This is a genomic window from Streptomyces antarcticus, assembly GCF_026627255.1.
Taxonomy (GTDB): Bacteria; Actinomycetota; Actinomycetes; order Streptomycetales; family Streptomycetaceae; genus Streptomyces; species Streptomyces antarcticus.
Map to the genome: position 1 here is coordinate 86,518 of NZ_JAPNLM010000015.1, position 56,511 is coordinate 143,028.

The window sequence follows — 56,511 nt, forward strand, 5'->3', positions numbered from 1 at the left end:
GCGGGGATGAATCACCCCGCCCCGCCGACGTTCTCGTCACTTCGCCGCGGGCTTCTTCGCCGGTTTCGGCGCGGGCTTCTCCGCCGGGGCCGGCTTCGCCTCGGGCTCGGCCGGACGGGTCGCCTGGAGCTTGGCCACGCCGAACTTCAGCGAGGCCTCGTACGTGTTGTCCGGGTCCAGCCGGCGCAGCTCCTCCGCCAGCAGCTCGGCCGTTTCGCGGCGCTTGAGCGCCACCGCGCGGTCGGGCTGCCCCGGCATGGAGAGCGTGGCCAGGGCCCCGTCCGCCCGGTCAAGGACGATGTCGCCGCCCTTGGTCTCCAGGTGGACGGCCGTCAGACCCGGCCCGGACGACAGCGTGCGCTTGACGGGGACGCCCAGCCGGTCCGCCAGCCACATGGCCAGCAGCTCACAGCTCGGGTTGTCGCCCTCGCCCTCGACGACCGCGGTGTCGACCGACAGGCTCTGCTGGTCCAGCGCGGCCGCCAGCATGGAGCGCCACGGGGTGATCCGGGTCCAGGACAGGTCCGTGTCGCCGGGGGCGTACGCGGCGGCCCGGCCGGCCAGTGCGCCGATCGGGTTCTCGCACGAGTACGTGTCCGTGATGCGGCGCTGCCCCAGCGAACCCAGCGGGTCGTTCGCCAGGTCCGACGGAGCGCCCTCCGGCCACCAGACGACCACGGGGGCGTCCGGCAGCAGCAACGGGAGGACCACCGACTGGGCGTGGTCGACCAGTTCGCCGTGCAGGCGCAGCACCACCGTCTCGCCGGAACCGGCGTCCGCTCCGATGCGGACTTCCGCGTCGAGACGGGCGTCGCGCCGGCTGCGCGGCGAGCGGCTGACCCGCTTGATGACGACGATGATCCGCGAGGGGTGCTCGTGGGACGCGTCGTTCGCCGACTTGAGCGCGTCGTACGCGTTCTCCTCGTCGGTCACGATCACCAGCGTGAGGACCATGCCGATGGCCGGCGTGCCGATGTCCCGGCGTGCCTGCACCATCGCTGCGTTGATCTTGCTGGAGTTGGTCTCCGTGAGGTCGATCTTCATGGCCGGCGCCAGCTCCGTCCGTCTCGTGCGAGCATCTCGTCCGCCTCGACCGGTCCCCAGGTGCCCGCCGGGTACTGCGCGGGCTTGCCGTGCTTGTCCCAGTACTGCTCGATCGGGTCGAGGATGTTCCAGGAGAGCTCGACCTCCTGGTGGCGCGGGAAGAGGTTCGCGTCGCCGAGGAGCACGTCGAGGATGAGCCGCTCGTACGCCTCGGGGCTCGACTCCGTGAAGGACTCTCCGTAGGCGAAGTCCATCGTGACGTCCCGGACCTCCATGGAGGTGCCGGGGACCTTGGAGCCGAAGCGCACCGTCACGCCCTCGTCCGGCTGGACCCGGATGACCAGGGCGTTCTGCCCCAGCTCCTCGGTCGCGCCCGACTCGAACGGCAGGTACGGGGCCCGCTTGAAGACCACCGCGATCTCGGTCACCCGGCGGCCCAGGCGCTTGCCGGTCCGCAGGTAGAACGGGACGCCCGCCCAGCGGCGGTTGTTGATCTCCAGGCGGATGGCCGCGTAGGTGTCGGTCTTCGACTTGGGGTCGATGCCGTCCTCTTCGAGGTACCCGACGACCTTCTCGCCGCCCTGCCACGCCGCCGAGTACTGGCCGCGCACGGTGTGCTTGCCCAGGTCCTCGGGCAGCTCCACGGCGGTCAGCACCTTGAGCTTCTCCGCCACCAGCGCCTTGGGGTGGAAGGAGCCGGGCTCCTCCATCGCGGTCAGCGCGAGCAGCTGGAGCAGGTGGTTCTGGATGACGTCACGGGCGGCGCCGATGCCGTCGTAGTACCCGGCACGGCCGCCGATCCCGATGTCCTCCGCCATGGTGATCTGCACGTGGTCGACGTACGACCGGTTCCAGATCGGCTCGAACATGGTGTTGGCGAAGCGGAGCGCCAGGATGTTCTGGACGGTCTCCTTGCCGAGGTAGTGGTCGATCCGGAAGACCTCGTCACGGGGGAAGACCTCGTGGACGACCTTGTTCAGCTCTTCCGCGCTCTTCAGGTCGTGGCCGAAGGGCTTCTCGATGACGGCGCGCCGCCAGGAGCCCTCCTTCTGCGCCAGCCCGTGGTCCTTGAGCTGCTGGACCACCTTGGGGAAGAACTTCGGCGGGACCGACAGGTAGAAGGCGAAGTTGCCGCCCGTGCCCTGGGCCTTGTCGAGTTCCTCGATCGTGGCCTTCAGCGTCTCGAAGGCGGCGTCGTCGTCGAAGTCGCCCTGGACGAACCGGCAGCCCTGCACCAGCTGCTGCCAGACCTCCTCGCGGAAGGGCGTCCGGGAGTGCTCCTTGACGGCGTCGTGGACCTCCTGGGCGAAGTCTTCGTCCTGCCACTCGCGACGGGCGAACCCGATCAGCGAGAAGCCCGGCGGGAGCAGGCCGCGGTTGGCGAGGTCGTAGACGGCAGGCATCAGCTTCTTGCGCGACAGGTCACCCGTAACGCCGAAAATGACCAGGCCGGACGGCCCCGCGATGCGCGGGAGCCGCCGGTCCTGTGCGTCACGAAGCGGGTTCGCTCCGTTCACAGACAAAGTGTTCAGGCCTCCGTGGGGGCGAGGCGCTGCAGCTCCGCCTCGGTCGACTTCAGCAGGTCGTTCCAGGACACCGCGAACTTCTCGACGCCCTCGTCTTCCAGCAGCTGCACCACATCGTCGTACGAGATGCCCAGCTTCGCGACCGCGTCCAGCTCGGCGCGCGCCTGGTCGTAGGTGCCGCGCACGGTGTCGCCCGTGATCTGCCCGTGGTCGGCCGTGGCCTCCAGGGTGGCCTCCGGCATGGTGTTCACCGTGTTCGGGGCGACCAGGTCGTCCACGTACAGGGTGTCCTTGTAGGCCGGGTCCTTGACGCCGGTCGAGGCCCACAGCGGACGCTGCTTGTTGGCGCCGACGCGCTCCAGCGCGGCCCAGCGGTCCGAGGAGAAGACCTCCTCGTAGGCCTCGTAGGCCAGACGGGCGTTCGCGAGCGCCGCCTTGCCCTTGAGGGCCTTGGCCTCGTCGGTGCCGACGCCGTCCAGGCGCTTGTCGATCTCCGAGTCGACGCGCGACACGAAGAAGGAGGCGACGGAGTGGATCAGGGACAGGTCCAGGCCGGCGGCCTTGGCCTTCTCCAGACCCGCGAGGTACGCGTCCATGACCCCGCGGTAGCGCTCCAGCGAGAAGATCAGCGTGACGTTGACGCTGATGCCCTTGCCGATGACCTCGGTGATCGCCGGCAGGCCGGCCTTGGTCGCCGGGATCTTGATGAGCGTGTTCGGGCGGTCCACCAGCCAGGCCAGCTGCTTGGCCTCGGCGACGGTCGCCGGGGTGTTGTGGGCGAGACGGGGGTCGACCTCGATCGACACCCGGCCGTCCTGGCCGTCGGTGCGGTCGTAGACCGGGCGCAGGATGTCGGCGGCGTCGCGGACGTCCGCCGTGGTGATCATGCGCAGGGCTTCTTCCACGGTGACCTTGCGGGTCGCGAGGTCGGTGAGCTGCTGCTCGTACCCCTCGCCACCGCTGATCGCCTTCTGGAAGATCGCCGGGTTGGTGGTGACACCGACCACGTGCGACTGGTCGATGAGCTCGGCCAGGTTGCCGGACGTGATGCGCTTGCGGGACAGGTCGTCCAGCCAGATCGCCACGCCCTCGTCGGAGAGGCGCTTGAGTGCGTCTGTCATGGGAATTGCATCTCCTACTGGTCTTGTTACGGGCGTCAGCGCGCGGCGGCGGCGAGCGACTCGTGGGCGGCGGCGGTCACGGCCTCGGGGGTGAAGCCGAACTCGCGGAACAGCACCTTCGCGTCGGCCGAGGCACCGAAGTGCTCCAGCGACACGATCCGGCCGGCGTCGCCGACGTAGCGGTGCCAGGTCAGGCCGATGCCCGCCTCGACCGCGACGCGAGCCTTGACGGAGGGCGGCAGGACGCTGTCCTTGTACTCCTGCGTCTGCTCCTCGAACCACTCGACGGACGGCATCGAGACCACACGGGCCGGGACGCCCCCGGCCTGCAGCGCCTCGCGCGCCGCGACGGCGAGCTGCACCTCGGAGCCGGTGCCGATGAGGAGGACCTGGGGGGCGGTGGCCCCGCCCTGTGCGTCCGTCGCCTCGAAGAGCACGTACCCGCCCTTGGCGGCGTCCTCGTTGCGGTCGTACGTCGGCACGCCCTGGCGGGTCAGCGCCAGACCGTGCGGGGCGCCCTTGCCGTACACCTTGGTGTGGCGGCGCATGATCTCGCGCCAGGCGACGACGGTCTCGTTCGCGTCGGCCGGGCGGACGACGTTCAGGCCCGGGATGGCGCGCAGCGAGGCGAGGTGCTCGACCGGCTGGTGGGTGGGACCGTCCTCGCCGAGGCCGACGGAGTCGTGCGTCCACACGTAGGTGACCGGCACGTGCATCAGCGCGGAGAGGCGGACGGCGTTGCGCATGTAGTCGGAGAACACCAGGAAGGTGCCGCCGTAGATGCGGGTGTGGCCGTGCAGGGCGATGCCGTTCATGGACGCGGCCATGGCGTGCTCGCGGATGCCGAAGTGCACGGTGCGGCCGTACGGGTCGGCCTCCGGCAGCGGGTTGCCCACCGGCAGGAACGAGGAGTCCTTGTCGATGGTGGTGTTGTTCGAGCCGGCGAGGTCGGCCGAGCCGCCCCACAGCTCGGGGACGATCGCACCGAGCGCCTGGAGCACCTTGCCGGAGGCCGCGCGGGTGGCGACGCCCTTGCCGGTCTCGAAGACGGGGAGGGAGTCCTCCCAGCCCGCGGGCAGCTCGTTCGCGTTGATCCGGTCGAACTCGGCGGCGCGCTCCGGGTTGGCGGTGCGCCAGGCGCAGAACTCCTTCTCCCACGCGGCGCGGGCCTCGCGGCCGCGGTCGAGGGCCTGCCGGGTGTGCGCCAGGACCTCGTCGGCTACGTCGAAGGACTTCTCCGGGTCGAAGCCGAGGACGCGCTTGGTGGCCGCGACCTCGTCGTCGCCGAGCGCCGAGCCGTGCGCGGCCTCGGTGCCCTGGGCGTCCGGGGCGGGCCAGGCGATGATCGAGCGGGCGGCGATGAAGGACGGGCGGCCGGTCTCGGCCTTGGCTGCCTGGAGCGCGGCGAACAGTGCCTTCGGGTCGAGGTCGCCGTTCTCCTGCTGCTCGACGCGCTGCACGTGCCAGCCGTATGCCTCGTACCGCTTGAGGGTGTCCTCGGAGACGGCCGTCTCGGTGTCGCCCTCGATGGAGATGTGGTTGTCGTCCCACAGCAGCACCAGGTTGCCGAGCTTCTGGTGGCCGGCCAGCGCGGACGCCTCGTGGGAGAGGCCCTCCTGGAGGCAGCCGTCGCCCGCGACCGCGTAGATCATGTGGTCGAACGGGGAGGAGCCCTGCGGGGCTTGCGGGTCGAACAGGCCGCGCTCGTAGCGGGCGGCCATGGCCATGCCCACCGCGTTGGCGATGCCCTGGCCCAGCGGGCCGGTGGTGGTCTCGACGCCCTTGGTGTGCCCGTACTCCGGGTGGCCGGGGGTCTTGGAGCCCCAGGTGCGGAACGCCTCGAGGTCCTCCAGCTCCAGCCCGAACCCGCCGAGGTACAGCTGGGTGTACAGGGTGAGGGACGAGTGCCCCGCGGAGAGCACGAAGCGGTCGCGGCCGACCCACTCGGGGTCCGACGGGTCGTGCCGCATCACCTTCTGGAAGAGGGTGTACGCGGCGGGGGCCAGGCTCATCGCCGTACCGGGGTGTCCGTTCCCGACCTTCTGGACCGCGTCAGCGGCCAGGATCCGGGCGGTGTCGACGGCCCGCTGGTCCAGTTCGGTCCACTCGAGCTCTGTGGTGGTCGGCTTGGTGCTCACCGTTGTTCAGGGCTCCTCTCCACATGTCTGTTCCCGGTGACGAGGCGGTGCACCGGCGCGATTCCGAGCCTACCCCCGCCGCGGCGTGCAGCTATTCGAGTGCCGTAGGTCGGTCACGTCGTCGGCGTCCGCCGTTCACCTGAGCGCCGGGGGCGCCCTCTGAGCGCCGGGGGCGCGCGCGTGGTCGTACCGTCCCGTATGCCCGGTCCGATCGGCCCAACACGAACCGACCCCGGCGCGGGGCGACGTAAGCGCAACGTCTAGAGTGGCGTGGTACGCGCAAGCCTTTACCGGACCCTCATGTCTTCCCTGGTCCGCGCGGAGCTTGCTGGATTCTCTGTCAGGGGTGTGCGTGACGGCCGTCGAATCCCGTCCAGCGGGGGTGCTCGGGACGAGCCCCGGTCACCGGCCGCTCGGGGCCCGGGCCATGGCTTTCGTGGCACTGACGAAGCCGCGGATCATCGAGCTTCTGCTCATCACGACCGTGCCGGTGATGTTCCTCGCCGAGCAGGGCGTGCCGTCGCTGTGGCTGGTCCTCGCGACCTGCTTCGGCGGCTACTTGTCGGCCGGCGGTGCCAACGCGCTGAACATGTACATCGACCGCGACATCGACGCGCTGATGGACCGGACCTCGCAGCGCCCGCTGGTGACCGGCATGGTCAGCCCGCGCGAGTGCCTGGTCTTCGGCATCGCGCTCGGGGTGCTCTCCACCCTGTTCTTCGGTCTGCTCATCAACTGGCTGTCGGCCGCCCTCGCGCTCGGCGCGCTCCTCTTCTACGTCGTCGTCTACACGATGCTGCTGAAGCGGCGCACCTCCCAGAACATCGTCTGGGGCGGCATCGCGGGCTGCATGCCGGTGCTGATCGGCTGGTCCGCGGTCAAGAACGAGGTCTCCTGGGCCGCGGTGATCCTCTTCCTCGTCATCTTCTTCTGGACGCCGCCGCACTACTGGCCGCTGTCCATGAAGGTGAAGGACGACTACGCGCGGGTCGGCGTCCCGATGCTCCCGGTCGTGGCCGGGAACAGGGTCGTGGCCCGCCAGATCGTCCTCTACAGCTGGGTGATGGTGGCGGTCTCGCTGCTGCTGACGCCGCTGGGCTACACCGGCTGGTTCTACACCACGGTCGCGCTGGTCGCCGGCGGCTGGTGGCTGTGGGAGGCGCACGCGCTGCACGCGCGGGCCAAGTCGGGCATGAAGGGCGCGAAGCTCAAGGAGATGCGCCTGTTCCACTGGTCGATCACCTACGTGTCGCTGCTCTTCGTGGCGGTCGCCGTGGATCCCTTCCTCCACTGATTACTCACCGGTAGCATGCCGTCCATGGCAGACACCGAGCAGACCGCAGACAAGAAGCTGGACCGTACGGCGGCGAAGCTGGCCAGGCAGATCGCCGCGTTCGGCAAGCAGCACGGCGGCGCCGAGGGCCACCTCGCCCACCTCGGCCAGGCCGGCACCCGGATCGTGCTCGTCGGCACGGACGGCGGCTGGGGCGACCTGGTGGCCCCCACCCACGCCGTGGCCGAGCTGGCCGCCGAGAAGGCCGCGCTGACGCTCCACGAGGAGTTCGACGGGGAGTTCGCCGCCCGGGTGCGGACCGGACCGTACGAGTGGACGCGGATGGCCGGCATCCAGATCGGCGGACCGGCGAACCCGGCGCTCTGACCTCCCCGGCGCCGTCCGGGGCCCGCGGGCGGCGCCTCGGTCAACAGCGCGAGCAACACCTCACACCCCGCTCATCCGTTAGGACGTGTGGAAGCGCCTTCCCCACGTCCGCAACGGGATGCCCGGATGATCGAAACGCCGCTCCTGGTCGACCAGCACTGCCACGGAGTGATCCGTACGGAGCTGGGCCTGGGCACCTTCGAGGCCGAGCTGATCCGCTCGGCCGGCCCGCCCGCCGCGGGCACCACCTTCTTCGACACGCAGACCGGCTTCGCCGTGCGCCGCTGGTGCCCGCCGCTGCTCGGGCTGGAGCCGCACTGCGCGCCCGCCCGCTACCTGGCCCGCCGGCGCGAGCTGGGCCCGGCCGAGTCGGCGCGGCGGCTGCTGCGGGGTTCGGGGGTCGCCGCCTACCTGGTCGACACCGGGGCGCCCGGGGACCTCACGGGGGCCAAGGAGCTGGCGTCGGCCGCGGACGCGGAGGCCTTCGAGTCGGTCCGGCTGGAGTTGCTGGCCGAGCAGATCGCCGACACCTCCGGCACCGTGGCCGCCTTCCTGGCCAACCTCGCCGAGGCCGTCCACCACTGCGCCGCCGGGGCGGCCGCCTTCACGTGCGGCGCCGCTCCCGGGAGCACGGCCCCCTCCCTCGGCGCCTTCCTCGCCTTCGCGCCCGGGCCGCCGGGGGCGGGCGAGGTCCGCGGGGCGGCGGGCCGCTGGCTGGCCCGGCGGACCCGGGGCGAAGCCGTACGGGACCCCGTACTCCTGCGGCACCTGCTGTGGAGCGCGGTCGAGTCCGGGCTGCCGCTCCAGCTGCACACCGGGGCGGACGCGGGGGAGCCGGGGCAGCGGCCGGACCGGGGGGACCCCGGGCTCCTCGCCGATTTCGTACGGGCCACCGCCGGCCTGGGTGCGCGGCTGGTGCTGCTCGGCGGGTATCCGTACCACCGGCACGCGGCGCAGCTGGCGGCGGCCTTCCCGCACGTGTACGCCGACGCCGGCGCGGCCCTGGCGCGGACCGGGACCCGGGCCGACGCCGTGCTGGCCGAGCTGCTGGAAGTCGCGCCGTTCGGCAAGCTGCTGTTCTCCAGCGGCGGGCGACGGCTGCCGGAACTGCACGCGGTGGGCGCCCTGGTGTTCCGGGAGGCGCTGGACCGGGTGCTCGGCGGGTGGGCCGCCGACGGCGCCTGGTCCCGGCGGGACGCGGAGCGGGTGGCCGCCATGATCGCGGCGGGCAACGCCCGCCGCGTCTACCGGCTGGACGGACCGGGGTGAGCGCGGCGGGCCCGTCCCGCACGGTGTGGCGTCAGGCGGCGGAGAGCTGCGGCGCGCCCTGGGCCGGGATCTCCGGCTGGTCCGACGGCCGCTCGCGCAGGCTGAGCGCGACGCGCAGGACCGCGATCCACACCAGGCAGGAGCCCAGCATGTGGGCGGCGACGAGCACCTCGGGCAGCTGGGTGAGGAACTGCACGTAGCCGATGGCGCCCTGCGCGAGCAGCACGACCAGCAGGTCGCGGGCGCGGGCCCGGGTGTCGGACGGGGCGTCGACCACGCGCAGCACCAGCCACATCGCGACGGCGAGCGCGCACACCACCCAGGCGGCGACGGCGTGCACGTGCGCGATGGACGCCCAGTCGAACGGCATGCGCTTGATGTCGCTGCTGTCGCCCGCGTGCGGTCCGGAACCGGTGACGAGGGTGCCCGCGGCGATCAGCACGAAGGTGGTCGCGATCAGCGCCCACGACAGCTTGCGCACCGGCCCGGGGACGCGCGGCCGGGGGGCCGTGTCGCCCTCGCCGGCGCGCTGCCGGCTGATGGTGGTCACCGCGATCAGCGCGGTGGCGAGCAGGAAGTGCCCGGCGACGCTGTACGGGTTGAGTCCGGTCTTCACGGTGATCCCGCCGAGGACCGCGTTGGACATCACGATCGCGAACTGGGTCCAGCCGAGCCGCGTCAGCGAGTGCCGCCACGGCTTGGCCGAGCGCGCGGCGAGGATGTACCAGCCGACGGCCGCGGAGAGCACGTACGTCAGCATCCGGTTGCCGAACTCGATGGCGCCGTGGAAGCCCTGTTCCCGCGTCGCGATCAGGCTGTCGTTGGTGCACTTGGGCCAGGTGTCGCAGCCGAGGCCCGACCCGGTCAGCCGCACGGCGCCGCCGGTGACGACGATGGCCACGCTCATGACGAGCGCCGCGAGCGCGGCCCGCCGGACGATCCGGGGTGACGGAGTCCAGCGGCCGGCGAGGTAGGTGAATGGGTTCAACACGGCGCCCATCGTATGCGGAGCCTTGTGCAAAATTTCACGAGGGGGTACCCGGCGCCGCGTCCGGGCCGACGACGAGGCGGAACCTCGCACCGGCCGGATCGCCCTCCTCGTGCCACCACAGCCGCAGCCGCCAGGGGACGCCGTCACCCGGGTAGTCGGCCGAGCCGGCGAACCCCCGCACCACATCGGACGCTACGTCCTCAGCTGTCCTGTTCCGCACTTCTGTGGTGCTGTGCCATGGATGTCCCTGTACGTTCCACTGTCCGTCGGGCCCGCGCACCTCGACGCGCCACACCGCGAGCCAGGGGGTGACCTCCAGCATCGTGTGCACCTGCTCGGCGCCGAGGTGGAGCCGGGCCGCGATCTCCGACTCGGCCACGCCCTGTATCCGGGCGGCCACCACGGCCTGGGGCAGCAGCCGTTCGGGCAGCAGCCGCCGCGCGCGCAGGCTGACCAGGGAGTCGAAGGCCAGGTAGCGCAACCGCAGTTCCAGCTGGCGGCCGATGTGGTCGAGGGCCTCCTCGGCGTCCTCGGATTCCGCCGCGCCCGGGTCCGCGAGGAGCAGCTGCCGGAAGTCCGCCTCCGCGTCCACCGCCCAGGCGACCGCGTCCTCGGCGGACCCCAGCTCCGCGAGCCGGTCCCCGAGGAAGACCTTGGCCTGGGCCAGGCCGCTCCGGTTGACCGGGTCCCGCTGGTCCAGGCCCGCCCACACCCCCACCGCGGTCCGGGTCAGGTCGCGGGCGCGCTCGCCCGCCGCCCGCTCCACCGCGCTGGGCCCCCCGGTGGCGGTCCGGCCCAGCGGATGGCGCGGCAGCCGGGCCCCGTCGCTCAGCGGCCAGGCCAGCCACACGCCGTGGTTGATCAGTCCCCGGGCGTACCAGCGGGCGAAGTCGGGGGAGTAGGCGGCCGCGCGCTCGGAGCTGCGCAGCGCCTCCTCGATCGTGGCGAGGGCGCCCGCGCGGTCCCCGTCGGCGAAGCGCAGCGCCGCCCGGTCCGCGAGGCGCAGCCCCAGCAGGGCCGTGCACTCGGGGTCCTCCGGGTGGGTCCGCAGGGCGCCGATCAGCTCGTCGAGCAGCCGCTCGCGCTCCGCCGGCTCCGCGTGCGCGGCCCCCGCCCGCACCCGCGCCCACTGCCCGTCCAGCCGAAGAACGGCCTCTCGCTCCGCCATGCCCGCCCCCGGCGTCGTGGTCCGCGCACCTCATGGGTCGGGATCCATAGTCGCGGGAAGGCGGACCGCAGCGGAAGGGATTCACTCCCAGCGGAACAGCCGTGCCGCGGCTCCCAGGCCGAGTACGGCCCAGCCCGCCAGTACGGCCGCCTCGCCCCACGGCAGCGCGGCCCCGTCCTGGAGCACCGCGCGCAGCCCGTCGGACAGGGCAGAGATGGGGAGCAGTTCCAGTACGGAGCGGACCGCGTCCGGGAACTTCTCCAGCGGCACGATCACCCCGCCGCCGACCAGCAGCAGCAGGAAGACGAGGTTGGCGGCGGCCAGGGTCATCTCGGCCTTGAGGGTGCCGGCCATCAGCAGCCCGAGCCCGGAGAACGCCGCGGTGCCCAGCAGGACCAGCGCGAGGACCGACAGCGGGTTCCCGTGCGGGGACCAGCCGAGCGCGAGGGCGATCACCGTCAGCAGCGCGATCTGGAGCACCTCGGTGACCAGCACCGAGAGGGTCTTGGCGGCCATCAGGGCCCAGCGCGGCAGCGGGGAGGCCCCGAGGCGCTTGAGGACCCCGTAGCGGCGGTCGAACCCGGTGGCGATGGCCTGGCCGGTGAAGGCGGTGGACATCACGGCGAGCGCCAGGATGCCGGGGGCCAGGAAGTCCACGGACGTCCCCGTCCCGTCCTCGCCGGCCGGCACGGTGATGATGTCGACGGCGGAGAACAGCACCAGCAGCAGCGCCGGGATGATCACGGTGAGCAGCAGCTGTTCCCCGTTGCGCAGCAGCATCCGCGTCTCCAGCGCCGTCTGCGCGAGGATCATGCGGGATACGGGCGCGGCCCCCGGGCCGGGGGTGAACGTACCGGCGCTCATGCGCGCAGCTCCTTGCCGGTCAGTTCCAGGAAGACGTCTTCGAGGGTGTGCCGCTCCACCGAGAGGCTGTCCGGCATCACGCCGTGCTGGGCGCACCAGGAGGCGACGGTGGCCAGCAGCTGCGGGTGGACGTCGCCGGTGACGCGGTAGACGCCCGCGGTGAGCTCGGCGGCCTCGGTGCCGTCGGGCAGCGCCTTCAGGAGCGAGCCGAGGTCCAGGGCGGGGCGGCCGGTGAAGCGCAGGGTGTTCTCGGCGCCGCCGCGGCAGAGCTGCTCGGGGCTGCCGTGGGCGATGACCCGGCCCGCGTCCACGATGGCGACCTCGTCGGCGAGCTGCTCCGCCTCGTCCATGTGGTGGGTGGTGAGGACGACGGTGACCCCGTCGGCACGCAGTTCCCGTACGAGGTCCCAGGTCGCGCGGCGGGCCTGCGGGTCGAGTCCGGCGGTGGGCTCGTCCAGGAAGACCAGCTCGGGACGGCCGACCACGGCCATGGCGAGGGCCAGGCGCTGCTGCTGGCCACCGGAGAGCCGGCGGTAGGGCGTACGGCCGCAGCCGCCGAGCCCGAGGCGTTCCACCAGGGGGTCGACGTCGAGCGGGTGGGCGTACAGCTTGGCCATGTGGCGCAGCATCTCGACGGCGCGGGCCCCGGAGTAGACACCGCCGGACTGGAGCATCACGCCGATCCGCGGGCGCAGCCGCTCGGCCTGGGCCACCGGGTCGAGGCCGAGGACGCGGACGGTGCCGGCGTCGGGGCGGCGGTAGCCCTCGCAGGTCTCCACCGTGGTCGTCTTGCCCGCGCCGTTGGGGCCGAGGACCGCGGTGACGGAAGCCCTCCGGACGGTGAGGTCCAGGCCGTCCACCGCGTTCCTGGGGCCGTACCGCTTCACCAGTCCGCGGATCTCCACGGCGGGGTCGTTGCTCATGGGGGGTGAGTCTACGGAGCCTCGGCAGGGGTCCTTGGTCCCGGGGTCGAAGGGTCACGTGCCCGCTCATTCATGACCTTTTCGTGCGGTCCGGCGGCGTCTTCGTGGCCGTCGGATTCGAACACTGCGTCGCGAACACGGCTCTTTTCAGCCTCGCGATCCTGGATGGCCCAGTCGGTTTCAGTGATCTTTTCCGGAACCTGATGTTTCCCGTGCCGGGGAACGTCGTAGGCGGAGGTCTGCTGGTGGGAGCCGTGTACTGGTTCACGGGAGGGTCTCGCCGAGAGTGCGGAACGTATCGCTCCGAATAGGCTTTGATAACGCTGCGTCGACAAATTAGGTAACCCTTAGTGATGGAGGCCACCAGGTGCGACCTCGGTCACCGCTTGTCGCGCGGCCATTAATTACGCAACAATAGCGTTGTGAAATACGGCGAACGGCAGATCGAGACCCCCCAGGGGGAGCTCGCGACCGGGGAGCGGTCAACCCGCGACCGGGTCGCGCGGTCCATCCTGGACCACGGTCCGTCCACCGTCGCCGACCTCGCCAAGCGCCTCGGCCTCACCCAGGCCGCCGTGCGCCGCCACCTCGACACGCTCGTCGCCGACGACGTGGTCGCACCTCGTGAGCAGCGCGTGTACGGCACGCGCGCCCGGGGCCGGCCCGCCAAGGCCTTCGCGCTGACCGACTGCGGCCGCGACGCCTTCGACCAGTCCTACGACGCGCTCGCCGCGGACGCCCTGCGCTGGATCGCGCAGTCCGTCGGCGGCGGGGAGCAGGGGGAGGCGGCGGTCGCCGCCTTCGCCCGGTCGCGGATGGAGACGCAGGCGCGGGTCTACCGGGATGCCGTGGAAGCGGCCGCCCCGGAAGGCCGCACGGAGGCCCTGGCCAAGGCGTTGACCGTGGACGGGTACGCTGCTACGGCGAAGAGCGCTCCCGGTCCGCACAGCGGTGAACAGCTGTGCCAGCACCACTGCCCGGTCGCCCATGTGGCCGAGCAGTTCCCGCAGCTCTGCGAGGCGGAGACCGAGGTCTTCTCCCGTCTGCTCGGGACACATGTGCAGCGCCTCGCCACGATCGCCCACGGCGACGGAGTGTGCACAACGTTCATTCCGCGCAGCGCGAGCGCGACACAGACCGACACATCAGCATCTGCACGCACGGCCGGGAGGAACCCCGCATGACCACGGAGACTGCTCACCCTGAGCTCGATGGCCTCGGCACCTACGAATACGGCTGGGCGGACTCCGACACGGCCGGAGCCACGGCCAAGCGGGGTCTGTCCGAGGAGGTCGTCCGCGACATCTCGGCGAAGAAGTCCGAGCCGGAGTGGATGCTGAAGCTCCGCCTCAAGGGCCTCAAGCTGTTCGGCAAGAAGCCCATGCCCAACTGGGGTTCCGACCTCTCCGGCATCGACTTCGACAACATCAAGTACTTCGTGCGCTCCACCGAGAAGCAGGCCGCTTCGTGGGAGGACCTGCCGGAGGACATCAAGAACACGTACGACCGGCTCGGCATCCCCGAGGCGGAGAAGCAGCGCCTGGTCGCCGGCGTCGCGGCCCAGTACGAGTCCGAGGTCGTCTACCACCAGATCCGCGAGGACCTGGAGGAGCAGGGCGTTATCTTCCTCGACACGGACACCGCGCTCAAGACACACCCGGAGCTCTTCCAGGAGTACTTCGGGACGGTCATCCCGGTCGGCGACAACAAGTTCGCCTCGCTGAACACCGCCGTGTGGTCGGGCGGCTCGTTCATCTACGTGCCCAAGGGCGTCAAGGTCGACATCCCGCTCCAGGCCTACTTCCGCATCAACACGGAGAACATGGGCCAGTTCGAGCGGACGCTGATCATCGTCGACGAGGACGCCTACGTCCACTACGTCGAGGGCTGCACCGCCCCGATCTACTCCTCGGACTCGCTGCACAGCGCCGTGGTGGAGATCATCGTGAAGAAGGGCGGCCGCTGCCGCTACACGACCATCCAGAACTGGTCGAACAACGTCTACAACCTGGTCACCAAGCGTGCCGTGGCGTACGAGGGCGCGACCATGGAGTGGGTCGACGGCAACATCGGTTCCAAGGTCACCATGAAGTACCCGGCCGTCTACCTGATGGGCGAGCACGCCAAGGGCGAGACCCTCTCCATCGCCTTCGCGGGCGAGGGCCAGCACCAGGACGCCGGCTCCAAGATGGTCCACATGGCGCCGAACACCTCCTCGAACATCGTCTCCAAGTCGGTGGCCCGTGGCGGCGGCCGCACCTCGTACCGCGGCCTGGTCGAGATCGCCGAGGGCGCCCACGGCTCGAAGTCCAACGTGCTGTGCGACGCGCTCCTGGTCGACACGATCTCCCGCTCGGACACGTACCCCTACGTGGACGTCCGCGAGGACGACGTGTCCATGGGACACGAGGCGACCGTCTCCAAGGTCTCCGACGACCAGCTCTTCTACCTGATGAGCCGCGGACTGACCGAGTTCGAGGCCATGGCGATGATCGTGCGCGGCTTCGTCGAGCCGATCGCCCGCGAGCTCCCCATGGAGTACGCGCTGGAGCTCAACCGGCTGATCGAGCTGCAGATGGAGGGCTCGGTCGGCTAGTCCCCGACCGCCCCGCACATCCGCGGCGGATTCATCGACGTAGGCACGCTTTACAAGAGAGTGAGCAAGACGACAGCCATGGCTGAGGCTCAGAACATTCCGGCGGGTTCCACCACTGCCGGCGCGATCGCGGTGGCCGCCGAGTCCACCGTCGCCACCCGGATGAGCGCGCCCCCGTCCTTCGACGTGGCCGACTTCCCGGTTCCGAACGGCCGCGAGGAGGAGTGGCGGTTCACCCCGCTCGCCCGCCTCAGGGGCCTGCACGACGGCACCGCGGTCGCCAACGGCACCATGAAGGCCCAGATCGACGCGCCCGACGTCGTGACGGTCGAGTCGGTGGAGCGCGGCGACGCGCGCATCGGCAAGGCCGGCACGCCGGTGGACCGGATCGCCGCCCAGGCGTTCTCGTCCTTCACCAAGGCCACGGTCGTCACCGTGCCCAAGGAGGCCGTCCTGACCGAGCCGGTGCGCGTCGCGCTGCACGGTGAGGGCGGCACGACCTTCGGCCACACGGTCTTCGACGTCCAGGCGTTCGCCGAGGCCGTCGTCGTCATCGACCACACCGGTGACGGCGTGCGCGCCGCCAACGTCGACTTCCTCGTCGGCGACGGCGCCAAGCTCACCGTCGTGTCCGTGCAGGACTGGGACGACACCGCCGTCCACGTGTCCCAGCACAACGTGCTGATCGGCCGTGACGCGACCTTCAAGTCGATCATCGTCACCTTCGGCGGCGACCTGGTACGGCTGCACCCGCGCGTGACCTACGCCGGCCCCGGCGGCGAGGCCGAGCTCTTCGGCCTGTACTTCACGGACGCCGGCCAGCACCAGGAGCACCGCCTCCTGGTCGACCACAGTGCCCCGCACTGCAAGTCGAACGTGGTCTACAAGGGCGCGCTCCAGGGCCAGGACGCCCACGCGGTCTGGATCGGTGACGTGCTCATCGAGAAGACCGCCGAGGGCACCGACACCTACGAGATGAACCGCAACCTCGTCCTCACGGACGGCGCGCGGGTCGACTCGGTGCCGAACCTGGAGATCGAGACCGGCGAGATCGTCGGCGCCGGCCACGCCTCCGCGACCGGCCGCTTCGACGACGAGCAGCTCTTCTACCTCCAGTCCCGCGGCATCCCGGCCGACGAGGCCCGCCGTCTGGTCGTGCGCGGCTTCTTCGCCGAGCTCGTCCAGCAGATCGGTGTCGACGACATCGAGGAGCGCCTGCTCTCCAAGATCGAGACCGAGCTCCAGGGTTCCGTCTGATGAATTACGTCAAGGCCTGTGCGCTGAGCGAGCTGGAAGCGGACACCCCCAAGCGGGTCGAGCTGGACGGCACGCCGGTGTCCATCGTCTCCACCGAGGGGGAGGTGTTCGCGATCAACGACATCTGCTCGCACGCGAACGTGTCCCTCTCGGAGGGCGAGGTCGAGGACTGCATGATCGAGTGCTGGCTGCACGGGTCGTCCTTCGACCTGCGCACCGGAAAGCCGTCCGGCCTGCCCGCGACGCGCCCCGTACCCGTATACCCCGTAAAGATCGAAGGGGACGACGTGCTCGTCTCCCTCACCCAGGAGTCCTGAGGTATCCATGGCAACGCTTGAAATCCACGACCTGCACGTCACCGTCGAGACCGGCGACTCGGCGACGGGTGCCCGCGAGATCCTCAAGGGCGTCGACCTCACCGTCAAGCAGGGTGAGACGCACGCCATCATGGGTCCGAACGGCTCCGGCAAGTCCACCCTGGCCTACTCGCTGGCCGGTCACCCGAAGTACACCATCACCGGTGGCACCGTGACCCTCGACGGCGAAGACGTCCTGGAGATGTCCGTCGACGAGCGCGCCCGCGCCGGCCTGTTCCTCGCCATGCAGTACCCGGTCGAGGTCCCTGGCGTCTCGGTCTCCAACTTCCTGCGCACCTCGGCCACCGCGATCCGCGGCGAGGCGCCGAAGCTGCGTACCTGGGTGAAGGAGGTCAAGGCCGCCATGGAGCAGCTCTCCATGGACACCTCCTTCGCCGAGCGCAACGTCAACGAGGGCTTCTCCGGCGGTGAGAAGAAGCGCCACGAGATCCTCCAGCTGGAGCTCCTCAAGCCGAAGATCGCGATCCTCGACGAGACCGACTCCGGCCTGGACGTCGACGCCCTGCGCGTCGTCTCCGAGGGCGTCAACCGGGTCCGCGAGGGTGGCGAGGTCGGCACGCTGCTGATCACCCACTACACGCGCATCCTGCGCTACATCAAGCCCGACTTCGTTCACGTGTTCGCGAACGGCCGCATCGCCGAGTCCGGTGGCGCCGAGCTCGCCGACCAGCTGGAGGCCGAGGGCTACGACAAGTACGTGAAGGGTGGCGCGACCGCGTGACACAGCTGCCTGGCCTCCTCGACACCGAGGCGATCCGCAAGGACTTCCCCCTGCTGGATCGTGTGGTCCACGACGGGAAGAAGATCGTTTACCTGGACAACGCTGCGACCTCGCAGAAGCCGCGCCAGGTGCTCGACGCGCTGAACGAGTACTACGAGCAGCACAACGCCAACGTCCACCGCGGCGTGCACGTGCTCGCCGAGGAGGCCACGGCGCTGTACGAGGGCGCTCGCGACAAGGTCGCCGCCTTCATCAACGCTCCGAGCCGCAACGAGGTGATCTTCACCAAGAACGCCTCGGAGTCGCTCAACCTGGTCGCGAACATGCTCGGCTGGGCGGACGAGCCCTACCGGGTCGACCGCGAGACCGAGATCGCCATCACGGAGATGGAGCACCACTCCAACATCGTCCCGTGGCAGCTGCTCGCGCAGCGCACCGGAGCGAAGCTGAAGTGGTTCGGCCTCACCGACGACGGCCGGCTCGACCTGTCCAACATCGAAGAGGTCATCACGGAGAAGACGAAGATCGTCTCCTTCACGCTGGTCTCCAACATCATGGGCACGGTCAACCCGGTCGAGGCGATCGTCCGGCGCGCCCAGGACGTCGGCGCGCTGGTGCTGATCGACGCCTCCCAGGCCGCTCCGCACATGCCGCTGGACGTGCAGGCGCTCGGCGCCGACTTCGTGGCCTTCACCGGCCACAAGATGTGCGGCCCGACCGGCATCGGCGTCCTCTGGGGCCGCCAGGAGCTGCTCGAGGACCTGCCGCCGTTCCTCGGCGGCGGCGAGATGATCGAGACCGTGTCGATGCACGCCTCGACGTACGCCCCGGCGCCCCACAAGTTCGAGGCGGGCACGCCCCCGATCGCCCAGGCCGTCGGCCTCGGCGCGGCCGTGGACTACCTGACCGCGATCGGCATGGACAAGATCGCCGCGCACGAGCACGCGATCACCGAGTACGCGGTCAGGCGCCTCCTGGAGGTGCCCGACCTGCGGATCATCGGCCCCGCCACGGCCGAGGACCGCGGCGCCGCGATCTCCTTCACGCTCGGTGACATCCACCCGCACGACGTCGGCCAGGTTCTGGACGAGCAGGGCATCGCGGTCCGCGTGGGACACCACTGCGCGCGCCCGGTCTGCCTGCGGTACGGAATTCCTGCGACGACGCGGGCGTCTTTCTACCTGTACTCCTCTCCGGCCGAGGTCGACGCGCTGATCGACGGCCTGGAGCACGTACGTAACTTCTTCGGATGACGAAGGACACGACGAAGGTGTTGGGGCCGCAGTGAAGATGGATTCGATGTACCAGGAACTGATCCTGGACCACTACAAGCACCCGCACGGGCGTGGCCTGCGCGAGGGCGACGCCGAGGTGCACCACGTCAACCCCACCTGCGGTGACGAGATCACACTGCGCGTGAAGTACGACGGGGAGACGCTGACCGACGTCTCGTACGAGGGTCAGGGCTGCTCCATCAGCCAGGCCAGCGCGTCCGTACTGAACGAGCTGCTCGTCGGCAAGGAGCTGGCCGAGGCGCGGAAGATCCAGGAAGTGTTCCTGGAGCTGATGCAGTCCAAGGGCAAGCTGGAGCCGACCGAGGAGATGGAGGAGGTGCTGGAGGACGCGGTCGCGTTCGCCGGCGTCTCCAAGTATCCGGCGCGTGTGAAATGTGCTCTGCTGAGCTGGATGGCGTGGAAGGACGCGACCGCCCAGGCACTGGGCGGCGCGGAGAGGGAGACGGTATGACCGACAACGCGACGCCCGAGGCGTCGATCAAGCCGGCCACCGAGGAGGAGGTCCGCGAGGCCCTCTACGACGTGGTCGACCCCGAGCTGGGCATCGACGTCGTCAACCTGGGCCTGATCTACGGGATCCACGTCGACGACGCGAACATCGCCACCCTCGACATGACGCTGACGTCGGCGGCCTGCCCGCTGACGGACGTCATCGAGGACCAGGCGAAGTCGGCGACGGACGGCATCGTCAACGAACTGCGCATCAACTGGGTCTGGATGCCCCCGTGGGGCCCGGACAAGATCACGGACGACGGTCGTGAGCAGCTTCGCGCGCTCGGCTTCAACGTCTGATCGACGCCCGCGTGTGAGGGCCCCCGGCACGGTCGTGCCGGGGGCCCTCCCTGTTCTCCGGGCGGACGGGTGGTGGGCACCGGGAGTTGGCCGCGGTGGCCGAATCTTCTCGACGGCCGTCACGACGTGGCGCAGCACTGGAGAGGACCCCCTGTGACCGTTCGCCTTTCACCGGCCCGCCGCCGTCTGGGCGCCGCGGGAGCCGCGGGAGCCGCGGCCCTGCTCGTCGCGGGGCTGGGCGCCCCCGCGCACGCCGCCGGGTACGCCGACCCGACGATCTCGCTGTCCGCCACGCACCTCAGCGGCGCGGTGGGCGCGTACGGCGACCCGTCCGTGACGGTGGACGTCGAGCAGGCCGGGATGCCGGCCGGCCTCCTGCGGCTGCGGGTGGTGTCGTCCAGCGACCCCTCGGTGGCGGGCGTGGGCGACGTGCGGCAGGAGCGGACCCGGACGGGCGACCGGACCCTGACCGTGCGGGCCCGCGCGCAGGGGTACACCGACCTGGTCCTGGAGGTGACCGGGCGCGGCGGGAAGACCGCGACCGCGACCCTGTCCTACGCCGCCTCGGCGCGGGTCGCCGGAGCGCCGGCCACGCGGTACCTCACCGGGTCCTCGGACGCCTCCGCCGCGGTCGACGCGGGCGGCGGGCACGTGCTGGTGGCCGACGACGAGTCCAACGTGCTGCGGCTCTACGACCGCTCCCGCTCGGGCGCGCCGGTGAAGACCTGGGACCTCGGCCCCGCCCTGGGCTGGAAGAAGGAGGCCGACATCGAGGCCGCCGCCCGGGTGGGCGACACCGTCTACTGGACCGGCTCGCTGGGCAACAACAAGGACGGCAAGTACAAGGCGGAGCGGAACACCGTCTTCACCACGAGGATCACCGGCTCGGGCGCCGCCACGGAGGTCACCTTCGGCAGCGCCTACAAGGGCCTGCGCGAGGACCTGGTCGCCTGGGACGCGGCGCACGGCGACCGCTACGGCTTCGCGGCCGGGACGGCGAACGGCCAGGTGCCGAAGCGGATCGACGGCTTCAACGTGGAGGGGCTGGAGTTCGCACCGGGCTCCACGACCACGGCCTACCTGGGCTTCCGGGCCCCGCTGGCCCCGGCGGTGCCGGGGGGCAGGGCGCTGGTCGTGCCGGTCACCAACATCGACCGGGTCCTGGCGGACGGCGCCAAGGCGGTCTTCGGCGAGCCGATCGAGATGGACCTCGGCGGCCTGGCCGTCCGGGACCTCCGAAAGAACGCGGCCGGCCAGTACCTGATCCTCGCCGGCTCCTTCGCCGCCGACGACAACTCCGACCCGTACGCGCTCTACCAGTGGGACGGCGTCCCCGGCCACGCCCCGAGGAAGCGGGCGGACCTGCCGACCACCGACCCCGGCGGCTGGGAGGCCGTGGTCAGCGTGCCCGACCTGCGCGTGCGCGGCGCCCGCGTCCAGCTGATCACCGACAGCGGCGCCGCCGACCTGTACGGGGACGGCACGGAGGCCAAGGACCTCGACCACCCGGAGTGGAAGAAGGCGCGGGCGGCCTGGTTCACCCTGGGGTGATCCGTGTGTGTACGGGCGTACGCAACGTTGTGTACGCTCGTACACATGCCGTACCTACTGCTCGCCGCGGCCATCGCCGCCGAGGTCGCCGGAACCACCGCCATGAAGTACAGCGACGGGTTCACGAAGCTGTGGCCGTCGCTGGGCACGCTGCTGGGGTGCGCCATCGCCTTCACCCTGCTCGCGCAGACGCTGAAGACGATGTCGGTCGGCACGGCGTACGCGATCTGGGCGGGCGTGGGCACGGCCGCCATCGCCGCCATCGGCATGGTGTTCATGGGGGAGGCGGCCGGCGCCGCGAAGATCTGCGGCATCGCGCTGGTGATCGGCGGGGTGGTCCTGCTGAACGTCGGCGGGGCGGCGCACTGATGGCCCCGGGCGTCCGCCGGTACGACCCCGACCGGCGGCAGCGGATCGTCGACGCGGCCATCCGGGTGGTCGGGGCCCAGGGCATCGCGGGGCTGAGCCACCGCAGCGCGGCCGCGGAGGCCGACGTACCGCTCGGGTCGACCACATACCACTTCAAGACCCTGGACGACCTGCTGGTCGCGGCGCTGCGCCAGGCCAACGAGGGCTTCGCGCGGGCCGTGGCGGACTCCGGGGCCCTGGCCGACCCGGACACGGACCTCGCGGCGGCGCTGGCGCGGCTGCTGGGCGAGTTCCTGACGGCCGACCGGGGCCGGGCGGAGCTGGAGTACGAGCTGTACCTGGAAGCCCTGCGGCGCCCCGCGCTGCGGCCGGTGGCGGCGCAGTGGTGCGAGGCGGTGGCGCGGGCGCTGGAGGCGCGGACGGATCCGGTGACGGCGCGGGCCCTGGTGGCGGTGGTCGACGGCATCGGGCTGCAGGTGCTGCTGACGGACGCGGAGTACGACGAGCCGTACGCGCGCGAGGTCCTGGGGCGGGTGCTGGGCCGGAGCTGAGGCCGGCGGGGCGGGAGGGTCGGCCGCGCCGGGCCGGTGTCCGTCGTCGCGCGGTCGTCCGTGCGTGTCCGTGTCCGCGGCCGCGCGGTCGTCCGTGTGTGTGGTCGCGCGGTGGTCCGTGTCCGTGGTCGCGGTCGTTCGTGTGCGTGTTCCGTGCACGTTCTGGACGGGGGACACGGACCGGCACATGAGACCGGTTCGCGACCGCGGGCCGTCGCCGGTTAGGTTTCGGGCATGACTGCTACGCGTACCACCGGCGCCGTCGCCGCCGGACTTGCCACCATCACCGCCGACGGCACCGTCCTCGACACCTGGTTCCCCGCCCCCCGGCTGGTCGCCGAGCCCGGCCCGGCCGGCACCGAGCGCCTCACCGCCGAACAGGCCGTGGAGCTGCTCGGCGCCACCGCGCCGAAGGCGATCCGCTCGGACGCGGTCCGCGGCGTCGAGGTCGTAGCCGTCCGCACCGTCATCAGCTCCCTCGAGGACAAGCCGCTGGACGCGCACGACGCGTACCTGCGCCTGCACCTGCTCAGCCACCGCCTGGTCAAGCCGCACGGGCAGAACCTCGACGGCGTCTTCGGCCTGCTCACCAACGTCGCCTGGACCTCGCTCGGCCCGGTCGCGGTCGACCAGGTCGAGACCGTCCGCCTCAACGCGCGCGCCGAAGGCCTGCACCTCCAGGTCACCTCGATCGACAAGTTCCCGCGGATGACGGATTACGTCGCCCCCAAGGGCGTGCGCATCGCCGACGCGGACCGTGTCCGCCTCGGCGCGTACCTCGCCGAGGGCACCACCGTGATGCACGAGGGCTTCGTCAACTTCAACGCCGGGACCCTGGGCACCTCCATGGTCGAGGGCCGCATCTCCGCCGGCGTCGTCGTCGGCGACGGCTCCGACATCGGCGGCGGCGCGTCCACCATGGGCACCCTGTCGGGCGGCGGCAAGCAGATCATCTCGATCGGCGAGCGCACCCTGATCGGCGCCGAGGCGGGCGTGGGCATCGCGCTGGGCGACGAGTGCGTCGTCGAAGCCGGCCTCTACGTGACCTCGGGCACCCGCGTCACCCTTCCGGACGGCCAGATCGTCAAGGCCCTGGAGCTCTCGGGCGCCAGCAACATCCTCTTCCGCCGCAACTCGGTGACCGGCGCGGTCGAGGCCCGCCCGTACAAGGCGGCCTGGGGCGGCCTGAACGAGGTCCTGCACAGCCACAACTGATGCCCCACCGCCGGTGCCGCGGCTGACCCGCTGCCGGCGGCCGGTGCCGGTCGTCACTGAGCGCCCTCCCGCAGTCCGGGAGGGCGCTCAGCGGCGTTTCGGGCCTGGGCGGAGCCCGGGACGGCCTGGCGGTCTAGCGCAGGGGGATCGTGCGGATCAGGCCCGCGAAGGCCTGCTGCTCCGCCTCCGTCAGCTCCACCGACTCCATCGGGTGCGCGGCGCGGGTGCGCTGTACCGGGATGGCCGACAGGCCGTCGAAGGCGCCGGGCTCCGGGTGGTGGAAGCGGCTGTCCCACAGCATGTGACCGAGGCCGACGACCCAGACGAAAGCGGCCACGAACAGGACGGCGAGGCCGATTTCCTGGGCGAGGGAGATGGAGGGGAACACGCGGTCCTCCAGGGAGAGCGGGCGGTACAAGGCGGTACAAGACCGGGCGTGCGGATACTCAACACCACAACCGGTCCATTCGGTAGGGATGTGTCGAACGTCACGCCAGGGCCGAAAGTCCCCAACTCGCCCGTGAAGGGCACGAAGGAGACGAACGCCCGGCGGACGTGAAGGGGCGTCCGTGTCGAAGCAGTGGGCCCGGCCGCGGGGGTACCCCCGCGGTAGCGGCCGGGGAGTCGGCCGGGCCCTCTGCGGTCCGGGGGCTACGGGCGGAAGCGCAGCACCTGCGGGTCGTGGTCGCTGTTCTGGGCCGAGAACTCCGCGTTGATGTGCACGCTGTCGTACGTGAAGTTCTTGATCGCCGGGCTGGTCAGGATCTGGTCCAGCACCTGCGCGTTGCCCTGGTACACGTACGAGTACCGCTCGGCCTTCGGCAGCGACTTGATGGCCGGGTAGAGGGCCCCGCCGTCCGCCAGCGCGTTCGTCGTCGCCGAGAACTCGAAGTCGTTGATGTCACCGAGGACCAGGACGTTCGCGTTCTTCTCCGCCGCGAGGATCTCCTTCACGAAGCCGTTCACGGACTGCGCCTGGAGCAGCCGCTTGGCCTCCGAGGAGCGCACCGGCGGCTGGTGGTGCGAGGTCAGGCCCTCGTCGCCGCCCTTGGAGCCGAAGTGGTTGGCGATCACGAAGACCGTCTTGCCGCGGAAGGTGAACTCGCCGGCCAGCGGCTTGCGGCTGTCCGTCCACGCCGGGTTCGCGGGGTCGATGCGGCCGGGGGAGTGGGTCAGGGCAGCCTTGCCCTTCTCCTTGACCACGCCGGTCGCCGTCACCGCGTCGCCCGGGGCGCGCTCGGTGAAGGAGACCCGCGCCGGGTTGTAGAGGAACACCTGGCGGATGTTGCCGCCGGGCTCGCCGCCGTCCTTCTTGTCCTGCGGGTTGACGGTCCGCCACTGGTAGGCCGGGCCGCCCGCCGCCGTGATGGCCGCGGTGAACTTCGCGAGCGTCTGCTCGGCCGAGACCGTGCCGTCGTTCTTGGCGCCGTTGTCGTCCTGGATCTCCTCCAGGGCGAGGATGTCGGGGGAGGCCAGGTTCTCCACGACCGCCTTGCCGAGCGCGTCGAACTTCTCCTGCGGGTCGCTCGGGTCGAGGTTCTCGACGTTGTACGTCGCCACCGCGAGCTCGTTCGAGGCCTGCGCCTTGGTCTTCTCGGGGGCGAGGGTGCCCGCCTTGACCGTGCCGAGCGTGCGGGCCACCAGGGTGTAGCCGCCGAACTGGTTGAAGTCCAGCGGGCCTTCGGTGGTGCCGGTCAGGCGGTCGCCGACGTTGGCCACCGGGAAGGGCTGCTGCGCGAGGGGCGCGAGCTGCTGGATCTGGAGGCGGCCGGTGTTCTGGGACTCGTACGAGCCGTAGACCGTCCCGCCGCGCTTGGCGGCGTTCTCCCAGCCCTTCACCGTGACCCACAGCTCCGCGTACGGGTCGGTGGCGCCGACGACGCGCGAGGTGCCGATGCGGACGTTCATCCCCTCGAGGGACTCGTAGTGGTCCAGCGCGTAGCGGGAGGGCTCCAGGGTCAGGCCGTTGATGCTGCCGCCGGCGGCCGGGTCGCCGGCCGGGGCGTACTCGGCGGGCACGGTGTACTCGGTGATCGCGGTGGCCGCGGGCAGGGCGTTGCCCGAGGAGACCACGGTGACGACGGGCTTGGAGATCTGGGTCACGGACTGGTTCCCGGAGTTGACGCCGCCGGGGACGTACTCGCCGACCGTGCCGGAGACCTTGACCGCGTCACCCGCGGCGACGGTCGGGACCGAGCCGGTGAAGACGAACACGCCTTCGCTCGTCGCGTCGTTGTCGTCGGCGTCCGGGGCCTGGATCCAGAAGCCGCGCGAGCCGTACGTGCGCACGCCCGTCACGATGCCCTCGACGTCCGCGACCTGCTGACCGTTGAGCGGGGATATCCGGGTGGTGCCCTGGATGTCGTGGACGCGTATCGGATCGGCGGCGGCGCCGCCTTCGGCCGCGTCGGCGGAGCCCACGAGCAGGCCGGTGGCCAGGGCGGTGGCGACGAGGGCCGCGACGGCGGCGGAACGGGGATGCGAGGAGCGCATGGTCAGGGACTCCGGTGTGGGATGAGGGAAACGGAGAAGTGCGGCGTGAAGACGTCCGGGGAGTTTGCGGCTCCCGATATATCTACGCGCGTCAATTTCCTGTGTGGCGCGCAAAGTTGTCAAGGGGTCCAGGGAATACGACAGCTGACTGTGTGATGAACCAAAGGCGCCGACCCGCCGGACGCGCCCGAAATGCGTCTACGCTGGGACGCCGTACGGGGACCGCGTCCGCCCCGGAGGGGCCCGGACGGCCCGCCCGGCCGGGCCGCACCGCCGTACCCGTCCGCCCCGGCCGATCGTCACGGCCCGCCCCACCGCGTCCGCGAGGAGAACCACCCCATGTCCGCAGAGCCGCACCCCACTCTGCCGCCGGTCCGGCTGCACTCCGACGCGGAACTGGCCGGGGCCGCCCTGGCCGCCCCGCTGTTCGCGCGCGCCGTACGGCTGGCCCGCTGGGCCGGGCCCGCCACCCGCGTCGATGTCGGCGGTGAACTCGTCGCCGAGCAGCTGCCGGAGGCCGCCGCGGTCCTCGGGCTCGACGCCGGCGACGCGGACTCCGCCATGTACGCGAGCCAGGCCTGGCGGGTGGCCGTGGACACCGGCCTGGTCGACGTGACCGAGCCGGAGGACGACGGCACGGAGGCCCCCGGTACGGGCGCGGACACACCGGGTACGGGCGCGGACACACCGGGTACGGGCGCGGACGCCGCCGACGTAGGCGCGGAGGCCGCCGGGGTCGGCGCGGGCACCCCCGATGTCGAAGCGGGCACCCCCGGGACCGGCGCGGACGTCCTCCGGGCGAACCACGGAACCGCCGCGCCCGGCGAGGACCTCGCGCTCGTGACGGGCGGCGCGCCCGGCGACGTACTCGACTTGTGGCTGGCGGCCCTGGACACGGTCCTCGCCGACGCGGCGGTGCCCGACCTGGACGACCTCGTCGACGCGCTGGACGCGGGCGGCGGTGTCGACTTCGACCGGCTGGACTGGAACCCGAGCCGCGAGGCGGACTTCCTCGACGGCGTCCTCGCCAACCTCTACCTGCTCACCGTCGCCGAGGGCGGGGCCGCGGACGAACCGGTTCCGCTGCCCGTGCTCGCCGCGTCCATGGTGGTGCCCGACGACATGGGCGAGCCCACCGACGCCGTACTGGAGCAGGTCTCCGACGCGATGATGCGCCTCGACGACCAGTTCCGGCAGCTGGAGCCCATCGGGCTGGTCGAGTTCCGGCCCGTCGACGAAGCGCTGATGGCGGAGACGGACGACGCGGACATCGCGGCCGGGCACCCCGGCGGCGGTGTCGACGGCGGTGACGACGCCGAGGACGTGTCCCGTTACGGCATGGTCCGCCTGACGCCGCTGGGCCTCTACGGCGTCCGCGCCCGGATGCTGGAGGCGGGGGTCGACGCCCCGGCCATCGGCGACCTGGCCGGCAAGGGTGCGGACGCGCTGCTCGACGCGGTCTGCGTCTACCCCGAGGGCGCCGCCCAGGCGGAGCTGGAACAGTGGCTGAGCGGCCGCGAACTGCCCGCCGCCGCCGCCGAGCTGCTCGCCGCGGCCCGCGGCGTGGACGAGGCGGCCCCGCTGCGTCGGCTGCGCTGCCAGCAGGCCCTCGCACCGGCCGGGCCGGAGGCCGAGGTGGCGGTCCGCGCGGTGCTGGACGACCCGGAGCTCGGTGGGCTCGCCCGGGTCTGGCTGGCCGAGCGCGGGGCGGCCGACGTACCAGCGCCGGACGCGTCCCTGGTGTTCTGGCTGACGGTCGACACGATCGCGGCGCAGCTCGCCGCGGACGGCGAGACGGGGGAACTGCCGCTCCTGATGGAGACCCTGACCGCCCATCACGCGGGCTTCTTCGAGAAGGCCTGGCGGGTGGAACACCCGGCCACCGTCTACGTGCTGGAGGCGATGGGCCGGCTGCACCCGGACAAGAAGGCGGCGAAGGAGGCCCGGAAGGCCGCGTTCAAGGCCCGCTCCCGGCAGGCCTGAGCCGGGGCCCGCCCGGGCACGGGGACGCGGGACGCGCCCGGCGGGCCCTGAGTCACGCCGGGGCGGTGGGCCGGGAGGCGGTCCGGGGCCGGAGGCGGTCAGGGCGCGGGCAGACCGGTGGTCCGGCCTCCCGCGGCGACCGGTGGTCCGGCCTCCCGCGGCGACCGGTGGTCCGGCCTCCCGGGGCGGGGGCGGTTCCGCCCGGACGGTGGGCCGTCCGGGCCGTCCGGGCCGTCCGGGCCGTCCGGCGGGCGGCGACAACGCGCCGTTCCTGGGCCGGAGTCCGCCATTGCGGCCCCGGGCAAGGGGCCGGTTCGTCTTTCTGGGTAGTTCAGCCGCCGTTCACGTGCGGGCGGGAGCGTGTGCGCCGACGACCGTACGACAGGCGCACCACCTCCCCACCCTGGAGCCCCGATGCCGCTCACCCGCAGAGACTTCACCGCCCGCACCGTGATCGCCGGAGCGGGCGTCGCGCTCACCGGGACGGTCGGCGCCCTGGCCACCGCGCCGGGGGCCCTCGCCGCCGAAGACGGCACGCTCCGCGACGCGCACGGAAAGCCCTGCGAGCCCGGCTACGGACCGCTCGTCCCCGACCCGGCCGGACTGCTCGCCCTCCCCGCCGGATTCCGGTACCGGGTGATCACGCACAGCGGGGTGACCAGGCTGGAGACCGGCGAGACCACCCCGTCCAACCACGACGGCACGGCAGCCTTCGCGGGCCACCGCGGGGTCACCCTCCTCGTCAACAACCACGAGCTCAAGGGCAGGCGCGAGACCTGGCCGCGCCCGGTCCCGCACACCGAGGGCCTCGTCTACGACCCGGCCGCGGCCGGCGGCTGCACGGTCGTCGAGGTCCGGCGCGGCGGCGAGGTCGCCGAATGGGTGGGCATCGCCGGTACGTCGACCAACTGCGCGGGCGGTGCCACCCCGTGGGACACCTGGCTCACCTGCGAGGAGAACTCCGACCTCGCCGGCAAGAACGGCATGACCAAGGACCACGGCTACGTCTTCGAGGTCGACCCGCACGACCGGCACGCCAACCGCGACCCGCGGCCCGTCAAGGCCTTCGGGCGCTACGACCACGAGGCCGTGGTCATCGACCCGCGCCAGGGCCACGCCTACCTGACGGAAGACGCCTCCGGCCCCAACGGGCTGCTCTACCGCTGGACCCCGCCCCGCGGCTTCCGCCACGGGCGCGGCAGGCTCCGTACGCTCGCCGACGACGCGGGTGCGCTCCAGGCCGCCAAGTGCATCGACCGTACGGGCCGGTTCGTCGACGACCTGTCGCGCGCGACGCGGATCGGAACCGTCTACGGGGTCGACTGGGTGGACGTGCCGGACCGGGACGCGCGGACGGTGCCGGTGCGCGGGCAGTTCGCAGACGGCGTCGTGACGCGCGGCCGCAAGCTGGAGGGCATGTGGTGGGCCGACGGCGGAGCGTACTTCGTCTCGTCCTACGCGCGCGCGGAGAGCCCGGGCGCCGCGCACGACGGCCAGGTGTGGTTCTACGACCCGAAGCGGCGCACGGTCCGGCTGACCGTCCTGATCGGGGTGAACGCCGACCCGTCGGCGGACGGCGGCTACGACGGCCCCGACAACATCACCGTGTCGCCGTACGGCGGACTGGTCATCGCGGAGGACGGATCGGGACTGCAGCACCTCTTCGGCGCGACCGGGGACGGCCGCACGTATCCGCTGGCGCGCAACGAGCTGAACATCGGATCGGCGCAGGAGCCGGAATACTCGGAGTTCACGGGGGTCTGCTTCTCACCGGACGGGCGCACGCTGTACGCCAACATCCAGGACCCGGGGATCATGCTGGCCGTCACCGGTCCGTGGCGGCGCGGGCGCTGAGCGCCGCCGCACGACGGGATCCGCGGCCCCGGGACGCCGTGCCGGAGGAGGCGCCTCTGAGGGCCGGGGGGCCGCCGCTTCGGACGGCCCGCCGGCTCACTGGGTTGCGGAGACCTCCGCGCGGGAGGCGACGGCCCACTCGGCGAGGAGGAACTCATACGCCTCCGAGGGCCACTCGCCGCCCACACCGGTGTCGACGAGGTGCCGGATCGCCTCGTTCGCCTCGGAGGCGGACGGGCGGGCCGGACCCGTGGGTGTGGGTGACTCGTGCATGAGTCCAAGGCTACGGGCGGGCACTGACAGCCACCTCCGGATTACGCGTGGCTTCCATCACCCGCGACGGTCCCCGGCGCCACCACGTGCCCGCCCACCTGCTCAGAGTGCCTGCGCGGCGGGCTTGACCATGCCGCGCACTGTGCGCGACTTCACAAACTCGCCGATCGCCGTCATCTCCCACTCGCCGGTGAACTGCTTGATGAGCTTGGCCATCATCACGCCGGTCTGCGGCTCGGCGCCGGTGAGGTCGAAGCGGACCAGCTCCTCGCCGCTCGCCGCGTCGATCAAACGGCAGTAGGCCTTGGCCACTTCGCTGAACTTCTGGCCCGAGAAGGAGTTGACGGTGAAGACCAGGCCGGTGGCGTCGGCGGGCAGCCGGCCGAGGTCCACGACGATCACCTCGTCGTCGCCCGCGCCCTCTCCGGTGAGGTTGTCGCCGGAGTGCTTGACGGCGCCGCCGAGGATCGACAGCTTGCCGAAGTAGCAGCTGTCGATGTGGTTGCGCTGCGGGCCGTACGCGATGACGGAGGCGTCGAGGTCGATGTCCTTGCCGCGGAACGCCGGCTCCCAGCCCAGGCCCATCTTGACCTGGGAGAGGAGCGGGCGGCCGCCCTTGACCAGGGAGACGGTCTGGTTCTTCTGGAGGGTGACCCGGCCCTTGTCGAGGTTGATCTTCCCGGCGCCCGGCGCGGCGGCGGGGGCCGGGGGCGCGGCCGCGGGGACCGGCGCGGCCGGGGCGGGCGTCGTCGCACCGCCGAGCCAGGGGGAGACGGGGTGGACGGGCGGGGCGGGCTGCGCCGGCGGTGCGGGCGGGGCGACCGGGGCGGCGGCCGCCGCGGGGGCCGGCTCCTCCTCGACGGAGACCCCGAAGTCCGTGGCGATGCCGGCGAGGCCGTTCGCGTACCCCTGGCCGACCGCGCGGACCTTCCACACGCCGCCGCGCTGGTAGACCTCGACGACGACGAGCGCGGTCTCGGTGCCCAGCTGCGGCGGGGTGAAGGTGGCGATCACCGTGCCGCCGTCCGCGTCGCGCACGGTGGCGGTGGGCTCGATGCCCTGGAAGGACTGCCCCGCGGCGTCGGGGCTGGCCGTGACCACGATGCGCTCGATGCCCGGCGGTACCGAGGCGGTGTCCACGGTGATCGAGTCCGGCGCCGACCCGCCGCCGGACCGGTAGGCGACACCGGGCCCGGAGGGCTGGTTGAAGAAGATGAAGTCGGCGTCGGAGCGCACCTTGCCGTCCGCCGTGAGGAGCAGGGCCGATACGTCGAGCCGTACCGGCGCCGCCACGTCGACCGTCACGCGGACGGCATTGAGCGGCAGGTTGGATCCAGGGGTCATAGCGGTCATGCCGGGAGAACGACCGGAGGTGCTTTGCCGTTCCCTTACCCTCGCGAGAGATTTCAGTGGCGGTTGCGCGGGTGGCTCTTCGCCGTGCGCTCGTTGCCGAACTTGTACGAGCCCGTCCAGCGGGCCATCACGAGCTGCGGGTCCCCGGACGCCACCTCGGCGAGGAACGCGGCGGCCCGGTTCCCGCGCAGGGTGGCCGCGGCGCGGCCCTGGTGGGTGATGGCGACGCAGTGCTCGCCCCGTTGTTCGTACGTGAAACTGTGCGGTTTCGGCATGGGCCGCAGCCTGCCCGGCCGGGGGCGGGGCGGCAACGGCTTTTGCGGGCGGCGGGCGGCGGGCGGCGGGCGGCGGGCGGGCGGTGGCGGTGGCGGGGGCGGGCCGCCGGGTCGTGGGCCGCCGGGTCGTGGACGGCGGCCCGGGCCGGCCGCGCCGCCCGCCGCCCGCGTCGGACGCTCCCGCCCGCTCGTCAGCCGCCCGTGACCCGGCGCGGCAGGCCCAGCGGGTTGGCCTCGCGCAGCTCCGCCGGAAGGAGGGCCTCGGGCACCGACTGGTACGCCACCGGGCGCAGCCACCGCTCGATCGCGGTCCCGCCGACCGAGGTGGAGTGCGAGGTGGCCGCCGGGTACGGGCCGCCGTGGTGCTGGGCCGGAGCCACCGCGACCCCGGTCGGCCAGCCGTTGACCACGATCCGGCCCGCCAGCCCGGTGACCTGGGCGATCAGTCCGGCGGCCGGCCCCGGAGCCCCCTCGGTCTCGGCCGACGAGAGCTGGAGGGTGGCGCTCAGGTTCCCGGGGAGGCGCCCGAGCACGGCGGCGGCCTCGGCCTGGGAGGCGTACCGGGCGACCACGGTCACCGGGCCGAAGCACTCCTCCAGCAGGACCTCGTACGCACCGTCCCCGGCGAGGCCGTCCCCGGCGAGGCGGCCGGCGGACACGGTCAGGTAGCCCGCTCCGACGGTGTGCTCGCCGCCGGAGCCCGGGGTGACCGGCGCCGTGACGCCGGGCAGCGCGGCCCGCTCCCGTACGCCGGTGACGAAGTTCTCGCGCATCCGGTGGTCCAGCAGCACCCCCGGTTCGGTCTCGCCGAGCGCCTTGGTGAGCGCGTCGGCGAGGCGGTCGCCGTCCGCGCCCTCGGGGACGAGCACCAGGCCGGGCTTCACGCAGAACTGGCCGACCCCGAGGGTGACCGCGCCCGCGAGCCCGGCGCCGATCTCCTCGGCGCGCTCGGCGGCCGCGGCCGGGGTGACCACGACCGGGTTGAGGGAGCCGAGCTCGCCGTGGAAGGGGATGGGCACGGGCCGCGCGGCGGCCGCGTCGAACAGGGCCCGCCCGCCGCGGAGGGAACCGGTGAACCCGGCGGCGGCCACCAGCGGGTGCCGGATCAGCTCCAGACCGGCGTCGAACCCGTGGAGCACCGACACGACGTCGGCGGGCAGCCCGGCGGAGACGGCCGCTCGGCGCAGCAGCGAGGCGCACAGCTCGGAGGTGGCCGGGTGGTCCGGGTGGACCTTGACCACCACGGGGCAGCCCGCGGCCAGCGCGCTCGCGGTGTCCCCGCCGGGGACGGAGAAGGCGAGCGGGAAGTTGGAGGCGGCGTAGACCGCGACGACGCCCAGCGGGACCTTGTAGCGGCGCAGTTCGGGGCGCGGTGGGCTGAGGGAGGGGTCGGCGCGGTCGATGCGGACGTCGAGGTAGGCCCCCTCGTCGACGGCGTCGGCGAAGGCGCGCAGCTGGCCGGTGGTGCGGGCGAGTTCGCCGGTGAGCCGGCCCGGACCGAGCGCGGTCTCGGCGTCGGCGGCCTCGATGACGTGGGCGGCGGCCTCGTCGAGCAGTCCGGCGGCGGCGCGCAGGAAGGCGGCGCGGGCGCCGGCGTCGGCGAGCGCGCCGCGGCAGGCGTGGGCCGCGCGCACGGCCTCGTCCACCTCGCGGGGTGTGGCCTCCACCGCAACCTGCTCGCGCTGCTTCCCGGTGCGGGGGTCCACACTCCAGACTGGTGTCGTTGTCATGGCCCACTGCCTCCTGGAACGTTCAGTATTCTGAACGCCGTTCCGGTGGATGAATGATCACATCTGCTCTGGACTCTATTTCCGCGTCCTCCGTGTGACAAGGGGCGCCCAGAGGGGAAGCAGGCGTATGACGACGACCGAGTCGGGGAGCGCGGTACAGGCGGTACAGGCGGCACCGGTCAAATCGGCGGTGCGGACGGTCCTGTTGCTGGAGCACTTCGCGGCGCGGCCCGGGCTGCACAGCCTGGCCGACATCCAGAACGACCTCTCCCTGCCCAAGTCCAGCCTGTACATGCTGCTGCGCACGCTCGTGAACCTGGGGTGGGTGGAGACCGACGCCACGGGCACCCGGTACGGCATCGGCGTACGGGCCCTGCTCGTCGGCAGCTCCTACATCGACGGCGACGAGGTGGTGGCGGCGGCCCGGCCCACCCTGGACCGGCTCTCCGACGACACGACGGAGACCATCCACCTGGCCCGGATGGACGGCACGAGCGTGGTGTACCTGGCCACCCGGCAGTCCCAGCACTACCTGAGGCCCTTCACGCGGGTCGGGCGGCGGCTGCCCGTGCACTCGACCGCGCTGGGCAAGGCGCTGCTGGCCACGCATACGGACGAAGAGGTGCGGCGGTTGCTGCCGCGGCGGCTGGAGGCGGTCACCGAGCACACCATCACCGACCGGGAGCAGCTGGTGGAGGAGCTGGCGCTGGTCAGGGAGCAGGGGTACGCGGTGGACCGGGAGGAGAACACGCTCGGACTGCGCTGCTTCGGCGTGGCCGTGCCGTACCGGACGCCGGCCCGGGACGCGGTGAGCTGCTCGGTGCCGGTGGCCCGGCTGACGCCGGGGCACGAGCAGGTCATCAAGGGGGCACTGTTCGAGGCACGGGACCGGCTGTCGGTGGTGACGCGGCGGATGTGAGGCGCGGGCGGGCGGCGGGGGTGGTGGGGCGCCGGCGGGGCGACGGATGTGAGGCGCCGGCGGGGGCAGCTCGGTGAGGGGCTGTGGGGGGTGGCGGAGCCCGTGGTTCCTCCCCCGCGCGGGGGAGGCGGTTCCCCTTCACGGGGGAGGTGGCGGGGCGGTGCGCGCGGGACCGTTGGGTCATGACCACACGAACCGTTCACCCGTCGTACGCACCGCGGCCGCAGGCCCCCCGACCGGGGGCGGGGCGGCGGACCCTGCGGGCGGTGGCCGTGGCCGCCACCCTTCCGTACCTGACGCTCAAGGCCGCCTGGCTGGCCGGGAGCCGGACGGGGATACCGGACGGCAGCGTGCTGGCCGAGCCCGGGACGTTCCTCGTCCTGGCTAACTCCGTCACGCTGCTCATGGACGCCTGCGTGATCGTGCTCGTGCTGCTCCTCACCCAGCCCTGGGGCATGCGGGTGCCGTCCTGGCTGCTCACCGTCCCGGCGTTCGTGGCCTCCGGACTGCTGACTCCGATCCTCCTCGGGTTCCCGGGCCAACTGCTCATACGGGCGATCGGGTTCGGGGCGGATCCGTCCGGAAGCGCGCAGCGCGAGCCCTTCCTGGACCCCTGGGTCTTCAACGTCGTCTACGGGGGGTTCATCGTCCAGGGGCTCGCCCTGGCGGGGCTGTTCGTGCCGTACGCCCGGGAGCGCTGGGGCTGGGGCCGGAGCCGGATCGCCGACCGGCCGGCTGGTGGCGCGGAGCGGGAGACTGCGTTCACGCGGCCCGCGGAGTCCGTGCGGGCGACGGCGTCCACGCGGGTGGTGGCGACGGCCGCGGCGCTGGGGAGCGCGGGCGTGGCCGCGGCGTACTTCTTCTGGGCCTTCGGGGGTACGGCCGGGATGGGCGCGGAGCGGGCGGCGTCGTGGTCCGCCGAGGCGGGCGTGGTCTCCGCGGCCCACGCGGTGTGCGCACTGGCCGCCGGTACAGGGGCGCTGCTGCTGGCCTCGGACCGGGGGCGCCGGGCCTGGTGGCCGGCGGCCCTCGCGTGGATCGGCTCGGGGGCCGCGCTCGGCTGGGGCCTGTGGCCGCTGATCGCCTCGTTGGGCCCGCAGTTGGACGGGGGCGAAGCCCCTTCCGGCGCCTCGCAGTTGATCTACGCTGGCCAGATGGCCACTGGAGCGCTCGCCGCCGTCGTCCTCACCCGGTTCCTGACCCGCCGCATCGAGGGGTGATGCGCGGGTACGGCCCGGGGCGGCTGTTCGGGCCGCGGGCCCGGCTGCGCTGGGTCCATCTGATCCTCGGCGGGGCCCTGCTGATGCCGTACTTCCTCCTCGCCCAGGTCGGGGTCGGCATGGCGGCGGGCGGGGTCAACGCGCTCTCCTCCCTGCCGCTGATCCTCGCCTCCTACGCGGTGGCCCTGCCGCTGGTCGCGGTCACCGGGGTGTTCGGGCTGGTGCGGCCGATGTCCGTGGCCGCGGTACGGGCCATGTGCGCGGTGCCGGGGGAGCGGCTGGCCGAGGGCCCGGCCCGGTCCTGGGCCGCCCGGGGGCGGGCTTCCGCCTGGTGGACCCTGCACCTGGGGGTCGGCGCGGTGCTCAGCGGGATGACCCTCGCGGTGCCGCCCATGGCGGTGACGCTGATCGCGCTGCCGTTCGTGAGCGGGCTGCGGGGCATCCCGCGGGAACTGGGCTGGGGCGGTGTGGCGGCCGAGCCGTACGTGACGCCCCTGATCGGGGTGGCCCTGCTGGCCGCGCTCGCGCTGTGCGTCGCGGGGGCCGGGGCGCTGCTGGCCCGGGCGGCGCCCGTACTGCTCGGCCCGACGGCCGCCGACCGGCTGGCCGAGGCCGAGGAGCGGGCCGCCGACCTCGCCGTGCGCAACCGGCTGGCCCGGGAGCTGCACGACTCGGTGGGGCACGCGCTGAGCGCCGTCACCCTCCAGGCGGTCGCCGCCCGGCGGGTGCTCGGCACCGACCCGGGGTTCGTACGGGAGGCGCTCGCCGCGATCGAGGACACGACGCGGCGCACGGTGGGGGAGCTGGACGCCGTACTGGGCCTGCTGCGGGACGGCGACCCGGCCCGGGCGGACGCCGCGCCCGCGCCGACCCTCGCCGCCGACCTCGACGGGCTGCTGGCCCGCACCCGCGCCGCCGGTACCCCCGTCACCGTCCACCAGGACCCCGGGCCGGCGGGGGACTGGTCCGGGCTCCCGGCGATTGCCTCCCGCGAGGCGTACCGGATCGTCCAAGAGGGCCTCAGCAACGCCCTGCGGCACGGTTCGGGCCCCGTGGACCTGAGGGTCCGCCTCCGGCGCGGCGGACCCTCCGGCCCTCGCGTTCACCCCGACCTGGAGATCACCATGACCAATCCGCCCACCGCGCCCGACGGCCGGGAGCCTGGCCGGGAGCCGCGTACGACCGGGGGACGCGGGCTGCGCGGCGCCGCCGAACGGGCCGCGCTGCTCGGCGGCAGCGTCGAGGCCGGCCCGCACCAGGGCGGCTGGCGGCTGCGGGCCGTCCTCCCGCTCGCCGGAACCGGCCGATGACCCCCACCCGCCCGGGCACGCCCCCGGACGGCGCCGCCCCCGGCGCCCCCGAGGACGCCGGGAGGCCCTGGGCTCCCGCCGGGCGCGGGACGCTGCGCATCGTGATCTGCGACGACGAGCGCATGGTCCGCACCGCGCTGCGGGTCATCCTCGAGGCCGAACCCGACCTGGTGGTCGTCGGCGAGGCGGCCACCGGGCCCGAAGCCGTCTCCCTGGTCCGCTCCCTGGCCCCCGACGTGGTGCTGATGGACGTCCGGATGCCCGAGATCGACGGCATCCGGGCCACCGAGCAGATCCTCGCCACCATGCCCGAGCCGCCCCGCGTGGTGGTCGTCACCACCTTCGAGAACGACGCCTACGTCCACGACGCGCTGCGCGCGGGCGCCGCCGGGTTCCTCCTGAAGCGGGCGGACCCCGACGAGCTGATCGGCGCGGTCCGGCTCGTCGCCCGCGGTGACTCGCTGCTCTTCCCGGCCGCCGTCCGCTCCCTCGCCGCCGCCGCCGCCCGTACGGCCGGCGCCCCGCGCGCGGCCGCCGCGCGGTGGGTGGCCCGGCTGACCGACCGGGAGGCGGACGTACTGCGCCTGATGGCCACCGGCCTGTCCAACCAGGAGATGAGCGAGCGCCTCGGCGTCGGCCCGCAGACGGTGAAGACCCACGTCGCGGCGGTCCTCGCCAAGACCGGCTCCCGCGACCGGACCCAGGCGGTGATCGCCGCCTACGAGGGCGGCTTCATGAGGAAAGACTGAGAACTCCACCACAATCGGGGCAGAGCGGAACGTCCGGGACGGTCGGGGCGTCCTTCCTGGGGATGAACAAGACGATCAGGCGTGCGTCGGTCTTCTGTCTGCTTCTGGTGCTGGCCCTGCTGGTCCGTGTCACCTGGGTGCAGGCATACCAAGGCCAGGCCCTCGCAGACGACAAGAACAACCGCCGGAACCTCATCGGGCAGTACGAGAACCCGCTGGGCAACATCATCGTGGGCGGGGAGGCGGTCACGGGCTCGACGAAGACGGGCGGCAAGGACTTCGGGTACAAACGCACGTACACCGACGGTCCGCTCTACGCACCCGTCACCGGATACAGCTCCCAGGCCTTCGGGACGAGCATGCTGGAGGGCGTCTACAAGAACGTCCTCAACGGCTCCGACAGCCGGCTGAAGACGATGATGGACATGCTGACCAACAAGCGGGCCGCCCCGGGCGACGTGCTGACGACCATCGACAAGGACGTCCAGAAGGCGGGCTTCGACGCCCTCCAGGGCAAGCAGGGCGCCGCCGTGGCCATCGACCCCGCGACGGGGCAGATCCTCGGCATCGTCAACAACCCCTCCTTCGACCCGGGCCGGATCGCCGGCGCGAACGACAAGGAGGCCTGGACGGAACTCTCCGCCGACCAGGGCAAGGCGCTGGAGAACGTGGCCCTGCGCAAGCCGCAGGCGCCCGGCTCCACCTTCAAGCTGGTCACCCTCGCGGCGGCGATCGAGAACGGCCTGGTCACCGACATCGACACGCCGACCGGCATCAAGGCCCCGTACACAATCCCCGGCACTCGCACCGATCTGCCCAGCGAGGCCCCCGCGGAGATGTGCAACAACGTCTCGGCACGCGTCGCCCTGCGGCTGTCCTGCAACAACGTCTTCGCCGAGCTGGCGCACAGGCTCGGCCAGGACAAGATGCGCGCCATGGCCGAGAAGTTCGGTTTCAACACGCAGATCGACACCCCGGTCCGCACCAACCCGCCGAGCTCGTACCCCTCGGCGAAGATGTCCGTCGACCAGGTCGCGCAGACGGGTATCGGCCAATTCGACGTCCAGGCCACCCCGCTCCAGATGGCCATGGTCACGGCCGCCGTCAAGAACGGCGGCAAGCTCGTCGCGCCGCACATGGTCTCCCAGGTCACCGATGCCAACGGCAACGTCCTGGAGAGCTTCAAGGACCCGAAGTCCGAGCAGGTCATGAAGGGCAAGACCGCCTCCATGCTGCGGGAGGCCATGAAGACGGTGGTCAGCGAGGGCGGCGGCAAGCCCGCCCAGGTGAGCGGCGCCGAGGTGGGCGGCAAGACGGGTACCGCCCAGCGCGGCGTCAACAACAGCCTCTCGCCGCTGGCCTGGTTCACCTCCTACGGCAAGCTGAACGGCAAGCAGATCGCCGTCGCGGTCGTGATCGAGAACTCGGACACCGACCGCTCCGAGATCGGCGGCGGCAAGCTCGCCGCCCCCATCGCGCAGAAGATGATGCAGGCGTGGCTGAAGAAGTAGCCGGGCGGACCACACGGACCACGACGACGCAGGCGTGGCCGAAGACGTAGCCACGCGGACCGCACGGCCGGCGCGCCGGGAACCTTCGCGGTTCCCGGCGCGTCACTCATTCCATGATCAGGACCGCGCGCCCCGCCGACCTCGACGCCATAGCCGCCCTCCACACCCGGGCACGGGCCACCTACTACCAGGGCCGCCTTCCCCAGGAGGCCTACGGCGGCGCGGCCGAGCTCGCCCGGACCCGCGAGGGCTGGTCCCACGCCGTCGCCCGGTCCGCCGCGGACGGCAGCGTGCTCTGCGCCGAGCGGAACGGGCGGATCGCCGGCGTCGCCGCCTACCGCACCGCGGACGGCGAGACCACCCTCACCCAGCTCCACGTCGACCCGGACCGGTGGCGCCGGGGCACCGGGTCCGCGCTGCACGCTGCCTGCCTCGACGCCTGGCGCCGTGCCGGAACGGCCAGGGTCCGGCTGGAGGTCTACGAACACAACCTGCGCGCCCAGGCGTTCTACGCCCGTCAGGGCTGGCTCCCGGAGCCGGGGTCCGCGGCCTCCGGCTCCCACCGCGTCCTGTGGCTCGCGGTGGCTCCGCCGTCCGGGGAATGAGACGCGCCCCCGGGCCGTTGAATCAGGAACTGATTCACCCGACTGACCCGGAGAGAAGAACGATCATGCGCGTCGAGATCTGGAGCGACATCGCCTGCCCGTGGTGCTACATCGGCAAGGCCCGCTTCACCAAGGGGCTGGCCGGGTTCGCGCACCGCGACGAGGTGGAGGTCGTCTTCCGGTCCTTCGAGCTCGACCCCAACGGCCCCAAGGGCGTCAGCGCCCCCGTCGTGGAAATGCTCGCCCAGAAGTACGGCCGCACCCTCGAAGAGGCGCGCGGCATGGAGGAGCACGTCGCGCAGAGCGCCCGCGCGGAGGGGCTGACGTACCGCACCGAGGGCCGCGACCACGGCAACACCTTCGACATCCACCGGCTGCTGCACCTGGCCGCCGCCCGCGGCCGCCAGGAGGAGCTGCTCGACCTCGCGTACCGGGCGAACTTCGCCGAGGAGCGGTCCGTCTTCGACACCGGGGTGCTGCTCGCGCTCGCCGTCGAGGCCGGGCTCGACGAGGCCGAGGCCCGCGCCGTCCTCGCCGACGACTCCGCCTACGCCGAGGAGGTCCGCACCGACGAGCGCGAGGCCGCCGAACTGGGTGCGAACGCCGTGCCGTTCTTCGTCCTCGACCGCCGCTACGGGATCTCCGGCGGACAGCCGGCCGAGGTGTTCACCCGCGCCCTGGAACAGGCCTGGGCCGGCCGCGAGGTGGAGGAGCCCGCCCCCGCCGACGGGGCGTGCGAGCCCGACGGGGTGTGCGCGGTTCCGCAGTCCTGACGCTCCCATATAACAATCTCTTTGGGGTAGCGCGGAAAGTTCGGTAATGGACTGTGGGTAGGTCCTGGGCCAGAGTGGACGGCATGGATCTCCCCCTGGCCGAGACGGCCCGTGCCGAGTTCGCCCACTCCACCACCTACCTCAACACCGCCACGTGCGGAGTGCTGCCGCGCGCGGCCGTCGCGGCGGTACGGGAGCTGTCCGAGGCGGCGGGGGCCGGGCTCCCCGCCGGCTTCGGCGACTTCGACCGGGTGAACCGGGTCCGCGCCGCCTTCGCCCGGCTGGCCGGGGTCGCCGCCGACCGCGTGGCCGTCGGCTCGGCCGTCTCCACGCACGTCGGCCTCGTCGCGGCCTCCCTGTCGTCCGGCTCCGAAGTCCTCTGCCCCGAGGGCGACTTCGCCTCCGTGATGAACCCCTTCGTGGTGCGCGGCGACCTCAAGGTGCGCTTCGCCCCGCTGGAGTCCCTCGCCGAAGCCGTCGGAGCCGGTACGACCCTGGTCGCGCTGAGCGCCGTACAGTCCGCGGACGGGCGTACGGCGGACCTGGCCGCGGTGCGCGCCGCCACGGCCGCGCACGGGGCCCGGATGCTGGTGGACGCGACGCAGGCGGTGGGCTGGCTGCCCTTCGACGCCTCGCCGTACGAGTACACGGTCACCGCCGGGTACAAGTGGCTGCTCGGCGCCCGCGGAGCCTCCTACCTGACCGTCTCGCAGGACGCCGAGCACACCCTGACCCCGCTGCACGCCGGCTGGGTCGCGGCCGAGTCCATGTGGGACGCCACGTACGGGCCGATGCCGGAACTCGCGCACGGAGCGCGGAAGTTCGACGAGTCCCCGGCCTTCCTCGCCTACCACGCGGCCGAGCCCTCACTGGCGCTGCTGGAGCGCGTCGGCATCGACGCGGTGCACGCGCACGACACCGCCCTGGCCGCCCGCTACCGGGCCGGGCTCGCCCGGCTGGGCCACGAACCGGTGCCCGGCGACGCCGCCATCGTCTCCGTACCGGGCCTCGCCGACCGCCTGCCCGCCCTCCAGGCGGCCGGCATCGCCACCGCCGCCCGCGCGGGCGCCCTGCGCGCCTCGTTCCACCTCTACAGCACCGAGGAGGACGTGGACCGGCTGCTGAACGCCCTGTCCTGACGGGCGGGCCCACGGGGTCAGCGCCGGGTCAGCGCGGGCCCGCGCCGGGTCAGCGCCCGGTCAGCGCGGGGACGCCTCCCACGCCGCGTCCGCCGCGCCGAGCGCCGGACCCGCCTCGACGCCCAGAGCGGCCGCCAGGGCGCCCAGCGCGCTGCGCACCACAGGCAGCGAGGCCGCCCGGCCGTAGTGGTTGACGCGGACCATCTCCTTCGCCAGCGCGCCGCCACCGGCCGCGAGCGGGGCCGCCGGGTCCGCCGCCAGTGCCTTGGCCGCCACCAGGGAGGCGTCCGCGACGCGCAGCGTGGTGGCCACCGGGGCGGCCTCCGCCACCCGGCCCACGTACGGGGCGAGGCCCATCGCTGCCGCGCCCGCGCGGGTCGCCGCCGCCGCGGCCGCGTGCCGGGCCTCCACCACGGGGAGGCCCTCGGCGGCGATCCGGTCCAGGCAGGCCTCCAGGGCCAGCATCTCCAGCTGCGCCGGAGCGTGGAGCAGCGCCGTGCGCCCGCCGTCGATCCAGCGCTCCTTCCAGTCCAGGAGGGAGAGGTACGAGCGGCGCGGCGCTGCCGGGTTCTCCGCGAAGCGGGCCCAGGCGCGGTCCGAGACCGACACGGCCGAGACCCCCGCCGGGCCGCCCATCGCCTTCTGCGCGCCGATCACGCACAGGTCAACGCCCCACGCGTCCGGGAGCAGCGGCTCGGCGCCCACCGACGCCACCGCGTCGAGCATGAACAGCGCGCCGTGGGCCCGTACGGCCTCGCCGATCTCCGCGACCGGGTTGGTGTTGCCGGTGGCCGCCTCCGCGTGGACCAGCGAGACGAAGTCGATCTCCGGGCGCCCGGCCAGGGCCGCCGCCACCTGTCCGGCCGTCGCCGCGGTGTCGAAGGGAACCTCCAGGTCCACCACCGTGGCCCCGCAGTCGCGCAGCCAGTTGCCGAAGGTGGTCCCGTACGGGCCGGTGACGACGTTCAGCGCCGTCGAACCGGGCCGCGCGCACGACCGGATGCACCCCTCCAGGGGCAGCAGCGCCTCGCCCTGGGTGATCACCACGTCCTGCCGGGTGGAGAGGAGCTCGGCGACCCGCCGTTCGATCGACGCGAAGCGCTCCGCGGTGAGCGGCGGGAAGTCCAGGAGGGGGTGGGTCACGGCGGTGCTCTCTTCGTCCGGGCTCGTCCGGGGTCGTCCGGATGTACCGGGAGAGCGTACCGAGCACGCACGTACAGTGCCGACATGACCGATGCCGATGCCGCCGCCGATGTGACCGCCGCCGATGCCGTCACTGATGCCGACACCGCTGCCGACGTCCCGCGGGACGGCGCGGTGCTGCACGTGAGGGGTCGCGTGCTCGTCGGACCTGACGACGTGCGCGACGAGCTCTGGGTGGTCGGCGGGCGGATCTCCTGGGAACGGCCGCCCGCCGCCCGCGAGATCACCACGGTGACCGGCTGGGCCCTGCCCGGCCTGGTCGACGCGCACTGCCACGTCGGACTGGACTCCCATGGCCCGGTCGACGCCGGGACGGCCGAGCGCCAGGCACTCACCGACCGGGACGCGGGCACCCTGCTGATCCGCGACGCGGGATCGCCCTCGGACACCCGCTGGATCGACGGCCGCGAGGACCTCCCGAAGATCATCAGGGCGGGTCGCCACATCGCGCGGACCCGCCGCTACATCCGCAACTACGCCCACGAGATCGAGCCGGCCGACCTGGTCGAGTACGTCGGCCGGGAGGCGCTGCGCGGCGACGGCTGGGTGAAGCTGGTGGGGGACTGGATCGACCGCGAGGCCGGGGACCTGACGGCCTGCTGGCCGCGCGCCGAGGTCGAGGCGGCCATCGCCGAGGCGCACCGCCTCGGCGCCCGCGTCACCGCGCACTGCTTCGCGGAGGACTCGCTGCGGGACCTGGTCGAGGCGGGCATCGACTGCGTCGAGCACGCCACCGGGCTCACCGAGGACACCGTCCCGCTGTTCGCGGAGCGCGGCGTCGCGATCGTCCCGACCCTGGTGAACATCGCGACGTTCCCGAAGATGGCGGCGGGCGGCGAGGCGAAGTTCCCGCGCTGGTCGGCGCACATGCGGCGGCTGTACGAGCGCCGGTACGACACCGTCCGGGCGGCCTACGACGCGGGCGTCCCGGTGTACGTCGGCACGGACGCGGGCGGTTCGCTGCCGCACGGGCTCGTCGCGGCGGAGGTGGCGGAGCTGGTGAAGGCCGGCATCCCGCCGCTGGAGGCGCTGTCGGCGACCACCTGGGCGGCCCGCGCGTGGCTCGGCCGCCCGGGCCTGGACGAGGGGGCGCCGGCGGACCTCGTGGTGTACGCCGAGGACCCGCGGGCCGACGTGCGCGCGCTCGCGCGGCCGTTGCGGGTCGTGGTGAACGGCGCCGTACGCGCCTGAGGCCGGTACCGCTCCAGGGGCCCTGGCGTCCCGGCGCCGGCGGCGCCGCGTTGACGGCGCCGCGTTGACGGGGGTGACATCGCGGGCCCCGACGTCGTTGTGGATGCCCGCACGGCTCTCCGTACCCGGGACGGATGCGAGGGGAGCGCACTCGCGTTCCTCCTGAGGCGCGAAAATTCGAATGTATGCGTGGAAACCATCCGTTGGGGTGAACTGGCCTCAGGTTGCCGCCCGTTCACCCGCAGTGCGTAAAGATTCCGAGGGTCGAAGCCGTCGGCGCGTGCGATGTCCCCCATTGGCGCCGCGACGGCACCCATCTCCCCGGGGGTTCCACCATCTTGAACAGCAACACCTTCCGCATGCCCGCGGTAGCCCTGCTCGCCACGGGAGCGGTGGCCCTGCTCGCCGCTCCGCCCGCCTTCGCCACGGGAGGCGCGGGTGGCGGCGCCGGGTCCGGGGGCGTGGGCAAGGCGGGCGCCGTCGTCCTGCGGGCCGGCCTGGACGTGGGCCTGCTCAACAAGACCGTCAACGTTCCCCTGAAGACCACGCTCAACGAGGTCACCGCCCCGGCCGCCCCGGCGCGGAAGACGGCGCTGACCGTCACCCTGGACGGAGTCGAGGGAGGCGCGCCGGTCAGCGTGCTCCGCGCCGACGTGGCCACGTCCAAGGCGACCGCGGACAAGGACAAGGCCGAGGCCGAGGTGAACCTCGCCAAGGCCAGGGTGCACGTGCCGGGACTGCCGGCCCTCTCGCTCGTCGAGGTCGAGCAGGTCACCTCCAAGGCCGTCTGCGAAGCCGGCAAGAAGCCCGTGGCCAGCGCGAACGTTCTCGGCAAGGTGACCGCGCTCGGCAAGAAGGTCACCCTCACGGCCGGCGGGCCGACCAAGGTCGAGGTCCCGGGCGTGGGCCTGGTCAGCCTGGAGCTGTCCGGGACCGAGACCACCTCCGGCACGGCGGCCGCGGCGGCCCTGCGCCTGAAGGTCTCCGTGAACCCGCTGAACCTGAACGTGGCCGAGGTGCAGGGCGAGATCGTCCTCGCCGAGGCGCACTGCGCGTCCCCGCCGGCGCCCGCTCCGATCCCGCCGAAGCCGGAGGCGAAGCCCGACGTGAAGCCGCAGGCGGTCACGGACACCCGGACCGGGACCGTTACGCCCGTCACCACCGACGCCAACCTGGCCGAGACCGGCGGCGGTTCGCTGGCCCCGTACGTGGCGGGCGCCGCCCTGGTCCTGCTCGGGATCGGCGGGGGCGCCCTGGCCGTGACCCGGCGCGGCAGGGCCTCGTGACCCGCGCCGTCCGCTAGGGGGGCGCCGTCCCGAGGAGCACCCGGAGGGGAGTGCTCAACGGGAGGCGCACCCCGCGCGGTCGGGGCGGAACCGGGGCGGAACCGGGGGCGGAGGGGCCCCCGGACGGGGCGGGGCAAGGGGCACGGCCGGCCGCGGGTGGGGGCTCAGCGGACGGCGTGCTCCAGGCCCTGCCCCGCCGCACCGCGCGACAGCACGGCCTCCGTGACCTCGCGGTCGATCCGTGCGTACGCGGCGCGCTTGGCCGCCCCGAGCCCGGTGTCGGCCGCCGCGCAGGACGCGCAGACGACGCGGAACGGCGGCCCCATGTCCGAGAACTGCGTCAGGTACTCGGCCTTGACCACCTCCCAGCGGCCCGGCCGGTCCGCCGCCGGGGCGAAGGTGAAACGGGGCACCGAGGACTGGTTGCCGCGCAGCTTGTCCGCCGGTACGAAGCTGGCGACCTGGTCGCCCATGCCGAAGACCACCCAGGTGCCGTTGATCCTCTCGTACGGCTGCGGCACGTGGTTGTGGGTGCCGAGGACGAGATCGATGTCGGGGAGGCCGTCGGCGCCTCGGGAGGCGGTCAGCGCCTGCGCCAGCTCGCGCTGCTGTTCGTCGGGGGCCGTCTGCCACTCGGTGCCCCAATGGACGCTCAGCACCACCACGTTCGCTCCCCCGGCCCGGGCCGCGCGGGCGTCCGCGATGATCCGGTCCCGGTCGATCAGGTTCACGGCCCACGGCTTGTCCCGGGGGAGGGGGATGCCGTTCGTGCCGTACGTGTACGACAACTGGGCCACCTTCGCGCCGCCGGCCGACATGACGGCCGGCGCAGCGGCCTCCTCGGCGCTGCGGGCCGAGCCGACGTGCGGGACACCGGCGCGGTCGAGGTGGTCCAGGGTGCGGGCGAGGCCCTCGTAGCCGTCGTCCAGGGTGTGGTTCGAGGCCGTGGAACAGCTGTCGTACCCGGCGTCCTTCAGGGCGTCGGCCAGCTGGTGCGGGGCCTTGAAGAGCGGGTAGCCCGTGTACGGTCCGCCGGGCCGCCCGTACGGTATCTCGTGGTGGCATATCGCCAGGTCGGCGGCGGAGACGAGGGGTTTGACCCCGGCGAGGATCGGGCGGAAGTCGTACTCCCCGGCCGTGCCCGCGTCATCGGCCGACCGCTGGATGATCGAGGGGTACGGGATGATGTCGCCGGTCGCCACCAGGGTGAACGGCCGCCCGGCCGGGGCGTCCGCCGCCCGCGGGGACGGTGTCGCCAACGCGGTCCCGCCGCGGCCCGCCCCCTCCTGGAGCCGCTGCTGCGCGGCGGGCGCACCACCGCGGTCCAGCAGCCGGGGCGCGGCGTAGACGCCGCCGCCGCCCACCACGGCCAGCGCGGCCAGGGCCGCGCAGACCCTCGCGGATGCCTTCATGTCCCAACCCCCGGTGTCGCCCGTGTCCGCCGCGGGGCCAGGCCCGGTCGCCGCCCCGGTCGCCGCCCCCGGCGCCCCGCCGCCAGGGTACGTCGCCCGTACGGCCACCGCAGGCGTGCGGCGCGGCGGCGGCCGCCCCGCCCGGGGCCGGTGCCCCGCCGCCCGGGCCCGGCGCCCGCATCCGGGGTCAGCGGCCCCCGGTGAGGGTCAGTGCGCGGTCCAGGGCCTGGAGCAGCCGGCCCGTCGTCACCCGGTCGCGGACCGCCAGCCGGAGCCAGGAGTGGTCCAGTCCCGGGAAGGTGTCCCCGCGCCGGACCGCGAACCCGAGGGCGCGCAGCCGGAGGCGGACCTCCGCCGCGCCCTCCACCCGGATCAGGACGAACGGCCCCTCCGCCACCCCCGCGACGGTGATCTCCTCGAACTCCGCGAGCCCCGCCAGCAGGTGCGCCCGGTCCACCGCGATCCGCCGCGCCGCCTCCTCCGCCTCGGCCAGCGCCGCCGGAGCCACGCACGCCTCGGCGGCCACCAGCGCCGGGGTCGACACCGGCCACAGCGGCTGCGCGGCCGCCAGCTTCGCGATCACCGCGGGCTCGGCCAGGACGTAGCCGATCCGCAGCCCGGCCAGCCCCCAGGTCTTCGTCAGGCTCCGCAGCACCACCAGGCCCGGCAGGTCCATCCGGCCGGCCAGGGCCTCCCGTTCGCCCGGGACGGCGTCCATGAACGCCTCGTCCACCACCAGCAGGCGGCCCGGCCGCGCCAGCGCGGCCAGGGTGTCCGCCGGGTGCAGCACGGACGTCGGGTTGGTGGGGTTGCCGACCACCACCAGGTCCGCGTCCTCGGGCACCGCCGCCGGGTCCAGACGGAAGCCGTCCTCCGCCCGCAGCACGACCCGTTCGACCCGGTGGCCCGCGTCCCGCAGGGCCGACTCCGGCTCGGTGAACTGCGGATGCACCACCACCGGCCGGACGGCGTCCAGGGCCCGCGCGATCAGCACGAAGGCCTCCGCCGCCCCGGCCGTCAACAGCACCCGCTCGACCGGCAGCCCGTGCCGGTCCGCGACGGCCGCGCGGGCCGCCCGGCCGTCGGGGTACGCCGCGAGATCCCCGAGGGACGCCCCGATCCGCCGTGTGAGCCACTCCGGGGGAGTGTGCGCCCGTACGTTGACCGCGAGGTCCACCAGCGCGGCGTCCGCGTCCAGCACCTCCGCGTCGCCGTGGTGGCGCAGGTCGTGCCCCTGGGCCGTGGCCACCGCGCAGGTCGCCGCCACCGACCGGCGCTTGGGCACGAGGAGTTCCCCGCCCGCCGCCAGCGCCGACGCCTCCGCGACCGAGGGGGTTCCGGCGGCGGCGCGCGCCGCCTCGGAGGGGTGCGGCACCGCGATCTCGGCCAGTACCTCGGCGGGGTAGCCGAGCAGCGGCACGCCGAAACGTTTCGCCGCGCCGGTGATCCCCTCTTCGTCCGCCTTCGAGTCCACCGTGGCCAGCGCCGTCACCGCGTCGGCGGCCAGCCCGGCCCCCCGCAGCGTCTCCTCGACCAGCGCGCAGACCTCCGCGACGGAGACCCCCGCGCGTCCGCCGACCCCGACCACCAACCGCGTCGCGTACTCACCCACCGGGAAGCCTCCTTCCGTCGTCACCGTCACCGTGGACGTCACCCTCGACGTCACGCGAACATCATCCGAACCTCACCCGTCGCCGCCCGTTCGTCAACCCGCCGCCCCCCGGTACCCCGGGGCGGACGTGCGCGCGGGGCGGCGAGTCGGTATCCAGGGGGACATGGCCGTGATCGTCGCGTTGGGCGCGTTCCTGATGACCCTGGCGGGCGGATGGACGGCACAACGCGTCACCGACCGCCGCCACCTCGTGCTGGGCCTGGCCGGCGGGCTGATGCTCGGCGTCGTCGGCCTGGACCTGCTCCCGGAGGCCCTGCACGCGGCGGGCGACGAGGTCTTCGGCGTCCCGCTCGCCCTGCTGCTCTTCGTGGCCGGGTTCCTCGTCGCGCACGTCGTGGAACGCCTGCTGGCCGTACGCCGGGCCTCGCACGGCGCCGAGGACGGGGCCCGCGCCCCCGAGGTGGGGCTCACCGCGGCCTCCGCGATGGTCGGCCACAGCCTCGCCGACGGGGTCGCGCTGGGGGCGGCCTTCCAGGTCGGCGGGGGCATGGGCGTCGCCGTGGCGCTGGCCGTCATCACCCACGACTTCGCCGACGGGTTCAACACGTACACGCTCACCAGCCTTTACGGGAACGACCGCCGCAAAGCCGTGCTGATGCTCTTCGCGGACGCGCTGGCCCCGGTCGTGGGCGCGGCGTCCACTCTGCTGTTCACCCTTCCGGAGGAACCGCTCGGCGCGTACCTCGGCTTCTTCGGCGGGGTCCTGCTCTACTTGGCCGCCGCCGAGATCCTGCCCGAGGCGCACCACGAACACCCCGCCCTGTCCACGCTGATGTGCACGGTGGGCGGGGTGGCCGGCATCTGGCTGGTGGTCGGCCTCGCGGAGTGAGTTCACGGACGGCCCGCGGCCGCCCGCGCGAAGCGGCGGGCGACGGACGGCTCCGCCGCCCAGTGCGTGTGCAGGTAACTGGCGTGCACGCCCTGCTGTACGAAGCCCTCGACCCGGCGCTCCGGGTGCGTGAACCCCCACGCGGGCGCCGCCCCGGCACCCGGTTCGATCACCGTCCGGTGGAACTCGTGCCCCCGCAGCCGGGTCCCGGCCGGCGCGAGCGCGCTGTCGGACACCGCCACCGCCTCGCGGTAGCCCAGCGTGAGGCGCTCCGACATCCGCGCGTCGGCGTCGAGCACCCCGCACATGGGCTTCCCGTCCAGCGACCGCCCCAGGTACAGCAGCCCGGCGCACTCGGCGGCCACCGGGCCGCCCGCCGCGGCGAAGGACGCCACCGACCGGCGCAGCGCCTCGTTGGCGGACAGTTCGGGCGCGTACACCTCGGGGAAGCCGCCGCCGATCACCAGACCGCCGGTGTTCTCGGGGAGTACCTCGTCCCGCAGCGGGTCGAAGACCACCACCTCGGCGCCCGCCGCGGTGAGCAGTTCCGCGTGCTCGGCGTACGAGAACGTGAACGCCGGTCCGCCCGCGACGGCGACCACCGGCCGCCCGCCGCGGAGCCCGGGCACGGCGTCCGCCGAGCCCGCCGCGGTCCCCGGTCCGGCAGTGGTCGCCGGACCGCCCGTACCCGTACTCGTGCCCGCACCCGCACTCGCCACGGCATCCGACGGCGACCAGGGCTCGCAGTGCAGCGGCGGGGCCGTCCGGGCCAGGGCCATCAGGGCGTCCAGGTCACAGCCCCGGCGCACCTGCTCCGCCAGCGCCGCCACCGAGGCCAGGGCGTCCGCCCGACGCTCGGCGACCGGGACCAGCCCCAGGTGCCGCGAGGGCGCGGCCACCTGCGGGGCCCGGCGCAGCACGCCGAGCACCGGCATCCCGGCCTCCTCCAGCGCCTCCCGGAGCATCACCTCGTGCCGGTCGGAGCCGACCTTGTTGAGGATCACGCCGCCCAGGCGCACCTGCGGGTCGAAGGAGGCGAAGCCGTGCACCAGCGCCGCGACCGACCGCGACTGCGAGGAGGCGTCGACGACCAGCACCACCGGCGCCCGCAGCAGCTTCGCGACCTGCGCCGTCGACGCCAGCTCGCCCCGCCCGGCGGCCCCGTCGTACAGCCCCATCACGCCTTCGACCACCGCGAGGTCGCACCCGGCGGCCCCGTGCGCGAACAGCGCCGGCACCAGGTCCGGCCCGCACATGAAAGCGTCCAGGTTGCGCCCCGGCCGGCCGGTGGCCAGCGCGTGGTACCCGGGGTCGATGTAGTCGGGCCCGGCCTTGTGCGGGGACACGGCGAGGCCGCGCTCCGCGAAGGCCGCCATCAGGCCCGTGGTCACGGTGGTCTTGCCGCTCCCGGAGGACGGAGCGGCGATGACCAGCCGCGGTATGCCGAGCGACGTCACCACTCGATGCCCCTCTGGCCCTTCTGGCCGGCGTCCATCGGGTGCTTGACCTTGGTCATCTCGGTGACCAGGTCCGCGAACTCGACCAGCTTCTGCGGTGCGTTGCGCCCGGTGATGACCACGTGCTGGGTACCGGGGCGGCTGCGCAGCACCTCGATGACCTCGTCGACGTCGATCCAGCCCCAGTGCATCGGGTACGCGAACTCGTCGAGGACGTACAGCTTGTGCGTCTCGGCGGCCAGGTCGCGCTTGACCTGCTCCCAGCCCTCCTTGGCCGCCTGCTCGTTGTCGAGCTGGGCGTCGCGCTGGACCCAGGACCAGCCCTCGCCCATCTTGTGCCAGACGACGGAACCGCCCTCGCCGGAGGCGCCGAGCACCTTGAGCGCGTTCTCCTCGCCGACCTTCCACTTCGCCGACTTGACGAACTGGAACACCCCGATCGGCCAGCCCTGGTTCCAGGCGCGCAGCGCCAGCCCGAAGGCCGCCGTCGACTTGCCCTTGCCGGGGCCGGTGTGGACGAAGACGAGCGGACGGTTGCGGCGCTGGCGCGTCGTGAGTCCGTCGTCCGGAACGACGGACGGCTGTCCCTGCGGCATTACGCGGCCCTCCTGTTGCTGCTCTGCGGTGTCGAAGCGGTGGTCACGGCGGTACGTACGTCCTTCACGAGCCCGGCCAGCGAGTCGGCCCGCAGCCCGTCCAGGGTCACGGCGGGCGCTCCCAGATCGGCGGCCAGCACCCCCGCCAGTCCCAGCCGGACCGGCCCGGACTCGCAGTCCACGACCACGGAGGTCAGGCCCTCGGCCGCCAGCAGCCGGGCCGCGCGGCCCGACAGCTCGCGGGGCGTGTCCCCGGGCGGCCCGCCGCCGAGCCCGCCCGCCGAGGTGGCCCGCCCGTCGGTGACCACGACCAGCAGCGGCCGCCGCGAGGGATCCCGCAGCCGCTCGATCCGCAGCACCTCACGGGCCTTCAGCAGACCGGCGGCCAGCGGGGTGCGGCCGCCCGTCGGCAGCCGCTCCAGGCGCGCCGCGGCCGAGTCGACCGAGGAGGTCGGCGGCAGCGCCAGCTCGGCGCCGGACCCCCGGAAGGTGATCAGGCCGACCTTGTCGCGGCGCTGGTAGGCGTCCAGCAGCAGCGACAGTACGGCGCCCTTGACCGCGCTCATCCGCTGCCGGGCCGCCATGGAACCGGAGGCGTCGACGAGGAAGAGGACGAGGTTCCCCTCGCGGCCCTCCCGCGTCGCCTGCCGCAGGTCGTCCTTGCGGATCACGAGCCCGCGCCCGCTGCGCCCGCGCGCCTTCTGGTGAGGGGCCGCCGCGTGCACGGTGGCCGCCAGGTGCAGCTTCGTCAGCTGGCCCCGGGGCCGCTGGGCGCCGGTGGTCCGGCCGTGGGCGGTACGGGCGCGCGAGCGCCGTCCGGCCGCGCCCTCGCCGAGGCCCGGCACGCTCAGCACCTTGGTGCGGAACGGCTCGGCGGCGCGTACGGCCGCCTGCTCGGGCGCGGCGTCGGCCGCCCCGGACGACCGCGGGTCCTCGGGGGCGTCCTCCGGCTGCGCCCCGGGGGCGTCGTGCTCACCGGCCGGGTCCTGCTGCCGCTCGGGCGCCTCGGGGCCGCCGTCCCGCGGCGGAACACCGCCGTCCCCGCCCCCGTCCCCACTGTCGCCGTCGTCGTCGGGACCCCCGTTGCCGGGACCGCCGTCGTCCGGGCCCCCGTCCTGCGGGGCGCCGTCGTCCGGGCCCTCCGGCTCCGGCTCGTCGTCCGGGAAGCCGTCCAGGATGCGGTCCAGCATGTCCTCGTCCAGGCCCGGTGCGTCGAAGGGGCTGCGGCGGCGCCGGTGGGGGAGGGCCAGCAGGGCGGCCTGCCGGACGTCCTCCTTGCGCACCTCGGTCCGGCCGGCCCAGGCGGCCAGCGCGGTCGCGGTCCGCGCCATCACGATGTCGGCGCGCATCCCGTCGACCTCGAACCCGGCGCACACCGCCGCGATCCGGAGCAGCGAGCCGTCCCCGAGCACCACCTTCGGCAGCAGCGTCCGCGCCGCCACCACGCGGGCCCGGACCTCGTGCTCGTCCCCGGCCCAGCGGTCCGCGAAGCCCGCGGGATCGTCCTCGTACGCGAGCCGGCGGCGCACCACCTCGACGCGCAGGGCGGGCTCGCGGGAGGCGGCGACCTCCACCGTCAGGCCGAACCGGTCCAGGAGCTGCGGGCGCAGCTCGCCCTCCTCCGGGTTCATGGTCCCGACCAGCAGGAAGCGGGCCGCGTGCCGCACGGAGACGCCCTCGCGCTCGACGTACGAGGCGCCCATCGCGGCCGCGTCCAGCAGGAGGTCGATCAGGTGGTCGTGGAGGAGGTTGACCTCGTCGACGTAGAGGATGCCGCGGTGGGCGTCGGCCAGCAGGCCCGGCTCGAAGGCCTTCACGCCCTCGCCGAGGGCCCGTTCGATGTCGAGGGCGCCGACGAGCCGGTCCTCGGAGGCGCCCACCGGCAGCTCCACCATCCGCGCGGGCCGGTCCCCGCCGGGCCCCGCCTCGTGGGGGCCGTCCGGGCAGACCGGGTCCGGCGCGGCGGGCGCGCACGAGAACCGGCACCCGGGCACGACGTCCACCCGCGGCAGCAGCGAGGAGAGCGCGCGCACGGCGGTGGACTTGGCGGTCCCCTTCTCGCCGCGCACGAGCACGCCGCCGACCGCCGGGCTCACGGCGTTGAGCAGGAGCGCCAGCCGCAGGTCGTTCTGGCCGACCACTGCGGTGAACGGATAGGGCGTGCTCATCGGTTGCTCACTCCTTCTAGGGATATGTGCGGCACAGGGAGGGTGAGGGCGCGGACCGCTGCCGCGCCCGGCGCGCGGTCGCCGCGGCCCGTCACGGCGCGCCCGGCGGCAGGAACGGCAGCCCCGCCGGGGCTCCGTCCTCGATCAGCCGCAACAGCGCGCCGGTGTCGGCGTGTTCCTCGATCAGGTCGCCCAGCAGGTCGAGCTGCTCCTCGCGGAGCACCCCGAACGACGTGTCCGGAGCCGGGACGAAGCGCCGCCCGGCGGCCGCCGCGACCTCGCGCAGGAACGCCCGGCGGAAGCCGTCCGACTCCAGCGAGCCGTGCCAGTGGGTCCCCCACACGGACCCGACCCGGCACCCGTCCAGGAACGGCTCCCCGCCCAGCACCTCGGCCACGCCGTGGTGGATCTCGTACCCCTCGACCGGCTCGCCGAGCGCCGTGCCCACCGGCCGGGCCAGGGTCTTCTCCCGCTCGAAGCGGACGCGTACGGGCAGCAGGCCGAGGCCGTCCACCGCCCCGGCCCGCGATTCGACCTCGTCCTCGATGTGCTCGCCGAGCACCTGGAATCCGCCGCAGATCCCCAGCACCGGCCGGCCGCCGGCGGCCCGCCGTACCAGCGCGTCGGCGAGGCCCCGCTCGCGCAGCCAGGCCAGCGCCTTCACCGTGCCGCGCGTACCGGGTACGACGACCAGGTCCGCGTCGGCCAGCTCCTCGGCCCGGTCCACGAACCGCACCACGACCCCCGGTTCGGCGGCGAGCGCGTCCACGTCCGTGAAGTTCGACATCAGCGGCACCGCGCACACCGCGACCCGCAGCACGTCCTCACCGACCGGCGGCGCCACCACCGGCTCCCGGACCGTGCCGCGCAGCGAGACCCGCAGCCCGTCCTCCTCGTCGATGCCGAGACCGTGCCGGAAGGGCAGCACCCCGTACGTCCGGCGGCCGGTCAGACCGCGCAGCATCTCCATGCCGGGCTCCAGCAGCGACACGTCACCCCGGAACTTGTTCACCATGTACCCCGCGATCAGCGACTGGTCCTCCGGGGACAGCAGCGCCGTCGTCCCGAAGAAGGACGCGAAGACCCCGCCCCGGTCGATGTCCCCGACCACGACCACCGGGAACCGCGCGGCCCGGGCGATCCCCATGTTCACGATGTCGGTCCGGCGCAGGTTGATCTCGGCCGGACTCCCCGCCCCCTCGCAGATCACGGCGTCATACGTGCCCCGCAGCTGCTCCAGGCAGTCCGTGACGACGCCCAGCAGCTGTTCCCGCCGCCCGCCCTGCTGCGCCGTCCCGGGGGCCGCGCCCCCGGCCGTCCCGAAGAAGCCGCGGGCGCTCATCTCGCCCACCGGCCTGCCCAGCAGCACCACCTGGCTGCTCTGGTCACTGCCCGGCTTGAGCAGCACCGGGTTCATCAGCGCGGTCGGCTCCACGCGGGCGGCCTGCGCCTGCATCGCCTGGGCGCGCCCGATCTCCGCGCCCTCGCGGGTCACGAAGGAGTTCAGCGACATGTTCTGCGCCTTGAAGGGCGCCACCTTCACGCCGGTGCGGGCCAGCCAGCGGCAGATGCCCGCCGTGACCACGCTCTTGCCCGCGTCCGACGTCGTACCGGCGACCAGCAGTCCGCCGCCGCGCTTCGCGCCGCTCACGGGCGACCTTTCCTCGTACGGGAGATGGGGGAGACGGGGGAGGTGTGCGAGCCGCGGGAGGTGCGTGCGGCCAGTGTCCGGGCGGCCACGCAGGCCCCCAGCGCCAGCCAGGTCACGTTCCGCGACAGCCGGACCGCCCGCTCGATGTCCGCGACCTCGACGGGCCGGCCCACCGCGCCGTTCAGCACGGCCCGGTGCTCGACACGGCCGCCGTACGCGAGGGTGCCGCCCAGGCGCACGCCGAGGGCCCCCGCGAAGGAGGCCTCGACGGGACCGGCGTTCGGGCTGGGGTGCCCGGCGGCGTCCGCGCGCCAGGCCCGTACGGCCCCCCGCCGGTCGGGGCCGGCCAGGACGGCGGCGAGCGCGGTCAGCCGGGCGCCCGGCCAGCCCGCCACGTCGTCGAGCCGGGCGGAGGCCCAGCCGTAGCGCAGGTGGCGGGGGGACTTGTGGCCGACCATCGCGTCCAGGGTGTTCACGGCGCGGAAGGCCAGCAGCCCGGGGACCCCGGCGACGGCTCCCCACACCAGGGCCCCGACGACCGCGTCGGAGGTGTTCTCGGCGACGGACTCCACGACGGCCCGGGCCATTTGCTGCTCGTCCAGGGCCTGCGGGTCGCGCCCGCACAGGTGCGGCAGCCGCTTCCGGGCCGCTTCGGCGTCCCCGGCGGCCAGTGAACCGCCGATGGCGCGGGCCTCACGGCCCAGCGAGGTGCCGCCCACGACGGCCCAGGTGGCGGCGGCGGTCAGGGCGATGCGCGCGGCGGCGGGACGGGAGCGCACGGCGCGGGCCCCGAGGACACCGACGGCGGTCGCCGCTCCGGCGCACACCAGGGTGTGCAGGACGCCCCGGGCGCGGTCGTCGCGCCACAGGGCGCGCTCGACGGCGGCGGCGGCCCGTCCGAAGGCGGCCACGGGGTGCCCGCGGCGCGGATCCCCGAGGATCCGGTCGCCGATCAGGCCCGCCGCGGCGCCGTACGCGAAGACGCGGTCGGCACGCATGATGGAAGACATGTCCTCACTCAGGGTCCGCGCCCTGGTTCGACGTGACCGGCGGCGAGAGTTCCTGGCTCCCGGGCCGCACTCGTTCGAGTGCCCCGGTGACAGTGGCGGGACCGCGCCGGATTCGCACCGGCTTCCTCTCCATGCCGCCGTAATGGCTCGGGCAGTCCACCACGCACTGCGAAGGCCCGTCAACTCGCCGTTGACCTGCGATGGGGCCGCGACCGGGGGCCCGACGGCGCACGCGGGGGACGTACGGCCCGCGCACGGCGCACGGCGGACGGCGCACGGCATACGGCGTACGGCCGGTCATGCGAAAGCTCCCCCCGGGAGAAACCCGGAGGGAGCCCTCGCGCACCGTGTCCGACGGATCAGGCGACGATCAGGTAGATCCCGTACGCCACGGCCGCCGTGACGAGCGCGAAGCAGGCGT

The 56,511-nt window shown here is 73.3% G+C and carries 52 protein-coding genes and 1 riboswitch (1 of these 53 only partly in view); of the genes, 29 read left to right on the forward strand and 23 right to left on the reverse strand.

The genetic code is table 11. The features are described 5' to 3' along the window. Window positions 1-36: 36 nt before the first annotated feature. From opcA to tkt, 4 genes are read right to left on the reverse strand one after another with little or no spacing between them, the layout of a single operon-like run. Window positions 37-1,044 carry a glucose-6-phosphate dehydrogenase assembly protein OpcA gene (gene opcA, locus OTB16_RS22580; protein WP_267722331.1) on the reverse strand — a complete coding sequence of 336 codons (1,008 nt, stop codon included), beginning with the start codon at window positions 1,042-1,044 and terminating at the stop codon, window positions 37-39. Further along, complete coding sequence (gene zwf, locus OTB16_RS22585) at window positions 1,041-2,567, reverse strand: glucose-6-phosphate dehydrogenase (protein WP_371591348.1); 1,527 nt, start codon at window positions 2,565-2,567, stop codon at window positions 1,041-1,043. The genes opcA and zwf overlap by 4 nt, the downstream gene beginning before the upstream one ends. 5 nt (window positions 2,568-2,572) lie before the next feature. Further along, complete coding sequence (tal, locus tag OTB16_RS22590; RefSeq protein WP_267722333.1) at window positions 2,573-3,691, reverse strand: transaldolase; 1,119 nt, start codon at window positions 3,689-3,691, stop codon at window positions 2,573-2,575. A gap of 35 nt (window positions 3,692-3,726) precedes the next feature. Beyond that, a complete protein-coding gene (tkt, locus tag OTB16_RS22595) occupies window positions 3,727-5,829 on the reverse strand; it encodes a transketolase (protein WP_267722335.1) in 2,103 nt (700 codons plus the stop codon). Window positions 5,830-6,181: 352 nt separating this feature from the next. On the opposite strand from tkt, the gene OTB16_RS22600 reads away from it, so the two are divergent. From OTB16_RS22600 to OTB16_RS22610, 3 genes are all read left to right on the forward strand, one after another. After that, complete coding sequence (locus OTB16_RS22600; protein WP_267722336.1) at window positions 6,182-7,123, forward strand: heme o synthase; 942 nt, start codon at window positions 6,182-6,184, stop codon at window positions 7,121-7,123. Between the two features lie 24 nt (window positions 7,124-7,147). After that, entirely contained in the window at window positions 7,148-7,489 is a 342-nt protein-coding gene (locus OTB16_RS22605; protein ID WP_267722337.1) for a hypothetical protein, read from the forward strand. A gap of 126 nt (window positions 7,490-7,615) precedes the next feature. Further along, a complete protein-coding gene (locus OTB16_RS22610) occupies window positions 7,616-8,758 on the forward strand; it encodes an amidohydrolase family protein (protein WP_267722338.1) in 1,143 nt (380 codons plus the stop codon). 31 nt (window positions 8,759-8,789) lie between these two features. Here OTB16_RS22610 and OTB16_RS22615 read toward each other — a convergent pair whose 3' ends face one another. The 4 genes from OTB16_RS22615 to OTB16_RS22630 all read right to left on the reverse strand — a co-directional run bounded on the left by OTB16_RS22615 (window position 8,790) and on the right by OTB16_RS22630 (window position 12,704). After that, the gene (locus OTB16_RS22615; RefSeq protein WP_267722339.1) at window positions 8,790-9,758 is read right to left on the reverse strand and encodes a COX15/CtaA family protein; all 969 of its coding nucleotides are present in this window, start codon (window positions 9,756-9,758) and stop codon (window positions 8,790-8,792) included. A gap of 25 nt (window positions 9,759-9,783) precedes the next feature. Next, window positions 9,784-10,917 carry a hypothetical protein gene (locus OTB16_RS22620; protein ID WP_267722340.1) on the reverse strand — a complete coding sequence of 378 codons (1,134 nt, stop codon included), beginning with the start codon at window positions 10,915-10,917 and terminating at the stop codon, window positions 9,784-9,786. 81 nt (window positions 10,918-10,998) lie between these two features. Further along, window positions 10,999-11,781 (reverse strand): ABC transporter permease, encoded by a 783-nt coding sequence (locus OTB16_RS22625; protein ID WP_267722341.1) that lies wholly within the window; start codon window positions 11,779-11,781, stop codon window positions 10,999-11,001. Continuing rightward, complete coding sequence (locus tag OTB16_RS22630; protein ID WP_267722343.1) at window positions 11,778-12,704, reverse strand: ABC transporter ATP-binding protein; 927 nt, start codon at window positions 12,702-12,704, stop codon at window positions 11,778-11,780. The genes OTB16_RS22625 and OTB16_RS22630 overlap by 4 nt, the downstream gene beginning before the upstream one ends. 104 nt (window positions 12,705-12,808) lie before the next feature. Between OTB16_RS22630 and OTB16_RS39670 the strand changes: the two genes are divergently transcribed. From OTB16_RS39670 to dapD, 13 genes are all read left to right on the forward strand, one after another. Then, window positions 12,809-13,015, forward strand: a complete 207-nt coding sequence (locus OTB16_RS39670; RefSeq protein ID WP_420717775.1) for a formate/nitrite transporter family protein — start codon at window positions 12,809-12,811, stop codon at window positions 13,013-13,015. Between the two features lie 111 nt (window positions 13,016-13,126). Next, window positions 13,127-13,888: a helix-turn-helix transcriptional regulator gene (locus OTB16_RS22635; protein ID WP_267722345.1), complete on the forward strand. Its 762-nt coding sequence runs from the start codon at window positions 13,127-13,129 to the stop codon at window positions 13,886-13,888. Continuing rightward, window positions 13,885-15,300: a Fe-S cluster assembly protein SufB gene (gene sufB / locus OTB16_RS22640; RefSeq protein ID WP_267722347.1), complete on the forward strand. Its 1,416-nt coding sequence runs from the start codon at window positions 13,885-13,887 to the stop codon at window positions 15,298-15,300. Before OTB16_RS22635 ends, sufB begins: the two co-directional genes overlap by 4 nt. Before the next feature lie 78 nt (window positions 15,301-15,378). Then, window positions 15,379-16,557: a Fe-S cluster assembly protein SufD gene (gene sufD, locus OTB16_RS22645; protein WP_267722348.1), complete on the forward strand. Its 1,179-nt coding sequence runs from the start codon at window positions 15,379-15,381 to the stop codon at window positions 16,555-16,557. Next, window positions 16,557-16,874 carry a bifunctional 3-phenylpropionate/cinnamic acid dioxygenase ferredoxin subunit gene (locus tag OTB16_RS22650; protein WP_267722351.1) on the forward strand — a complete coding sequence of 106 codons (318 nt, stop codon included), beginning with the start codon at window positions 16,557-16,559 and terminating at the stop codon, window positions 16,872-16,874. The genes sufD and OTB16_RS22650 overlap by 1 nt, the downstream gene beginning before the upstream one ends. Window positions 16,875-16,881: 7 nt before the next feature. Beyond that, window positions 16,882-17,655: a Fe-S cluster assembly ATPase SufC gene (sufC, locus tag OTB16_RS22655; protein WP_267722352.1), complete on the forward strand. Its 774-nt coding sequence runs from the start codon at window positions 16,882-16,884 to the stop codon at window positions 17,653-17,655. Further along, window positions 17,652-18,908, forward strand: coding sequence for a cysteine desulfurase (locus OTB16_RS22660; RefSeq protein ID WP_267722353.1), 1,257 nt, complete (start codon window positions 17,652-17,654; stop codon window positions 18,906-18,908). Before sufC ends, OTB16_RS22660 begins: the two co-directional genes overlap by 4 nt. A 31-nt stretch (window positions 18,909-18,939) precedes the next feature. After that, window positions 18,940-19,401 (forward strand): Fe-S cluster assembly sulfur transfer protein SufU, encoded by a 462-nt coding sequence (gene sufU / locus OTB16_RS22665; RefSeq protein WP_267722355.1) that lies wholly within the window; start codon window positions 18,940-18,942, stop codon window positions 19,399-19,401. Then, a complete protein-coding gene (locus OTB16_RS22670) occupies window positions 19,398-19,742 on the forward strand; it encodes a metal-sulfur cluster assembly factor (RefSeq protein WP_008741046.1) in 345 nt (114 codons plus the stop codon). The genes sufU and OTB16_RS22670 overlap by 4 nt, the downstream gene beginning before the upstream one ends. Window positions 19,743-19,895: 153 nt before the next feature. Beyond that, entirely contained in the window at window positions 19,896-21,293 is a 1,398-nt protein-coding gene (locus OTB16_RS22675) for a hypothetical protein (RefSeq protein ID WP_420717776.1), read from the forward strand. Window positions 21,294-21,338: 45 nt separating this feature from the next. Continuing rightward, window positions 21,339-21,662, forward strand: a complete 324-nt coding sequence (locus OTB16_RS22680) for a DMT family transporter (protein WP_267722360.1) — start codon at window positions 21,339-21,341, stop codon at window positions 21,660-21,662. Then, the gene (locus OTB16_RS22685) at window positions 21,662-22,213 is read left to right on the forward strand and encodes a TetR/AcrR family transcriptional regulator (RefSeq protein ID WP_267722361.1); all 552 of its coding nucleotides are present in this window, start codon (window positions 21,662-21,664) and stop codon (window positions 22,211-22,213) included. The genes OTB16_RS22680 and OTB16_RS22685 overlap by 1 nt, the downstream gene beginning before the upstream one ends. A 234-nt stretch (window positions 22,214-22,447) precedes the next feature. Beyond that, window positions 22,448-23,428 (forward strand): 2,3,4,5-tetrahydropyridine-2,6-dicarboxylate N-succinyltransferase, encoded by a 981-nt coding sequence (gene dapD / locus OTB16_RS22690; RefSeq protein ID WP_267722363.1) that lies wholly within the window; start codon window positions 22,448-22,450, stop codon window positions 23,426-23,428. Window positions 23,429-23,561: 133 nt separating this feature from the next. Here the strand turns inward: dapD and OTB16_RS22695 are convergent, their stop codons facing one another. Next, on the reverse strand, window positions 23,562-23,816 hold the full coding sequence (locus OTB16_RS22695; RefSeq protein WP_267722364.1) for a hypothetical protein: 255 nt from the start codon (window positions 23,814-23,816) through the stop codon (window positions 23,562-23,564). A 263-nt stretch (window positions 23,817-24,079) separates the two neighbouring features. Beyond that, on the reverse strand, window positions 24,080-25,921 hold the full coding sequence (locus OTB16_RS22700) for an endonuclease/exonuclease/phosphatase family protein (protein WP_267722366.1): 1,842 nt from the start codon (window positions 25,919-25,921) through the stop codon (window positions 24,080-24,082). Window positions 25,922-26,260: 339 nt separating this feature from the next. Between OTB16_RS22700 and OTB16_RS22705 the strand changes: the two genes are divergently transcribed. Both OTB16_RS22705 and OTB16_RS22710 read left to right on the forward strand, forming a co-directional pair. Continuing rightward, window positions 26,261-27,904, forward strand: a complete 1,644-nt coding sequence (locus OTB16_RS22705) for a hypothetical protein (RefSeq protein WP_267722367.1) — start codon at window positions 26,261-26,263, stop codon at window positions 27,902-27,904. 414 nt (window positions 27,905-28,318) lie between these two features. Next, entirely contained in the window at window positions 28,319-29,758 is a 1,440-nt protein-coding gene (locus tag OTB16_RS22710; protein WP_267722369.1) for an alkaline phosphatase PhoX, read from the forward strand. 96 nt (window positions 29,759-29,854) lie between these two features. Here OTB16_RS22710 and OTB16_RS22715 read toward each other — a convergent pair whose 3' ends face one another. The 4 genes from OTB16_RS22715 to OTB16_RS22730 all read right to left on the reverse strand — a co-directional run bounded on the left by OTB16_RS22715 (window position 29,855) and on the right by OTB16_RS22730 (window position 33,389). Then, a complete protein-coding gene (locus OTB16_RS22715) occupies window positions 29,855-30,031 on the reverse strand; it encodes a hypothetical protein (RefSeq protein ID WP_267722370.1) in 177 nt (58 codons plus the stop codon). 102 nt (window positions 30,032-30,133) lie between these two features. Beyond that, window positions 30,134-31,384, reverse strand: coding sequence for a TerD family protein (locus tag OTB16_RS22720; RefSeq protein WP_267722371.1), 1,251 nt, complete (start codon window positions 31,382-31,384; stop codon window positions 30,134-30,136). A 53-nt stretch (window positions 31,385-31,437) separates the two neighbouring features. Then, window positions 31,438-31,659, reverse strand: coding sequence for a hypothetical protein (locus OTB16_RS22725; RefSeq protein WP_267722372.1), 222 nt, complete (start codon window positions 31,657-31,659; stop codon window positions 31,438-31,440). 191 nt (window positions 31,660-31,850) lie between these two features. Continuing rightward, a complete protein-coding gene (locus OTB16_RS22730; protein WP_267722373.1) occupies window positions 31,851-33,389 on the reverse strand; it encodes an aldehyde dehydrogenase (NADP(+)) in 1,539 nt (512 codons plus the stop codon). Between the two features lie 127 nt (window positions 33,390-33,516). On the opposite strand from OTB16_RS22730, the gene OTB16_RS22735 reads away from it, so the two are divergent. The 8 genes from OTB16_RS22735 to OTB16_RS22770 all read left to right on the forward strand — a co-directional run bounded on the left by OTB16_RS22735 (window position 33,517) and on the right by OTB16_RS22770 (window position 41,615). Beyond that, complete coding sequence (locus OTB16_RS22735; protein WP_267722374.1) at window positions 33,517-34,308, forward strand: IclR family transcriptional regulator; 792 nt, start codon at window positions 33,517-33,519, stop codon at window positions 34,306-34,308. A gap of 182 nt (window positions 34,309-34,490) precedes the next feature. After that, on the forward strand, window positions 34,491-35,528 hold the full coding sequence (locus OTB16_RS22740; protein WP_267722375.1) for a hypothetical protein: 1,038 nt from the start codon (window positions 34,491-34,493) through the stop codon (window positions 35,526-35,528). Further along, the gene (locus tag OTB16_RS22745) at window positions 35,528-36,838 is read left to right on the forward strand and encodes a sensor histidine kinase (protein ID WP_267722376.1); all 1,311 of its coding nucleotides are present in this window, start codon (window positions 35,528-35,530) and stop codon (window positions 36,836-36,838) included. The genes OTB16_RS22740 and OTB16_RS22745 overlap by 1 nt, the downstream gene beginning before the upstream one ends. A 122-nt stretch (window positions 36,839-36,960) precedes the next feature. Next, window positions 36,961-37,587: a response regulator transcription factor gene (locus OTB16_RS22750; RefSeq protein WP_267722503.1), complete on the forward strand. Its 627-nt coding sequence runs from the start codon at window positions 36,961-36,963 to the stop codon at window positions 37,585-37,587. Window positions 37,588-37,649: 62 nt separating this feature from the next. Further along, window positions 37,650-39,098: a penicillin-binding transpeptidase domain-containing protein gene (locus OTB16_RS22755; RefSeq protein ID WP_267722378.1), complete on the forward strand. Its 1,449-nt coding sequence runs from the start codon at window positions 37,650-37,652 to the stop codon at window positions 39,096-39,098. A 113-nt stretch (window positions 39,099-39,211) separates the two neighbouring features. Next, window positions 39,212-39,703, forward strand: coding sequence for a GNAT family N-acetyltransferase (locus tag OTB16_RS22760; protein ID WP_267722379.1), 492 nt, complete (start codon window positions 39,212-39,214; stop codon window positions 39,701-39,703). Between the two features lie 65 nt (window positions 39,704-39,768). Beyond that, complete coding sequence (locus tag OTB16_RS22765) at window positions 39,769-40,476, forward strand: DsbA family oxidoreductase (RefSeq protein ID WP_267722381.1); 708 nt, start codon at window positions 39,769-39,771, stop codon at window positions 40,474-40,476. Window positions 40,477-40,559: 83 nt separating this feature from the next. Next, a complete protein-coding gene (locus tag OTB16_RS22770; protein WP_267722383.1) occupies window positions 40,560-41,615 on the forward strand; it encodes an aminotransferase class V-fold PLP-dependent enzyme in 1,056 nt (351 codons plus the stop codon). A 60-nt stretch (window positions 41,616-41,675) separates the two neighbouring features. Here OTB16_RS22770 and OTB16_RS22775 read toward each other — a convergent pair whose 3' ends face one another. Next, window positions 41,676-42,758: an aminotransferase class V-fold PLP-dependent enzyme gene (locus tag OTB16_RS22775; protein WP_267722384.1), complete on the reverse strand. Its 1,083-nt coding sequence runs from the start codon at window positions 42,756-42,758 to the stop codon at window positions 41,676-41,678. A gap of 174 nt (window positions 42,759-42,932) precedes the next feature. On the opposite strand from OTB16_RS22775, the gene OTB16_RS22780 reads away from it, so the two are divergent. Together OTB16_RS22780 and OTB16_RS22785 are read left to right on the forward strand one after the other, a co-directional pair. Continuing rightward, window positions 42,933-44,009 carry an amidohydrolase family protein gene (locus OTB16_RS22780; protein WP_267722504.1) on the forward strand — a complete coding sequence of 359 codons (1,077 nt, stop codon included), beginning with the start codon at window positions 42,933-42,935 and terminating at the stop codon, window positions 44,007-44,009. Window positions 44,010-44,347: 338 nt separating this feature from the next. After that, a complete protein-coding gene (locus tag OTB16_RS22785) occupies window positions 44,348-45,295 on the forward strand; it encodes an SCO1860 family LAETG-anchored protein (RefSeq protein WP_267722386.1) in 948 nt (315 codons plus the stop codon). A gap of 164 nt (window positions 45,296-45,459) precedes the next feature. On the opposite strand, the gene OTB16_RS22790 is transcribed toward OTB16_RS22785, so the two are convergent. Further along, a complete protein-coding gene (locus OTB16_RS22790) occupies window positions 45,460-46,707 on the reverse strand; it encodes a CapA family protein (protein ID WP_267722388.1) in 1,248 nt (415 codons plus the stop codon). Window positions 46,708-46,894: 187 nt separating this feature from the next. Continuing rightward, the gene (gene cobC / locus OTB16_RS22795; RefSeq protein ID WP_267722389.1) at window positions 46,895-48,319 is read right to left on the reverse strand and encodes an Rv2231c family histidinol phosphate aminotransferase CobC; all 1,425 of its coding nucleotides are present in this window, start codon (window positions 48,317-48,319) and stop codon (window positions 46,895-46,897) included. A 163-nt stretch (window positions 48,320-48,482) separates the two neighbouring features. On the opposite strand from cobC, the gene OTB16_RS22800 reads away from it, so the two are divergent. Beyond that, window positions 48,483-49,208, forward strand: a complete 726-nt coding sequence (locus OTB16_RS22800) for a ZIP family metal transporter (RefSeq protein ID WP_267722390.1) — start codon at window positions 48,483-48,485, stop codon at window positions 49,206-49,208. Window positions 49,209-49,210: 2 nt separating this feature from the next. Here OTB16_RS22800 and OTB16_RS22805 read toward each other — a convergent pair whose 3' ends face one another. The 6 genes from OTB16_RS22805 to OTB16_RS22830 form a co-directional block, all read right to left on the reverse strand. After that, window positions 49,211-50,668 carry a cobyrinic acid a,c-diamide synthase CobB gene (locus OTB16_RS22805; RefSeq protein ID WP_267722392.1) on the reverse strand — a complete coding sequence of 486 codons (1,458 nt, stop codon included), beginning with the start codon at window positions 50,666-50,668 and terminating at the stop codon, window positions 49,211-49,213. Next, window positions 50,662-51,261: a cob(I)yrinic acid a,c-diamide adenosyltransferase gene (gene cobO / locus OTB16_RS22810; RefSeq protein ID WP_267722393.1), complete on the reverse strand. Its 600-nt coding sequence runs from the start codon at window positions 51,259-51,261 to the stop codon at window positions 50,662-50,664. Before cobO ends, OTB16_RS22805 begins: the two co-directional genes overlap by 7 nt. Next, on the reverse strand, window positions 51,261-53,429 hold the full coding sequence (locus OTB16_RS22815; protein ID WP_267722394.1) for a putative cobaltochelatase: 2,169 nt from the start codon (window positions 53,427-53,429) through the stop codon (window positions 51,261-51,263). Before OTB16_RS22815 ends, cobO begins: the two co-directional genes overlap by 1 nt. A 91-nt stretch (window positions 53,430-53,520) precedes the next feature. Continuing rightward, window positions 53,521-55,080, reverse strand: a complete 1,560-nt coding sequence (locus OTB16_RS22820) for a cobyric acid synthase (RefSeq protein ID WP_267722395.1) — start codon at window positions 55,078-55,080, stop codon at window positions 53,521-53,523. After that, window positions 55,077-56,078 carry a cobalamin biosynthesis protein gene (locus tag OTB16_RS22825; RefSeq protein WP_267722505.1) on the reverse strand — a complete coding sequence of 334 codons (1,002 nt, stop codon included), beginning with the start codon at window positions 56,076-56,078 and terminating at the stop codon, window positions 55,077-55,079. The genes OTB16_RS22820 and OTB16_RS22825 overlap by 4 nt, the downstream gene beginning before the upstream one ends. A gap of 37 nt (window positions 56,079-56,115) precedes the next feature. Then, window positions 56,116-56,265, reverse strand: a riboswitch (cobalamin riboswitch). A gap of 184 nt (window positions 56,266-56,449) precedes the next feature. After that, window positions 56,450-56,511, reverse strand: partial view of a hypothetical protein gene (locus OTB16_RS22830; protein ID WP_267722397.1) — the 3' end only. 160 nt of this gene lie beyond the right edge of the window; only the last 62 of its 222 coding nucleotides appear in the window; its start codon lies beyond the right edge, outside the window; it ends in the stop codon at window positions 56,450-56,452.

Excerpts from the sequence above, each read along its gene's own strand:
- OTB16_RS22765 (WP_267722381.1), top strand. The coding sequence starts at position 39,769 with ATGCGCGTCGAGATCTGGAGCGACATCGCCTGCCCGTGGTGCTACATC.
- OTB16_RS22770 (WP_267722383.1), top strand. The coding sequence starts at position 40,560 with ATGGATCTCCCCCTGGCCGAGACGGCCCGTGCCGAGTTCGCCCACTCC.
- OTB16_RS22825 (WP_267722505.1), bottom strand. The coding sequence starts at position 56,078 with ATGCGTGCCGACCGCGTCTTCGCGTACGGCGCCGCGGCGGGCCTGATC.
- OTB16_RS22730 (WP_267722373.1), bottom strand. The coding sequence starts at position 33,389 with ATGACAACGACACCAGTCTGGAGTGTGGACCCCCGCACCGGGAAGCAG.
- OTB16_RS22750 (WP_267722503.1), top strand. The coding sequence starts at position 36,961 with ATGGTCCGCACCGCGCTGCGGGTCATCCTCGAGGCCGAACCCGACCTG.
- OTB16_RS22755 (WP_267722378.1), top strand. The coding sequence starts at position 37,650 with ATGAACAAGACGATCAGGCGTGCGTCGGTCTTCTGTCTGCTTCTGGTG.
- OTB16_RS22725 (WP_267722372.1), bottom strand. The coding sequence starts at position 31,659 with ATGCCGAAACCGCACAGTTTCACGTACGAACAACGGGGCGAGCACTGC.
- tal (WP_267722333.1), bottom strand. The coding sequence starts at position 3,691 with ATGACAGACGCACTCAAGCGCCTCTCCGACGAGGGCGTGGCGATCTGG.
- OTB16_RS22605 (WP_267722337.1), top strand. The coding sequence starts at position 7,148 with ATGGCAGACACCGAGCAGACCGCAGACAAGAAGCTGGACCGTACGGCG.
- OTB16_RS22710 (WP_267722369.1), top strand. The coding sequence starts at position 28,319 with ATGCCGCTCACCCGCAGAGACTTCACCGCCCGCACCGTGATCGCCGGA.
- OTB16_RS22625 (WP_267722341.1), bottom strand. The coding sequence starts at position 11,781 with ATGAGCGCCGGTACGTTCACCCCCGGCCCGGGGGCCGCGCCCGTATCC.
- OTB16_RS22700 (WP_267722366.1), bottom strand. The coding sequence starts at position 25,921 with ATGCGCTCCTCGCATCCCCGTTCCGCCGCCGTCGCGGCCCTCGTCGCC.
- OTB16_RS22670 (WP_008741046.1), top strand. The coding sequence starts at position 19,398 with ATGACCGACAACGCGACGCCCGAGGCGTCGATCAAGCCGGCCACCGAG.
- OTB16_RS22760 (WP_267722379.1), top strand. The coding sequence starts at position 39,212 with ATGATCAGGACCGCGCGCCCCGCCGACCTCGACGCCATAGCCGCCCTC.
- dapD (WP_267722363.1), top strand. The coding sequence starts at position 22,448 with ATGACTGCTACGCGTACCACCGGCGCCGTCGCCGCCGGACTTGCCACC.
- sufD (WP_267722348.1), top strand. The coding sequence starts at position 15,379 with ATGGCTGAGGCTCAGAACATTCCGGCGGGTTCCACCACTGCCGGCGCG.
- OTB16_RS22715 (WP_267722370.1), bottom strand. The coding sequence starts at position 30,031 with ATGCACGAGTCACCCACACCCACGGGTCCGGCCCGCCCGTCCGCCTCC.
- sufC (WP_267722352.1), top strand. The coding sequence starts at position 16,882 with ATGGCAACGCTTGAAATCCACGACCTGCACGTCACCGTCGAGACCGGC.
- OTB16_RS22680 (WP_267722360.1), top strand. The coding sequence starts at position 21,339 with ATGCCGTACCTACTGCTCGCCGCGGCCATCGCCGCCGAGGTCGCCGGA.
- sufB (WP_267722347.1), top strand. The coding sequence starts at position 13,885 with ATGACCACGGAGACTGCTCACCCTGAGCTCGATGGCCTCGGCACCTAC.
- OTB16_RS22685 (WP_267722361.1), top strand. The coding sequence starts at position 21,662 with ATGGCCCCGGGCGTCCGCCGGTACGACCCCGACCGGCGGCAGCGGATC.
- opcA (WP_267722331.1), bottom strand. The coding sequence starts at position 1,044 with ATGAAGATCGACCTCACGGAGACCAACTCCAGCAAGATCAACGCAGCG.
- OTB16_RS22745 (WP_267722376.1), top strand. The coding sequence starts at position 35,528 with ATGCGCGGGTACGGCCCGGGGCGGCTGTTCGGGCCGCGGGCCCGGCTG.
- cobO (WP_267722393.1), bottom strand. The coding sequence starts at position 51,261 with ATGCCGCAGGGACAGCCGTCCGTCGTTCCGGACGACGGACTCACGACG.
- OTB16_RS22720 (WP_267722371.1), bottom strand. The coding sequence starts at position 31,384 with ATGACCGCTATGACCCCTGGATCCAACCTGCCGCTCAATGCCGTCCGC.
- OTB16_RS22610 (WP_267722338.1), top strand. The coding sequence starts at position 7,616 with ATGATCGAAACGCCGCTCCTGGTCGACCAGCACTGCCACGGAGTGATC.
- OTB16_RS22790 (WP_267722388.1), bottom strand. The coding sequence starts at position 46,707 with ATGAAGGCATCCGCGAGGGTCTGCGCGGCCCTGGCCGCGCTGGCCGTG.
- OTB16_RS22735 (WP_267722374.1), top strand. The coding sequence starts at position 33,517 with ATGACGACGACCGAGTCGGGGAGCGCGGTACAGGCGGTACAGGCGGCA.
- OTB16_RS22650 (WP_267722351.1), top strand. The coding sequence starts at position 16,557 with ATGAATTACGTCAAGGCCTGTGCGCTGAGCGAGCTGGAAGCGGACACC.
- OTB16_RS22630 (WP_267722343.1), bottom strand. The coding sequence starts at position 12,704 with ATGAGCAACGACCCCGCCGTGGAGATCCGCGGACTGGTGAAGCGGTAC.
- OTB16_RS22620 (WP_267722340.1), bottom strand. The coding sequence starts at position 10,917 with ATGGCGGAGCGAGAGGCCGTTCTTCGGCTGGACGGGCAGTGGGCGCGG.
- OTB16_RS22705 (WP_267722367.1), top strand. The coding sequence starts at position 26,261 with ATGTCCGCAGAGCCGCACCCCACTCTGCCGCCGGTCCGGCTGCACTCC.
- OTB16_RS22815 (WP_267722394.1), bottom strand. The coding sequence starts at position 53,429 with ATGAGCACGCCCTATCCGTTCACCGCAGTGGTCGGCCAGAACGACCTG.
- OTB16_RS22615 (WP_267722339.1), bottom strand. The coding sequence starts at position 9,758 with ATGGGCGCCGTGTTGAACCCATTCACCTACCTCGCCGGCCGCTGGACT.
- OTB16_RS22740 (WP_267722375.1), top strand. The coding sequence starts at position 34,491 with ATGACCACACGAACCGTTCACCCGTCGTACGCACCGCGGCCGCAGGCC.
- OTB16_RS22800 (WP_267722390.1), top strand. The coding sequence starts at position 48,483 with ATGGCCGTGATCGTCGCGTTGGGCGCGTTCCTGATGACCCTGGCGGGC.